This is a genomic window from Flavobacterium sp. BFFFF1 (genome assembly GCF_002256285.1).
Classification (GTDB): domain Bacteria; phylum Bacteroidota; class Bacteroidia; order Flavobacteriales; family Flavobacteriaceae; genus Flavobacterium.
Window position 1 is genome coordinate 1 of the sequence record NZ_NKJE01000025.1, and the last position, 42,755, is coordinate 42,755.

35 protein-coding genes and 1 tRNA gene are annotated in these 42,755 nt (G+C 42.8%); 21 read left to right on the top strand and 15 right to left on the bottom strand.

Going from position 1 to position 42,755, the window contains the following annotated elements; genetic code table 11:
* A partial coding sequence (locus CFE23_RS13415) for a T9SS sorting signal type C domain-containing protein (RefSeq protein ID WP_291088851.1) occupies positions 1-180 on the top strand: 180 nt, incomplete at its 5' end.
* Between the two features lie 84 nt (positions 181-264).
* On the opposite strand, the gene CFE23_RS13420 is transcribed toward CFE23_RS13415, so the two are convergent.
* The 4 genes from CFE23_RS13420 to CFE23_RS13435 all read right to left on the bottom strand — a co-directional run bounded on the left by CFE23_RS13420 (position 265) and on the right by CFE23_RS13435 (position 2,854).
* Positions 265-1,239 (bottom strand): sugar phosphate isomerase/epimerase family protein, encoded by a 975-nt coding sequence (locus CFE23_RS13420; protein WP_291088853.1) that lies wholly within the window; start codon positions 1,237-1,239, stop codon positions 265-267.
* Positions 1,240-1,571: 332 nt separating this feature from the next.
* Entirely contained in the window at positions 1,572-2,123 is a 552-nt protein-coding gene (msrB, locus tag CFE23_RS13425; protein WP_291088855.1) for a peptide-methionine (R)-S-oxide reductase MsrB, read from the bottom strand.
* Positions 2,124-2,266: 143 nt separating this feature from the next.
* Positions 2,267-2,348: transfer RNA gene (locus tag CFE23_RS13430), tRNA-Leu, on the bottom strand.
* A 65-nt stretch (positions 2,349-2,413) separates the two neighbouring features.
* Positions 2,414-2,854, bottom strand: a complete 441-nt coding sequence (locus CFE23_RS13435) for an SRPBCC domain-containing protein (RefSeq protein ID WP_291088857.1) — start codon at positions 2,852-2,854, stop codon at positions 2,414-2,416.
* A 346-nt stretch (positions 2,855-3,200) separates the two neighbouring features.
* Between CFE23_RS13435 and CFE23_RS13440 the strand changes: the two genes are divergently transcribed.
* The 8 genes from CFE23_RS13440 to CFE23_RS13475 all read left to right on the top strand — a co-directional run bounded on the left by CFE23_RS13440 (position 3,201) and on the right by CFE23_RS13475 (position 10,425).
* A complete protein-coding gene (locus CFE23_RS13440) occupies positions 3,201-4,355 on the top strand; it encodes a 5-(carboxyamino)imidazole ribonucleotide synthase (protein WP_291088940.1) in 1,155 nt (384 codons plus the stop codon).
* Between the two features lie 112 nt (positions 4,356-4,467).
* Positions 4,468-4,947 (top strand): 5-(carboxyamino)imidazole ribonucleotide mutase, encoded by a 480-nt coding sequence (gene purE, locus CFE23_RS13445; protein WP_291088859.1) that lies wholly within the window; start codon positions 4,468-4,470, stop codon positions 4,945-4,947.
* 244 nt (positions 4,948-5,191) lie between these two features.
* Positions 5,192-7,219 carry a M3 family metallopeptidase gene (locus tag CFE23_RS13450; RefSeq protein ID WP_291088862.1) on the top strand — a complete coding sequence of 676 codons (2,028 nt, stop codon included), beginning with the start codon at positions 5,192-5,194 and terminating at the stop codon, positions 7,217-7,219.
* Positions 7,220-7,449: 230 nt separating this feature from the next.
* Complete coding sequence (locus tag CFE23_RS13455) at positions 7,450-7,953, top strand: transcriptional regulator (RefSeq protein ID WP_291088864.1); 504 nt, start codon at positions 7,450-7,452, stop codon at positions 7,951-7,953.
* 43 nt (positions 7,954-7,996) lie between these two features.
* Positions 7,997-8,707, top strand: coding sequence for a DUF2071 domain-containing protein (locus CFE23_RS13460; protein WP_291088866.1), 711 nt, complete (start codon positions 7,997-7,999; stop codon positions 8,705-8,707).
* On the top strand, positions 8,704-9,015 hold the full coding sequence (locus CFE23_RS13465; RefSeq protein ID WP_291088868.1) for a hypothetical protein: 312 nt from the start codon (positions 8,704-8,706) through the stop codon (positions 9,013-9,015). The genes CFE23_RS13460 and CFE23_RS13465 overlap by 4 nt, the downstream gene beginning before the upstream one ends.
* On the top strand, positions 9,008-9,919 hold the full coding sequence (locus CFE23_RS13470; protein WP_291088870.1) for a TIGR01777 family oxidoreductase: 912 nt from the start codon (positions 9,008-9,010) through the stop codon (positions 9,917-9,919). Before CFE23_RS13465 ends, CFE23_RS13470 begins: the two co-directional genes overlap by 8 nt.
* Positions 9,916-10,425 (top strand): SRPBCC family protein, encoded by a 510-nt coding sequence (locus CFE23_RS13475; protein WP_291088872.1) that lies wholly within the window; start codon positions 9,916-9,918, stop codon positions 10,423-10,425. Before CFE23_RS13470 ends, CFE23_RS13475 begins: the two co-directional genes overlap by 4 nt.
* Here CFE23_RS13475 and CFE23_RS13480 read toward each other — a convergent pair.
* On the bottom strand, positions 10,351-11,178 hold the full coding sequence (locus CFE23_RS13480; RefSeq protein WP_291088875.1) for a hypothetical protein: 828 nt from the start codon (positions 11,176-11,178) through the stop codon (positions 10,351-10,353). The two genes, CFE23_RS13475 and CFE23_RS13480, sit on opposite strands and share 75 nt — an antisense overlap.
* A 138-nt stretch (positions 11,179-11,316) precedes the next feature.
* On the opposite strand from CFE23_RS13480, the gene gcvP reads away from it, so the two are divergent.
* The 7 genes from gcvP (at position 11,317) to CFE23_RS13515 (ending at position 18,934) form a co-directional block, all read left to right on the top strand.
* Positions 11,317-14,160, top strand: coding sequence for an aminomethyl-transferring glycine dehydrogenase (gene gcvP, locus CFE23_RS13485; RefSeq protein WP_291088878.1), 2,844 nt, complete (start codon positions 11,317-11,319; stop codon positions 14,158-14,160).
* A gap of 41 nt (positions 14,161-14,201) precedes the next feature.
* On the top strand, positions 14,202-14,576 hold the full coding sequence (locus CFE23_RS13490) for a group III truncated hemoglobin (protein WP_291088881.1): 375 nt from the start codon (positions 14,202-14,204) through the stop codon (positions 14,574-14,576).
* Positions 14,577-14,676: 100 nt separating this feature from the next.
* A complete protein-coding gene (locus CFE23_RS13495) occupies positions 14,677-15,738 on the top strand; it encodes a 3-oxoacyl-ACP synthase III family protein (protein ID WP_291088883.1) in 1,062 nt (353 codons plus the stop codon).
* Between the two features lie 140 nt (positions 15,739-15,878).
* A complete protein-coding gene (locus tag CFE23_RS13500) occupies positions 15,879-16,403 on the top strand; it encodes a methyltransferase (protein ID WP_291088885.1) in 525 nt (174 codons plus the stop codon).
* Positions 16,403-17,263, top strand: a complete 861-nt coding sequence (locus tag CFE23_RS13505) for a glycosyltransferase family 2 protein (RefSeq protein ID WP_291088888.1) — start codon at positions 16,403-16,405, stop codon at positions 17,261-17,263. The genes CFE23_RS13500 and CFE23_RS13505 overlap by 1 nt, the downstream gene beginning before the upstream one ends.
* Positions 17,264-17,423: 160 nt before the next feature.
* A complete protein-coding gene (locus tag CFE23_RS13510; protein ID WP_291088891.1) occupies positions 17,424-18,170 on the top strand; it encodes an ABC transporter permease in 747 nt (248 codons plus the stop codon).
* Positions 18,170-18,934, top strand: a complete 765-nt coding sequence (locus tag CFE23_RS13515; protein ID WP_291088894.1) for an ATP-binding cassette domain-containing protein — start codon at positions 18,170-18,172, stop codon at positions 18,932-18,934. Before CFE23_RS13510 ends, CFE23_RS13515 begins: the two co-directional genes overlap by 1 nt.
* On the opposite strand, the gene CFE23_RS13520 is transcribed toward CFE23_RS13515, so the two are convergent.
* The 9 genes from CFE23_RS13520 to porU form a co-directional block, all read right to left on the bottom strand.
* The gene (locus CFE23_RS13520; protein ID WP_291088897.1) at positions 18,931-19,992 is read right to left on the bottom strand and encodes a mannose-1-phosphate guanylyltransferase; all 1,062 of its coding nucleotides are present in this window, start codon (positions 19,990-19,992) and stop codon (positions 18,931-18,933) included. The genes CFE23_RS13515 and CFE23_RS13520 overlap by 4 nt on opposite strands.
* 79 nt (positions 19,993-20,071) lie before the next feature.
* Positions 20,072-20,671, bottom strand: a complete 600-nt coding sequence (locus CFE23_RS13525) for a SprT-like domain-containing protein (protein ID WP_291088901.1) — start codon at positions 20,669-20,671, stop codon at positions 20,072-20,074.
* A 3-nt stretch (positions 20,672-20,674) separates the two neighbouring features.
* Positions 20,675-21,352 (bottom strand): SDR family oxidoreductase, encoded by a 678-nt coding sequence (locus CFE23_RS13530; RefSeq protein ID WP_291088902.1) that lies wholly within the window; start codon positions 21,350-21,352, stop codon positions 20,675-20,677.
* Complete coding sequence (locus CFE23_RS13535; protein ID WP_291088905.1) at positions 21,352-22,290, bottom strand: M28 family peptidase; 939 nt, start codon at positions 22,288-22,290, stop codon at positions 21,352-21,354. The genes CFE23_RS13530 and CFE23_RS13535 overlap by 1 nt, the downstream gene beginning before the upstream one ends.
* A gap of 82 nt (positions 22,291-22,372) precedes the next feature.
* Positions 22,373-24,031, bottom strand: coding sequence for a pyruvate dehydrogenase complex dihydrolipoamide acetyltransferase (locus CFE23_RS13540; RefSeq protein WP_291088908.1), 1,659 nt, complete (start codon positions 24,029-24,031; stop codon positions 22,373-22,375).
* Positions 24,032-24,039: 8 nt separating this feature from the next.
* Positions 24,040-25,038 (bottom strand): pyruvate dehydrogenase (acetyl-transferring) E1 component subunit alpha, encoded by a 999-nt coding sequence (gene pdhA / locus CFE23_RS13545; RefSeq protein ID WP_291088911.1) that lies wholly within the window; start codon positions 25,036-25,038, stop codon positions 24,040-24,042.
* Positions 25,039-25,210: 172 nt separating this feature from the next.
* Positions 25,211-25,693 (bottom strand): cytidine deaminase, encoded by a 483-nt coding sequence (gene cdd, locus CFE23_RS13550; protein ID WP_291088914.1) that lies wholly within the window; start codon positions 25,691-25,693, stop codon positions 25,211-25,213.
* A gap of 71 nt (positions 25,694-25,764) precedes the next feature.
* Positions 25,765-26,943, bottom strand: coding sequence for a type IX secretion system outer membrane channel protein PorV (gene porV / locus CFE23_RS13555; protein WP_291088917.1), 1,179 nt, complete (start codon positions 26,941-26,943; stop codon positions 25,765-25,767).
* Positions 26,944-26,990: 47 nt separating this feature from the next.
* Positions 26,991-30,827, bottom strand: a complete 3,837-nt coding sequence (gene porU / locus CFE23_RS13560) for a type IX secretion system sortase PorU (RefSeq protein ID WP_291088920.1) — start codon at positions 30,825-30,827, stop codon at positions 26,991-26,993.
* 209 nt (positions 30,828-31,036) lie between these two features.
* Between porU and gldJ the strand changes: the two genes are divergently transcribed.
* Complete coding sequence (gene gldJ, locus CFE23_RS13565; RefSeq protein WP_291088923.1) at positions 31,037-32,755, top strand: gliding motility lipoprotein GldJ; 1,719 nt, start codon at positions 31,037-31,039, stop codon at positions 32,753-32,755.
* Between the two features lie 65 nt (positions 32,756-32,820).
* On the top strand, positions 32,821-34,113 hold the full coding sequence (gene murF, locus CFE23_RS13570) for a UDP-N-acetylmuramoyl-tripeptide--D-alanyl-D-alanine ligase (RefSeq protein WP_291088926.1): 1,293 nt from the start codon (positions 32,821-32,823) through the stop codon (positions 34,111-34,113).
* Here the strand turns inward: murF and CFE23_RS13575 are convergent.
* Positions 34,110-36,977, bottom strand: coding sequence for a triple tyrosine motif-containing protein (locus tag CFE23_RS13575; protein WP_291088929.1), 2,868 nt, complete (start codon positions 36,975-36,977; stop codon positions 34,110-34,112). The two genes, murF and CFE23_RS13575, sit on opposite strands and share 4 nt — an antisense overlap.
* A gap of 292 nt (positions 36,978-37,269) precedes the next feature.
* Between CFE23_RS13575 and CFE23_RS13580 the strand changes: the two genes are divergently transcribed.
* The 3 genes from CFE23_RS13580 to CFE23_RS13590 form a co-directional block, all read left to right on the top strand.
* The gene (locus tag CFE23_RS13580; RefSeq protein ID WP_291088932.1) at positions 37,270-40,380 is read left to right on the top strand and encodes a TonB-dependent receptor; all 3,111 of its coding nucleotides are present in this window, start codon (positions 37,270-37,272) and stop codon (positions 40,378-40,380) included.
* A gap of 20 nt (positions 40,381-40,400) precedes the next feature.
* Positions 40,401-41,903: a RagB/SusD family nutrient uptake outer membrane protein gene (locus CFE23_RS13585; RefSeq protein WP_363331610.1), complete on the top strand. Its 1,503-nt coding sequence runs from the start codon at positions 40,401-40,403 to the stop codon at positions 41,901-41,903.
* A gap of 18 nt (positions 41,904-41,921) precedes the next feature.
* Positions 41,922-42,755 (top strand): hypothetical protein (locus tag CFE23_RS13590; RefSeq protein WP_291088938.1); only part of this gene is annotated, 834 nt, incomplete at its 3' end.

Below are 42,755 nucleotides of genomic sequence, written 5' to 3' on the forward strand. Positions count from 1 at the left end.
GGTAAAGTTGAGATGTCAGGTGTTAAGATCTTTGATATCCGTGGAAGATTGATTTACCAAAGGGATTCGATCAATGCCAATGAAACGGTGTTGAACGACCTAAGGGCGGAGGAGCAGGTGTTGCTTGTCCAGATCACTTCAACAGACAATGAGGTCGTGACCAAGAAAGTGGCTTACTAAGTTTCACTGAAACATAAATAAAAGAAAACCTCCTGAGCAATCAGGAGGTTTTTTAAATATATATTAGACATCCGTATCGTCGAATTATCTTAATTGGGAAGCCGCATGAAGTAAGAGGGCTTTAGTGGCTAAAATGCCGTCTATCTCTCCCAACCGGCTTCCTTCATATTCAACACCTATAAAACTGTTGTAATTTGCATCTTTTACGATTTGAAGCATCGTCCTGTAATCAATAGTTGTTTCATTTCCATCAGCGTCAAAATCGTAAGATTTGGCACTGACGCCTTTTGCAAACGGCATCATTTCGGCGACACCCAGGTAACGGTCGTAGGTTTCAATACAAGGAGAACCCCAACGGTCACCGTCACGCCTTTTGACGCAGAAATTGCCGAAATCAGGCAGGGCGCCACAATTCTTTAAATTAATTGCTTTAAAAACCTGGGTAAGCTTCGAGATGTCAGACGATAGTCCGCCATGGTTTTCAACGATTACATTGATATTAGATTGTGCCGCAAAAGCTGCCAAACGTCCCAAACCATCAACTGATGTCTCTTTCCAAACCGAAAAATCCTTTTCAGCGCCTTCACCAAAAAGGTTCACCCGGATCGAGTGGCATCCAAGTTCCGCGGCGGCATCAATCCATTTCTTATGATTATCAATAGCCAAATCGCGTTCAATTTTAGACAAAGCGGCTAATTCTCCTTCGCCATCCACCATAATTAGCACGTTGCTCATGCCATGGTCTGCGCTTCTCAATTTTAATTCCTTCGCCAAAAGGGCTGCGCCTTTAATGTCATTCCCTTTTTCCAGATCATACAATTGGCTGACGTATTCAAGCCCCTCGAATCCTAAAGATTTTGCATTTACTGCGAAGTCCATTGCGTCCATTGTCCTGTACTCCCGAATGGCACGATGCAACGACCATTGCGCCAATGACAATTTAAAAAACGGCTTGTTTTCTGAAAGCAGGAATGCCAGGACCTCATTGGAAATGAAGTTCATTACTGAAACGGCGAGTGTAAATTGTGCGGCGTTTTTAAGGAAATGACGGCGGTTCATTTTTGGATTTTCCCTTAAAGGTAAGGATTTTCAGCTGTCTGCAAAACCCCAGCCCCGATCGCAGCGGCATCCTTTTTCGGCGGAGCGCAGCGGAGACGGAAAAGATATAGCGGAGAGCGGGAATATGCTCCAAAAAAACAAAAAAAGAAGGGGAAGCCTAAGCTGTCCCCTCCTAACCTAACCAATAACCGAATCATCATGAAAATTTTATCATGCATGATAAAAAATTACAAATTCAGTAAGTATAAGCTTGTAGTGTAAAATTACCCCCTATTTCAGCCTAAATCATTACAGGATTATTCCAGAGTTTTATACTATTTACAGGACAACCGCTACTTTGAATCTGGAACAAAATCAAGTACAATCGAGTTCATACAGTACCGCTTCCCCGTGGGCTCAGGACCGTCGTCGAAGATATGTCCAAGGTGGCCGCCGCATCTGGCGCACAGCACTTCAATTCGTTCCATCCCGATGGAATTGTCGCTTTTATATAAAGTACTGCTTTTGTTGTCCTGCTCATAAAAACTAGGCCAGCCACAGCTGCTGGAAAATTTAGCCGTCGAGCGAAACAATTTGTTGCCACAGGCTGCACAATAGTAGTTACCTTTCTCGTCGGTGTTCCAATACTTTCCGGTAAAGGGGCGCTCGGTATCCGCATTTCGGGAGACTTCATACACGTCTGGCGGCAGCACTTTTTTCCATTCGGCATCGCTAACGTTTAATTTTGCAGTATCTGTATTGGAATAATACGGATTGTCAGGCTTGCTAATTACTTGCGAGCTGGCTTCAGCAGGTTTCGGACTTTCACTTGTTTTTATATTCTGCCCACAAGCGGTCAGGCATATAGGCAAAAGGAGCGCGATGGCAAATAATTTCGTTTTCATAAAATAGATTTACGTCAAATTTACGGTGTTGGTTCGATTGTGGTTGTCAGATACTTTACAAAACATCGGAATTAACATAATTTTATCACCTCTCAATACGATAAACAAAAAAAACGCAACCAAAGTATGATTGCGTTTATGTGTGCCTCAGACTGGACTCGAACCAGCACACCCGAAGGCGCTGCGACCTGAACACAGTGCGTCTACCAATTTCGCCACTGAGGCATTCAGGGATCACAAAAATAAGCTGTTTTTTTTATTGCACAATTTAAAATGCAAATTTTTATGCGTTAAATGGCCTGCGCGAGTTCGCTGATACGCTGCAATGCCACTTCCCACATCATCGCCATATCGTCGTAATAACGCTCGTCAATATCCAACGAAACTGAAAGCCAGGTGTTTCCGTTTTCTTCTGATAGTGCATAGGTTTCTTCACTTCCGGCAATGGCCTTTGCCTTTTCGCTTTCACGATCTTCCACATTGTTCGTGATAATTCCGTCATAGCGAAACGTAATTTTCTCGTAGGGCTTTTTCTCCGCAATGATTCCGGTCAGGCCACTATTTGATCCGTCACTAAATCTGACGCGATGTCCTTCAATCCAGTCTGTCTCTGCAGTGATCCCCTCACCGAAAGATTGGTACCAGTCTTTGATATAGGCCTCTTCAAGCAACACCATCCATACCTTTTCCTTAGGCGCTGTAATTTCTATTGATTTGTGTATTGTTTTCATAAGTTATTTCTAAAGTTGGTTTTTTATTAAATGAAGATACCGCAGCCTTAAAAACGACCGAGGTTTTGCATTTGATAAAATTACAAAATATAGCAGCCGCACAAAATTGCGATTTACGCGATAAGACCTTTTTCAGACCGTACATCTTGATTCTGAAAGTTGGTTTCAAACGCAATTACCTGTAAACAAAGACTTCCCAAAAAGAACCGCAATCGTTAACGATTTGTCGCAACTGTAACCTTATAAGGAATTATATAAATTTTGAAAAATGGAAAGGCGATTTGGCAGGCAAATTCTGCATTTCTTAGTTATCTTTGCCAAACCTGTAAACTGCCAACACAACAACATGGACTATTTTTCTTCAGGCTTTAAACTAGGCATCCTTGGAGGAGGCCAATTGGGTAAAATGCTACTAGCCGAAACCCGTAAATTTGATATCCAAACCTACGTGCTCGACCCTTCTGCGGAAGCACCCGGACGGCTGGCATGCAATCATTTTGAGCAAGGGAACCTGATGGATTTTGATACGGTGTATCATTTCGGGAGCCAGGTCGATGTCCTGACCTTTGAAATCGAACTCGTCAACATCGCCGCCCTTGAACAACTTGAAGCAGACGGCAAGTTGGTTTTTCCTTCACCAAAAACACTGAACCGTATACAGAATAAAGGCATCCAGAAAGATTTTTATACCCAAAATAACATCCCAACCGCAGCATACTCCCGGTTTGAAAATGTGACTCAAATGAAGTCGGCCATAGAAAACAATGAATTATCATTGCCTTTCGTATGGAAATGCACAGAATTTGGCTACGACGGAAACGGCGTTAAAATCATCCGGAAAATCGAAGATTGCGACCTGCTGCCCGATGTAGAATGCATTGCTGAAGAAATGATACCGTTTAAAAACGAACTGGCGGTAATCGTTGTGCGCAGTGCTTCAGGCGAAATCCTTACCTACCCTGTCGTCGAAATGGAATTTCATCCTGAAGCCAATCAGGTAGAGTATGTTATTTGTCCCGCACGCATCGATGACCACGTTGCAAAAAAAGCACGCGAACTGGCGCTAAAGGTTTCCAGGGCGTATGAACATGTGGGTTTACTCGCCGTCGAAATGTTTCAAACGGAATCCGATGAAATTATAGTTAACGAAGTGGCACCGCGGCCACACAACTCCGGACATTATTCTATCGAAGCCAGCTACACTTCCCAATTCGAAAACCACCTTCGTGCAATACTCGACCTGCCATTAGGCAATACGGATAGTAAAGTGGGCGGCATTATGGTCAATCTTGTTGGCGAGGAAGGATACTCCGGTAACGTCGTGTACCAGCATATCGAAACGATATTGGGCTGGCCTGGTGTGACCCCACACATCTACGGTAAGACAGAAACACGTCCGTTCCGGAAAATGGGGCACGTGACCATTGTTAATGAAGATCTTGCCGAAGCGAGAAAGATTGCGCAGAAAGTAAAAAATACGATTAAAGTAATAAGTAACTAATGTCAATTAGATAATTGGATAATAAAATAATGAGATAATGTTCCATAACGTATTTGTTTACGTTTTCTAATTATTTAGTTTTCTGATTTTCTGATTTTCTAATTCAAAAAAAATGAAAGTAGCCATCATCATGGGAAGTATCTCCGACATGCCTGTCATGCAGCATGCGATTGATGTCCTTAAATCTTTTGGGATCGATACGGTTACCGATATTGTATCGGCACACCGGACACCCGAAAAGTTATTTGAATTCAGTAAAAATGCGCACAAAAACGGCATTTCGGTAATCATTGCCGGAGCTGGCGGTGCCGCACACCTACCCGGAATGGTAGCATCGCTGTCACCATTGCCGGTGATTGGCGTTCCCGTAAAATCCAGCAATTCCATCGATGGGTGGGACAGTATCCTTTCCATTTTACAAATGCCCGGTGGCGTCCCGGTAGCCACAGTAGCTTTAGACGGCGCAAAAAATGCGGGGATTCTCGCTGCCCAGATTCTAGGCGCACACGACGCAGTAATATTGGATAAAATTATTGCATATAAAGAAAGCCTGAAAGAAGCAGTCCACAAGTCTGCCGAAGGACTGAAATAAAAAAATGGAAGCCCTCCTCAGGGCTTCCATAAATTTAAAATCTTGAACTACGAAATCTTGTAGGTTTTTTTGATTTGGGGCAAAAAAGGAAAATTTCTGTAATTCGGTTTCTGAAAAAAAATAAAATCTACTCGACAAATATACATAAATAATCGTTGAAATGCATGTTTTTATAAAGTTTAACAAAAAAAGGTTAATTTGTTATAAAAATACAGCTCTTTAAACAAGGTAAATTTCCAATAAAATGAAGAACATTTCTTATCCATTTGATACTCCGCACCATACCGCGCCATTTTCAAAAATCAAAACAGCACATTACAAACCCGCTTTCGAGGATGCCATCGAAGCCGCCAGACATGAAATTGATGCGATCGTTGCGAATCCGGAGCTGCCAACCTTCAAAAATACTATTGAAGCATTGGATTTTTCCGGCGAAGCACTCGATCGGATTTCCAATATTTTTTTCAACCTGAATTCGGCAGAAACAAATGACGAAATCCAGCAAATCGCGCAGGAAGTTTCACCACTGCTGACCGCTTTCGGAAATGATATCACTTTAAACGAGGAACTGTTCAAAAAAATCAAATTCATCCACGATCAAAAAGATACGCTCAACCTCAACACGGAGCAGGCAACCCTACTCGATAAAAAATTCAAGGGCTTTTCAAGAAACGGCGCTTTGTTGTCCGAAGATAAAAAAGCAAAACTTCGCGAAATCGACAGCGAGTTGGCTTCAATCAAACTGACATTCGGTGAAAATGTACTCGCTGAAACCCACGATTACGCCCTGCATATCACGAATCCTGAGGATCTCAAAGGCCTGCCTGAAGGAGCTATTGAAGCCGCAAAACAACTCGCCGAATCACGAAACCACGAAGGCTGGATTTTTACACTGGATACCCCAAGCTACCTGCCATTCGTAACTTATGCCGACAACCGCGAACTGCGCAAACAAATTGCCATTGCCGCAGGCAGGAAAGCCTTCCGGAATAATGATTTCGACAATAGCAAAAACACCCTGCGCATTGCACAATTGCGCCACGAACGCGCCAACCTGCTGGGTTATAAAACCCATGCCGATTTTGTGCTCGAAGAACGGATGGCGCAAACGCCTGAAAAAGTGAAATCGTTCCTCAATGAATTATTGGCCAAAGCCAAACCTGCCGCAACACGCGAATTCACACAACTTTCCAATTTCGCCAAAGAACTTCACGGCATTGACACACTTGAGAAATGGGACAGCGCTTACTATGCTGAGAAACTAAAACAACAGCTTTTCAACCTTGACGACGAGCAGCTAAAGCCCTATTTCAAACTCCAAAATGTGCTTGACGGCGCCTTTCAGGTCGCAAACAAGTTGTTCGGCCTGACGTTTCACGAGGTATCAACCATCGATAAATACCATGAAGAGGTACAAACGTTTGAGGTCACGGATGAAAATGGGAACCTCACCGCAATTTTCTACGCCGACTTCTTCCCGCGCAAAGGAAAACGCAATGGTGCCTGGATGACCTCGTACAAATCACAATCGATCAAAAACGGCGTCAACGAACGTCCGCACGTTTCCATCGTATGCAACTTCACAAAGCCTACTGCCACAAAACCGTCACTGCTGACCTTTAATGAAGTGACGACGCTTTTTCACGAATTCGGGCATGCGCTGCATGGTATGTTGGCCAACACAACCTACCCAAGCCTCTCAGGTACGAGCGTATACTGGGACTTCGTCGAATTGCCAAGCCAGGTCATGGAAAACTGGTGTTATGAACCAGAAGCTTTGGCGATTTTTGCAAGGCATTATGAAACCGGAGCAGTCATTCCGCAGGAATATGTAAACAAAATACGTGAAAGCGCGAGCTTCCTCGAGGGCATGGCCACAATGCGCCAACTCAGTTTTGGGCTGCTCGACATGGCATTCCACAGCGCCGATCCTTCCGGGATTAGCGATATTAAAGCTTTTGAAAAATCAGCGTTTGAAAACACAACCTTGTTTCCGGACGTAGCAGAAAACTGCATGAGCGTGTCTTTTTCCCACATTTTCAACGGCGGCTACTCCTCGGGCTACTACAGCTACAAATGGGCTGAAGTACTCGACGCCGATGCGTTTGCCTATTTCAATGAAAATGGCATTTTTAACCGTGAAATCGCCGATAAATTTAAAGACAACATCTTGTCCAAAGGCGGCACCGAACATCCGATGACACTCTACAAACGCTTCCGTGGGCAGGAACCTTCGCCCGATGCCTTACTGAAACGCGCTGGATTATTATAAGACACCAAACCGAAGTTCGCTTCGGTTTTTTTTATGGCGTTGCCTCCGGCCCGGGCTATTGCTGCAATCTTTTTTATTTTGCACGCTTCACCACCGTTGAGGCGCCTACCGAAAAATAAAAAAGGATTTCCGCGCTATCCCTAACGCGGTTCGAAGCCATAGGAAACAATCTATAAAAATTAACTTTCATTTATTATTGAAACTTTGAAAACATTCCTTATCTTTACAGCATGGAATTCGGAAAAGCAAAGAATAAATTCATCCAAACCTGGGGCGCATTAGGTTCCCAATGGGGCATTAACAAAACCATGGCGCAAATTCATGCCTTGTTGATGATTTCTCCCGAGGCGGTTTCTATGGAGGACATCATGCATGAATTGCAGATTTCCCGGGGCAACGCGAGCATGAACATCCGCGCGCTGATGGACTGGGGCATCGTTTTTAAGGAATACAAACAAGGCGAGCGCCGCGAATATTACATCGCCGAAAAAGACCTTGACGAACTCGCTGTGAAGATTTCGCGGGAACGCAGTAAAAGGGAAATCAAGCCCGCCCTGAAAGTCCTAAAAGAAGTTTCTTCCCACGAGCCCAACAATTCCCCTGAGCAGATCCATTTTGTGGACCAAACCGGCAAACTCTATGATTTTGTCTTAAAAGCCGACAACATGCTGGATAAAGTCACTGAAATCAAGGACAATTGGATTGGACGTCTGGTATTAAAATTAATGAAGTAAAAAAATTTCCTTAAATGTTTCACTTTTTTTTGAAAGTTTAAAAATGAGTTTCTTAAAAGCCGCCTGGAAAAACCTGGGCATCATCAACTACGAAATCGACCCCGCCATTCTGGAACCATATGTTCCCAAAGGCACTACATTGGATTTTTGGAACGGAAAATGTTACGTCAGCGTTATCGGCTTCCTGTTTGCCGATGTTCGGATTCTAGGTATAAAATTTCCGTACCACGTCAACTTTGAAGAAGTGAATCTCCGGTTTTATGTGAAACGCACGGAAAAAGGAAAAGACAAACGCGGTGTCGTGTTCATCAAGGAAATCGTACCCAAGCCCGCCATTTCAATCGTCGCCAACCTGCTTTACAATGAGCATTACGAAACGTTGAAAATGAGCCATTCTTTTGCCGAAACAGCCGACAACTACATTTTTACATACAACTGGTTTCCGAAAAAACAGGCCAACACGATCCGATTTGAAATGAAAAAAGAGCCCATCGCCATTCCGGAAGGCTCCGAAGCAGAATTCATCACGGAGCATTATTTCGGCTATACAAAAGTCAACGGAGACAAGACATTTGAATATGAGGTAACACATCCGCGCTGGCAACAGTATGAGGTCACAGACTACGGCCTGGAAGTAGACTTTGAGCAGAATTATGGCAAGGCCTTCTCTTTCCTTAAAAACCAAAAACCGATATCGGTGATGGTTGCCAAAGGTTCCACCATTACTATAGAACGCAAAAAAACGATTGTATGAGAACGCTCAGGATTGCAAACAGTATCGCTATTGGTATCCCGTTATTATTGTGCCTGCTGGGTTTTGTAGACGAGGATTTTTTTATCATTGGGATGATTTCCAGCGTGCTTACCGGATTTCTACAGCTGCTTATTGGTATTCTTTACCTATTTGACTACCCAAAATCAATCGCGATAAAAGTATATTTTATTGCAACCGCAAGCTTTTTTCTACTTTGGCGCTGTACTTCGTTTGAGTGGATTTGGATACTCCCTGTTTTGCTTTGTATTTATCTCTCTGCAATTATTTACACGACAAAAAATGGCTAAATTAATCATCGCCGCAGGAACCGGTTTCTTAGGCAAGGTGCTCATCGACCACTTCAGCAAAACATTTGACGAAATTGTAATCCTGACGAGAGGCGAAACCAAATCGGGCGGGAATGTTCAGTTTATTACCTGGGATGCCAAAACGCTTTCTGGCTGGGAAAAGGCGCTCGAAAATGCAGACGTCCTGATAAACCTTGCGGGAAAGTCAGTGGACTGCCGCTACACAGAGAGCAACAAACGAGAGATTCTCGCTTCGAGGATTGACAGCACACAAATATTAAACGAGGCTGTTTTACAATGTGTCAATCCCCCAAAACACTGGCTAAACTCGTCCACCTCCACCATATACCGCCATTCTGAGGACAAACAAATGACTGAAGCAGGTGGAGAAATCGGCGATGACTTTTCCATGAATGTGGCAAAGGCGTGGGAAAAAGCTTTTTTTGAAACTGAAACACCACTAACGCTAAAAACGGCCCTGCGCACGTCAATTGTTCTCGGCAAAGAAGGCGGGGCTTTTGTGCCCTTAAAAAAACTCGCCAGGCTGGGATTTGGCGGAAAACAGGGTTCAGGTGATCAATTCATCAGCTGGATTCATGAAACGGACTTTGCACGCGCCATCGGGTTTACCATCGCCCACGAAATTACCGGCGTCGTCAATATCGTTTCGCCCCAACCCATCCGAAACAAACATTTCATGGAAGCATTGCGTAAAAGTCTTGGCGTAAAAGCAGGCATTCCAATTGGAAAACAGTTGCTGGAATTTGGCGCGAAGATTATCGGGACGGAAACCGAATTGGTCTTAAAAAGCCGAAATGTCATTCCGGAGCGGCTACTCCAACACGGATTTCATTTTGAATTTGGAAATATTGCAAAAGCACTTGAAAACCTCAACAGCAAATGACAACCATTAAACTGGATACGATAATCAATGCCCCAATGGCATTGGTTTTCGACATTTCCCGGGATCTGGACATCCACTTAAAATCCACCCAACAAACTCAGGAAAAAATCATCGCGGGAAAATCATCCGGGCTGATTGCACTAAACGAAACGGTAACCTGGAAAGCCAAACATTTCGGCTTTTGGCTGACGCATCAAAGCCGCATTACCGAAATGCAGTTCCCGTTGTATTTTGTAGACGAAATGGAAAAAGGGAATTTCAAATCCTTCCGACACGAGCATGCGTTTACTGAAAAAAATGGCCTGGTAATCATGTCTGACCGTTTGCAGTATGAAACGCCGTATGGCATTTTCGGCAAATTATTTGATCGGCTCTTGCTCAAAAAATACCTCACGAATTTCATTAGCAGGCGAAATGTCCTTCTTAAACAACTATCCGAACAACAGCACCAAAATCCACCAGAAAACAGGAATGGATTCCACCCAGAACGCAGTATAATATCTTGATTTCCTTTCGTTTGCAAAGGCAAGAAAAACCGCAGTGACCACAACCATGACCAGGTTGATGTAAAGTTGTGAAATATCAGGCTGGGAACGCAGGAATTCCAGAAAATAGAACGGCATCAGTAAAATCAAGCCAAGCATTTTTGTCTTCTTTACGCCAATCTTTTGTGGAACAGTCTGCAAATGGGGATCGTCCTTTGACAGATCAATGATTTCAAAAATCAAAATCAAAGCAAAAACAAGGATCAAACGCTGTACAAACTTGAGATAAACGTCAACATGAAGAAAACTTCCGAGGCCTGGATCAGCATTCAACACGGGCATAATCACCGTCACTCCGGCCCAACAGAAGGATACAATATAAATTTTTATCCCGGCCCAGTTTCTCGCATTGCTTCGGTTAGGAAAAAAAGGCAAGGTGTAAAGCAGGGTTAGCAACACAAAAACCATTGAGACTAGTTGCGCCACCTTTTCGAGGTGGAGAAAAAACCAGCCGGAAGCGAAAAGCGAGATGATGCTCAATAACATAACCAGCCTGATCCTGATACCGGGTTCTTTTTCCCCCGTTCTCGCCAAGGCATCGTATTTTACAAAATTATATCCGGCAATGGTTCCAAAAAAAACAAACAAAACGATTGGATGTGACAGGCTAAAATGAAACATATGAAGGGTCATCAATACCAAAGCCGCGCAGGATAGTGCCACATGCAAACTCGCCTGCAGGTAAAAATCAAAAAGACGCTTCAAAACCTTCATTAAACAAAATTAACCAAAGTGTTAATAAGAACGGGATTTAGTTGAAAAATTACCAAAAATGAGGTTTCCGAATCCCAATTTATTACAGGATTATATTTATTTTTACGCTCTTAAATTTACACAACTTAAATTACGATAATGAGAACAGATGCATTCGCTTTAAGACACATCGGGCCAAGGGAAAATGATCTTCCCGAAATGCTAAAAGCCATTGGTGCCGCCGATATGGACCAGTTGATTTACGAAACAATCCCAAATGATATCCGCCTTAAAGCACCACTTGATCTTGAGCCGGCGATGACCGAATATGAGTTCCTGAACCACATCCGGAAATTGGGCACGAAAAATAAAGTATTCAGTTCTTACATCGGATTAGGATACCATGCTGCCATCGTGCCGGCTGTCATTCAAAGGAACATTTTTGAAAACCCAGGTTGGTATACTGCCTACACGCCATACCAGGCCGAAATTGCACAGGGCAGGCTCGAAGCCATCCTTAATTATCAAACCGTGGTGATTGAACTTACCGGGATGGAAATTGCCAATGCATCGCTGCTTGACGAAAGTACCGCTGCTGCAGAAGCGATGGCGCTGCTTTTCGATGTCAGAACCAGGGATCAAAAGAAAAACAATTCAAACAAATTCTTTGTTTCAGAGGAAATATTACCGCAGACACTCTCTGTTTTGCAAACCAGGTCTACGCCAATCGGCATCGAATTGGTCGTCGGGAATCATGAAACGTTTGACTTTTCATCTGATTTCTTCGGCGCGATGCTGCAATATCCGGGCAAGCACGGGCAAATTCACGATTATGCCGGTTTTATTGCCAAAGCCAAACAAAATGAAATAAAAACAGCGGTTGCCGCAGATATATTAAGCCTTGTAAAACTTGTTTCTCCCGGAGAAATGGGTGCAGATGTCGTTGTCGGCACCACGCAGCGTTTCGGAATACCCTTGGGTTATGGCGGACCACACGCCGCCTTTTTCGCAACGAAAGAGGAATACAAACGAAGCATGCCGGGAAGAATCATCGGCGTGACACAGGATGCCAATGGAAACCGTGCGCTTCGCATGGCTTTGCAAACCAGAGAGCAACATATCAAACGCGATAAGGCCACCTCAAATATTTGTACTGCTCAGGTGCTTTTGGCTGTCATGGCGGGAATGTATGCGGTGTACCATGGCCCGAAAGGATTAAAATACATCGCAGAAAAAGTACATGCTTCGGCAGTTACGACTGCGGAAGCGCTGAATAAACTGGGCGTTTATCAAACCAATTCCGCTTTCTTTGATACCATCATGCTAAAAGCAGATGCACAGAAAGTAAAAGCAATTGCCGAAAGACAGGAAGTTAATTTCTACTATCCGGATCTTGAAACGGTACAAATTGCTTTCAACGAAACCACCTCATCGGAAAACATCAACAAAATCATCCGCATTTTTGCCGAGGCAACTGGAAAGGATGCAGTTGAAATTACTGAACTCGAAAGCCACAATAGTTTCGGAGACCACATGGAACGGAAATCAACGTTCCTGCAGCATGATGTGTTTAACTCTTATCATTCCGAATCCGCTTTAATGCGTTACATCAAAAAACTCGAGCGAAAAGATTTATCACTGAACCATTCGATGATTTCGTTGGGTTCATGCACAATGAAACTCAATGCTGCAGCTGAAATGCTTCCGCTAAGCATGGGCATCTGGAACAATATCCATCCATTTGCACCGCTTGATCAGGCCGAAGGATACCAAATCATGCTTAAGAAATTGGAGCAACAACTAAATGTTGTTACAGGTTTCGCGGGAACAACTTTACAGCCGAACTCAGGGGCGCAGGGTGAATATGCCGGACTGATGGTGATTCGCGCGTACCATCTGTCACGTGGCGACGATCATCGAAACGTTTGCCTGATTCCTTCGTCTGCACACGGAACAAATCCAGCTTCTGCAGCGATGGCGGGAATGACAATCGTGGTGACAAAAACCCTTGAAAACGGAAATGTGGATGTGGAAGATCTTCGTGCTAAAGCGATTGAACACAAAGACAATCTTTCCTGCCTGATGGTAACCTATCCTTCGACACACGGTGTTTACGAAAGCGCCATCAGGGAAATTACGCAAATCATACATGACAATGGCGGCCAGGTGTATATGGACGGTGCCAACATGAACGCCCAGGTTGGCCTTACCAATCCGGCGACGATTGGGGCTGATGTTTGCCACCTGAACCTACACAAGACATTTGCTATTCCGCACGGCGGCGGTGGACCAGGTGTTGGTCCAATATGTGTAGCATCACACTTGGTTCCGTTTTTACCTACAAACCCTGTCATTCCAACTGGAGGGAACAATCCAATTACGGCCATTTCGGCGGCACCCTGGGGATCAGCATTGGTTTGCCTGATCTCTTATGGATACATCTGCATGCTTGGCGCTGAAGGTTTGACCAACGCGACAAAATATGCGATCCTAAATGCAAATTACATCAAAACGAAACTGGAAGAACATTATCCTATTCTTTACACGGGTGAGTGCAACCGCGCAGCGCATGAAATGATCCTCGATTGTCGTTCGTTCAAACAAAACGGCATTGAAGTGAGTGACATCGCGAAACGCCTTATGGATTATGGATTCCACGCCCCTACAGTTTCTTTTCCCGTAGCCGGAACGTTGATGGTTGAGCCTACGGAAAGTGAGGATTTGTCAGAGTTGGATCGTTTTTGTGACGCGATGATTTCGATCAGGAAAGAGATTGAAGCAAGCAAAGCTGATGACCATAATAATGTACTCAAAAATGCACCCCATACCTTGGCGATGCTGACTTCTGATGCGTGGACAATGCCCTACACCAGAGAACAGGCAGCATTCCCATTAGAGTACATTGCTGAAAATAAATTTTGGCCAAGCGTGCGACGCGTCGATGATGCTTTTGGTGACAGAAACCTAATCTGTTCCTGTGCACCGATTGAAGCTTATATGTAAAATTAACTTAAAGTCCCGTTTACCACGGGACTTTTCTTTTCATGGAAGACATCAAAACACGGGCTGACTTGGAACTCATCATGGACCGTTTCTACACTAGTATCCTTAAAAACCCTGAAATCAACCACTTTTTTGACGACGTTGTGAAAGTTGGTCTTGAAAAACACCTACCGGTAATTGTAGACTTTTGGGAGCAAATGATTTTAAAGACGGGAAATTATAAAAGTAATGTGTTTGAAATTCATCGGAAGATCAATGAGCGCCTGCCTTTTAATAAAAATCACTTTTCGATATGGCTGGATAACCTTAACAGAACGATCGATTTCCATTTTAAAGGCAATAACGCTGAGAAAATGAAAACGTCTGCATTATCAATTGCAACAATTATGCAATTAAAACTGGATAAGAGAAATTAATCATATCCAAAAGACAAAAAGACCTCATTTTTGGCAATATGAATCGGCATTTTGGTATCAAACCGCATTATTATGTAAATTAGCAAAAATTTGATTTGTGATGGCAGTAAAGATAACAGGAGTAGGCAGTTTCATCCCTGAAAATGAAATCAGGAACACAGATTTCGGCAACCATGAATTTCTCGATACCGATGGTTCCCCACTAACCCAGGCCAATGAAATTATCATTGAAAAATTCCGTGATATTACAGGAATTACTGCACGCCGCTATGCTGACGATGGTATAATGAGTTCGGACATGGCATTTTATGCCTCAAAAAGAGCGATTGAAAATTCAGGTATCGATCCCGAAACATTGGATTACATCATTTTAGCACACAATTTTGGTGACGTTAAAAAAGGCGCCATCCAATCTGACATCCTCCCAAGCCTCGCCAGCCGTGTGAAGCAAAAACTTGGGATCAGGAATCCGAAATGTGTCGCCTATGACATTCTTTTCGGATGTCCGGGCTGGGTTGAAGGAATGATACAGGCCTACGCATTCATCAGGGCAGGGATGGCACAAAAATGCCTCGTTATCGGATCAGAAACACTATCGAGGGTTGTCGACCTCCATGACAGGGACTCCATGATTTATTCTGATGGAGCCGGAGCTACGGTAGTAGAATTTTCAGAAAACGAGGATGACGGTATACTCGCATACGAAAGTGCGACCTATGCTCTAGACGAAGCGGGCTATTTATTTTTTGGAAATTCCTACAACCAGGAACTTGATAAGGACGTCCGTTATATCAAAATGCATGGACGGAAAATATATGAGTTTGCGATCAGCCAGGTACCGAAAGCCATGAAAGCCTGCGTGGACAAAAGTGGTATCGACATCGACAATATTAAAAAAATCCTGATTCACCAGGCAAACGAAAAAATGGATGAAGCGATTATCCATCGTTTTTATAAGCTATATGGCAAGACGCCACCGGACAAAATTATGCCGATGAGTATCCACACCCTTGGGAACAGCAGTGTGGCGACTGTACCAACGCTTTTTGACTTATTGACCTCGGGCCGTATTGAGGACCAGACGCTGCAAAAAGGCGATGTGATCATGTTTGCTTCCGTGGGCGCCGGAATGAACATTAATGCGATTGTGTATCGTTATTGACGATGCAGCGCCGCTCCAACTTTCCCCGGCTGTCTTAAAATACTACAACTGATTTACGTTGATCGGGATTTATACGAGGTTGGAAAATGATTAATCTTGCTATCTTTGCGGTCTGGCGTTCCGCCTCATAAATAACGACCATGTACGAAAAGACATTTCCCGAAAAACGTTTCAATCGCACGCTTGCGTTCCTAAAGAAGCACATTTCAAATTCAGAAACCATATTGGACCTGGGTGTTGAAAATCCGTTTTCTAAAATCATGAAAAAAGAAGGTTTCAAAGTTTCCAACACGGGTGGCGAAGACATTGACCTTGACCAGTCTTCCATTGCCGCCTCGCCTGCCGAAGTGGTTACCGCTTTCGAAATTTTTGAACATTTGCTAAATCCATTCACGGTTTTAAATTCTGTAAAAGCCGACAAATTATTTATTTCAATCCCAATGCGATTATGGTTTTCCCCCGCGTATCGCAGCAAAACGGATATGTGGGACAGGCATTACCACGAATTTGAAGACTGGCAGCTTGATTGGCTCCTCGAGAAAACAGGATGGAAAATTGTGGATCGGGAAAAATGGACGAATCCGGTTAAGAAAATTGGGATCAGGCCATTATTGCGCCGGTTTACAAACCGTTACTATATTGTTTACGCGGAAAGGGTTAAATAATGAAATACTACGTCGTCATTCCCGCCCACAACGAAGAAGCTTTCATTGGCCTAACGCTCGAATCAATCCTGGCGCAAACCATTTTACCGAAGAAAGTAGTCGTGGTAAATGACAACTCAATTGATCAAACTCCGGAAATCGTTTCCCGCTTTGCTGAACAGTACCCCTTTATTACGCTTGTGAATTCTGTATCCGATGCCGTCCACCTTCCCGGAAGCAAAGTAATCCGTGCCTTTGAAAAGGGATACGAAACCCTGAATGAAAATTACGATATCATTGTAAAGCTTGATGCTGATTTGATTTTGCCTGAAAATTATTTCGAGATGGTTATTGCTGCTTTTGAATCCGATCCAAAAGTCGGGATGACTGGAGGATTCGCCTACATCGAAAGAAACGGCGAATGGATTTTGGAAAACCTGACCGATAAAGACCACATCCGTGGCGCCTTTAAAGCCTACAGAAAAGAGTGCTTTCTTCAGATTGGGAAATTGAAACCCGCGATGGGCTGGGATACCGTTGATGAATTGCTTGCAAAATTCTATGGATGGAAAGTCGTGACCAATACGTCGCTTAAGGTAAAACACCTGAAGCCGACCGGCGCCAATTACAATAAAGCAGCGCGATACAAGCAGGGAGAGGCGTTCTATACACTTGGTTACGGTTTCCTGATTACTGCCATTGCTTCGGCAAAGCTGGCGGTGATGAAAAAGAAACCGCTGTTATTCGTAGATTATATTATGGGATTCATGAAAGCGAAAACCGCCGGAAAGCCATTGCTCATAACACCGGAACAGGCCAGATTTATCCGCCGGTACCGACTGGACAAGATGCGCCAGAAATTGTCCGGCAAAGCTACCTGACGTCAATTTACGGGGATCCGCGCGAGGGATCGCAGCAAGCTGCCGTGCAGCGCGGAGAGCCCGACCCGAAGGGGCGCGCCCAAAATTTTATAACGAAAAAGTTGTTAAGCCCAACGGGAAACTGTAAACTAATCCTTATTTTAGCCTATATTTAAAACGCATGATGCTCGTCCGTTATTTATCGCAAATGGGGAGGTATTTCCTGATGATCAAGGAAATCTTCAACAAACCCACCAAATGGTCTGTCATGAGAGGCCTTATTTTTAAGGAAATCGATGACCTGATTATCGGTTCGCTCGGGATTGTAGCATTTATTTCCTTTTTTGTGGGCGGCGTAGTGGCGATCCAAACCGCATTGAACCTGACCAATCCATTGATTCCGAAATATCTTATAGGCTTTGCGACGAGGCAATCCATCATTCTGGAATTTGCCCCAACATTTATCTCGATTATTATGGCAGGTAAAGTGGGTTCGTTCATTACTTCCAGCATTGGAACGATGCGCGTGACAGAGCAGATCGATGCACTTGAGGTAATGGGCGTCAATGCATTGAATTATCTCGTTTTCCCTAAACTAATCGCTTTATTACTGTATCCGTTTGTAATTGGTATTGCGATGTTCCTGGGGATTCTTGGCGGATTTGTTGCGAGTGTTTATGGAGGTTTTGGCAACAGCACGGACTTCGTATCCGGTATTCAAAATGATTTTATCCCGTTTCATATTACTTACGCGTTTATAAAGACTTTCATTTTTGCTTTATTGCTTGCCACGATCCCTTCGTTTCATGGATTTTATATGAAGGGTGGTGCGCTCGAAGTGGGTAAGGCGAGTACGGTGTCCTTTGTTTGGACCTCTGTGACAATCATCCTTGTGAATTACATTTTAACCCAATTACTGTTAACCTGATGATTGAAGTAAACGACGTTAAGAAAGCATTTGGCGAAAGCCAGGTTTTGAAGGGGATTTCAACTGTTTTTGAAACCGGGAAGACCAACCTGATCATTGGACAAAGCGGATCCGGAAAAACGGTATTGCTCAAATCGCTTTTGGGAATTTTTTCGCCGGATTCGGGCACTATTTCTTTTGATGGACGGATTTATGCCGACTTATCAAAAGATGAGAAACGGGAGCTCCGTACAGAAATCGGGATGGTATTTCAGGGCAGTGCATTGTTTGATTCCATGACCGTGGCTGAAAATGTCGCGTTTCCGTTGCGGATGTTTACAAAAAATACGCGGGCGCAAATCAAGGAGCGCGTTGATTTTGTATTACAGCGTGTGAATCTGGTAGAAGCTCATAGAAAGTTGCCTTCAGAGATTTCCGGTGGTATGCAAAAACGTGTTGCCATTGCACGCGCGATTGTAAACAACCCAAAATATTTGTTTTGTGACGAGCCGAATTCCGGGCTGGACCCTAATACGTCTATCCTCATTGATAACCTGATTCAGGAAATCACAAAAGAATACAACATCACCACGGTCATTAACACACACGACATGAACTCGGTGATGGAAATTGGAGAAAACATTGTCTTCCTTAAAAATGGCCTTAAAGCGTGGCAAGGTTCAAAGGAAGAAATTTTCCGTACAGACAACCAGGCGGTGACTGATTTTGTTTATTCTTCCAATCTTTTCAAAAAGGTGCGTGAAGCCTACCTCAAAGGCGATTAATCCGCCTTTATTTTCGCAACAATCGCCTTAATATCCTGCTCCTTCCCTTTGGGATAAATGAGCAATACATCCTTGCGGTCTACAATAATATAGTCGTCCAGGCCGTCGATGACAATCAATTTTTGGTTATCCGTGCGAATAATATTGTTTGAGGCATTCTCGAGCACTACTTTTGCGTTTACGACCGCGTTGTTAAAACTGTCTTTGGGAAGCTTTTCGTGCAAAGATCCCCAGGTACCGAGATCGTTCCAATCAAAAGAAGCTGGCAATACATACACATTGTCGGCATTTTCCATCACGGCATAATCAATCGATATATTCTCTGCCGCGGAATAATTCTCATTGATAAATCCAATCTCGTCAGCTGTATTATAGTTTTCGTAGCCTTGCATGAAGTGTGCGTACATCTTCGGCTGAAACTCATGAAACGCGGCCAGCACCGTTTTAACGCTCCAGATGAATATGCCGCCGTTCCATAGGAAATTGCCGCTATCAAGAAAAGATTTTGCGGTGTCATAGTCCGGCTTTTCACGGAATTGCTTTACTTTTTTTATTGGATCGCCGTTCGTTTTGTCGTATTCGATGTAGCCGTAACCGGTGTTCGGAAATGTGGGTTTGATTCCGAGGGTCATCAACGCGTTATTCGATGCACAGAAATTGAAGCAGGTTTTCAAATCATCCAAAAAGGCGTCCTCGTCCTCAATCCAGTGGTCACTTGGCGCAACAACGACCAACGCCTCCTCGTTTTTCTTTCGGATTTTCAATGAAGCATACAGAATACACGGCGCTGTATTTCGCATCGCCGGCTCCAGCAGCACTTGTTCCTGCTTCACTTCGGGAAGTTGGTCGAGCACAATCTGATTGTATTTCTCGTTTGTTAGAATGTAGATGTTTTCCGCAGGAATTAACTTTGAAAGCCTGCTGAATGTCTTTTGGATTAATGTTTCCCCTGAGCCCAGCATGTCATGAAACTGCTTTGGAAATTCGGTGGTGCTGACAGGCCAGAATCTTGAACCCACTCCGCCTGCCATTAAAATGGCGTAGTAATCTTTATTCATGTTATTTGGTAAAACGCTAAGGTAATAAGAATTTCAAATGTTCCGTTCAGAAATTTCAACGGCTTTTTTATAATTTAAGCTATCCCGGAATTAATTCGACTTCCGCATTGGGATTAAAGAGATAAATCTTTCCCGTTTTGATTTCAAGGCATTCATAACGCTTGGTACGTAACGCAATTTTTTTAAATATCTTGCCATTATGAATCCGGAAAACGCTTCCATATGGCAGTTCAAAAACATAGTTCTTGTCGTTTTCAGCGTCAAACTGCTTTAATGCCAGGGAAAGGGTAGCATCAGTATCACTGCTGGCAGATGGATTTCTAAAATGCCTTGCGAGCAGTGGAAGCAACTGTCCAGGGAAAATCTCAGGCCTGATAAATGGCACCATCATCCGCTGGAAAGTATATTTCCATTCATTCCCATGAGGTTTGATATTGCGTCCAAATTTCTCAAATGCCACCAGATGGGAAATCTCGTGTATTAGTGTAATCAGGAATCGGTATTTGTTGAGGCTCGCATTCACCGTAATCTCATGTTTTCCACCTATACCCTTCCGATAATCACCATGACGTGTGACGCGTTCGTTTACGATTTTCAGATGCACCTGATTGGCGACGATGAGTTCAAAAACTGGCGTTACAGCATGTTCCGGAATGTATCTGGCTAAAGTTTCATTCATAGATCAGGGCGTAGTTGAGGAGACCTGCAGTACTTTTCCGTTGTAATATTTGTTTCCATTTAGAGCAAAATCGAAAATATATTCAGCCATTTCCGGGGCCGTCAGCGGGGCGTTGTAACCCGGGAAGGCTTCGGCGAGCATTTCAGTCTGCACCGCACCAATCGCCAATACATTAAAGGCAATTCCGTGCTCCTTATATTCCTCAGCAAGCACTTCGGACAAGGTGATTACTGCGCCTTTACTGGAGCTGTATGCTGTAAGACCAGGAAACTTCATACTGCCCTGAATGCCACCCATTGAGCTGATCGTGACGACATGGCTTCCATTTGTGAGGTAAGGCAAAACTTTTTGTGTTAACATGGCTACGGCAAAGACATTGACTTTATATATGCTCTCAAAATCCTCCAATGCGATGGTTTCAAATGACCTGGACACCAAAGCACCCGCGTTGTGTACCAAGATGTCTACCTTACGCCACGACGACTCCAGAAATTCGGAAACCTTAATAAGGTCCTCCGCTTTTGAAAGATCCACGGGCAGACAGGTAATATTTGGGTTTCCAAGTAAATTTGGAGACAGTTTCCTCGAAAGCGCCAATACGTTGTGGCCGTCGCTGGCGAATCTCAATGCCAATTCGTGGCCGATTCCGCGGGAAGTGCCGGTAATGATGATATTTTTCATCAGTTTATTTTAATTTCTTTGGTTGATGCATTCGCCATTTTTTCAATGACGGGAATCATCGTTTGAATAAATGAGGTCATATGTGGGATGTCCATCTCTTCGAATTCATCACCGGGTTGGTGGTAAAATTCATAGTTTTCAAAATCAAATGTACAGACGGTTTGCGATGGAATATGAAACTCTTTGTAAAAAGAGTAATTGTCCGATCGTGAAAAGAGCTGGTATGATTTCTCTGCCTCCAGATAACCAACGACTTTGGTCCCAGCGTATTCGTTGATTTTCGCAGCCATATTTGATTTGTCGAAACCGGTAATATAAGCCGTATAATCGCGATTCATTGGTACACCAATCATTTCAAAATTGAGCATCGTATACAAATCAATTTTTTGGGCTTTCAATTTCTTTGCGAGGCTTTTCGAACCCAGCAACCCTTTTTCTTCGCCGCTGAAACACACAAAAAGCAGGCTCCGTTTGTTTGATTTTGACTGCGAAAAAAACCTCGCTATTTCTAAAACGGCTGTAACCCCTGACGCGTCGTCATTTGCACCATTATTAATTCTATCGGTGTTGGCATTACCGTATGTCATTCCGATGTGGTCGTAATGCCCGCCCAGGATTATAAATTGGTTTTTTAATACGGGATCATTTCCTTCGATGTACCCCACGATATTGCAGGTTGGCCTGGCGAATGTGGTTAACGTGTCCCTATACGTTTTAAAATAAGGCTGAATATTTATCTGTTTAAAATAATTTTCGAGTAAGACCGCCGCCTTTTCTATTCCGGGTGTACCGGCTTCCCTGCCCTCCATTTCGTCAGATGTCAACGCTCTGAGATTTGCGGCCACATTATCTTGTCTGACCGCATAGGCAGCACTTTGGGTTTGGGACATTCCAAAATTGAGAAAAAGCAAGGCCAGCAACAAAAATCGATTTTTCATAAATTAGGAAGCTTTAGGCTAAAATAAAAAAAATCCCGTCAAGATGGACTCAAGGCGGGATTTATATGTTGTACAATTCTGTTTATGCCAGCATGGTCACTGGATTCTCAAGATATTGCCTTAATGTTTGTAAAAATTGTGCGCCCGTCGCGCCATCGACGGTACGGTGGTCACACGCCAGGGTTACTTTCATTGTATTTCCGACCACAATCTGTCCATTTTTTACCACTGGTTTTTCAACTATAGCGCCTACTGAAAGGATCGCAGAATTCGGCTGGTTGATGATTGAAGTGAATTCAGTGATGCCAAACATACCCAGATTTGAAACTGTAAACGTACTTCCTTCCATTTCGGCAGGCTGAATCTTTTTGTTTTTTGCCTTACCGGCAAGATCTTTCACGCTGGCGCCAATTTGGGAAAGGCTCATCTGGTCTGTAAATTTCAAAACAGGAACCAATAGCCCGTCTTCAACGGCCACAGCGACACCAATATTGACATGATAGTTGATCACGGTAACATCTTCTTTCCACTGTGAATTTACCTTAGGATGTTTTTTCAACGCCATGGCACAGGCTTTGATCACCATATCATTGAACGAAACTTTTGTGTCAGGAATCGCATTGATTACCGCCCTTGATTTCATGGCTTCCTCCATTGCTACTTCAATTGTGAGGTAGAAATGTGGTGCCGTAAATGCCGATTCTCCGAGGCGCTTGGCGATCACTTTCCGCATTTGGGAGTTTTTCACTTCTTCAGAATGGGTTTCGCCAGCAGGAACGAATGGTGTCACCGGAGCAGCATTTGACGCTGCTGCAGGTTCTGCAATACTTTGTTGTACCGCCTGAGGCTTGTAATTTTCGATATCGCTTTTCACGATACGTCCATTTTCTCCTGACCCTTTTACCTGTGCGATATTAATTCCCTTTTCCTCTGCAATCTTTTTAGCCAATGGTGAAATAAAGATTCTTTTTCCATCGGCAACTGCCTCGACGGTTTCTTTTGTTTCCTCGGCAGGCTTATTGTCATTCGATTCAGGTTTCGAAACCGCTGCTTCTTCTTTGGCTGGAGCCGAAGCTGTACTGCCTTTTTTATAGTTTTCGGCAATACCTGCCACATCGGTTCCCTCCGGTCCAATGATTGCCAACACGCTGTCCACAGGGGCAGATTCGCCATCATTTACACCAATAAATAAAAGTGTACCGGCATTGAATGACTCAAATTCCATCGTGGCCTTATCGGTTTCGATCTCGGCGAGGATGTCCCCTTCAGTTACTTTGTCGCCCACTTTCTTAAGCCATTTTGCAACGGTTCCATCAGTCATCGTATCGCTGAGTCGTGGCATGGTAACCACCACGATGCCTTTAGGCAATGCTGTACTTTGTGGCGCTGCTGGTGCATCGTCCGCCTTATCCGCCGGAACAGCATCTGGTTTCTTATCGTCGGTCTTTGGAGCTTCTTCTTTCGGAGGTGTTTTTCCATTAAGCAAGTCGGAGATATCTTCTCCTTCTTTGCCGATGATTGCCAGAAGTGAATCCACGTTGGCAGATTCACCCTCCTGAATACCAATATGCAATAAAGTCCCGGAATTAAACGATTCGAACTCCATGGTCGCTTTATCGGTCTCGATTTCAGCCAGGATATCGCCTTCGCTGATCTTATCCCCTACTTTTTTAAGCCATTTCGCTACCGTTCCTTCTGTCATCGTGTCGCTCAATCGCGGCATTGTGATTACTGTTGCCATACTTCGAATTATAGTTTATGAGGTAAAAAAGGATAATTTTCCTGCTCGTAAACCACATCGTATAGTTGTTGCGGCTGCGGGAATTCAGACTCTTCAGCGAATGTAGCGCATTCTTCAACCAGGTCTTTCACCCGCTCGTCAATGGCTTCGATTTCGGCATCAGTAGCATATTTATTTTCTTTGATTACATCAAGAACCTGTGTGATTGGATCAATTTTTTTATACTCTTCCACTTCATCTTTTGTACGATAAAGTTGTGCATCAGACATTGAGTGTCCTCTGTATCTGTATGTTTTCAACTCAAGGAATGTTGGCCCATCGCCGCGTCTTGCACGATCAATTGCTTCGGACATCGCTTCGGCTACTTTTACGGGATTCATTCCGTCAACAGGGCCACATGGCATTTCATAGCCCAGGCCTAATTTCCAGATATCCGTATGGTTTGCAGTTCTTTCTACAGAAGTTCCCATGGCATAACCATTGTTTTCAACGATAAACACTACCGGGAGTTTCCAGAGCATCGCCATATTGAATGCCTCATGCAAAGAACCCTGACGGGCTGCACCATCACCAAAATAGGTTAGCGTTACGCCATCACGCCCAAAATACTTGTCCGCAAATGCAATACCTGCACCAACTGGAATTTGTGCTCCAACAATACCGTGCCCTCCGTAAAAACCATGTTCTTTAGAAAAGATGTGCATGGAACCACCCATCCCTTTTGAAGTCCCGGTTACTTTTCCAAGCAATTCCGCCATAACCCTTCTGGGGTCTACCCCCATCCCTATAGGCTGAACGTGATTCCTGTAAGCCGTAATCATTTTATCTTTGGAAAGATCCATTGCATGCAAAGCGCCTGCAAGTACCGCTTCCTGTCCGTTGTATAGGTGAAGAAACCCTCTTACTTTTTGCTGGATATAAAGGGCAGCCAATTTGTCCTCGAATTTTCTCCAGAACTGCATATCTTCATACCATTTCAAATAAACGTCTTTTGTAACTTCTTTCATGAGTCTTTTAATTTAATAAAGCTGGTTTGGTATCACCAATGCTTTTTCTAAAGTTATTTTGAATAAACAGTTTATGACGCAAAATACAGTTTCCTCACACTCAAATTTGCGAAACGCAAAAATAAGATATTCCGCGCAACAACTAAAATTTAAATCCTGAATTTTAATCTTTTTACAGGAAGTTTTTATCAAACATAAAAGGGAGTAAATTTTTCAATGAATCCGACTTGTACACGGCGCCGGTTTCACCCATGAAATAAATTTCAATCGGCGATTCCTGCCTGAACTCATATTCGGCAATTGATTGGCGGCAGGCACCGCACGGAGGGATTGGCGCGGTGGTGGTATTGGTGTCTGAAGCAGCAGATATTGCCATTTGCAGGATTTTGGCATCAGGATAAACTGCACCGGACTGAAATACGGCAACCCGTTCAGCACAAAGTCCTGACGGATAGGCTGCATTTTCCTGGTTCGACCCGATAACAACCTGACCGTTATCCAGCAATAATGCTGCTCCTACCCGGAATTTAGAGTATGGTGCATAGGCGTTTTTCCTTGCATGAACCGCTTTTTCCATCAACAGCCCGACTTCCTGAGGCAATTCGGCTGTGCTTTCAAACACTGTAAAACTTGTTGTAAAATCGATTTGTTTCATTGGTTATAAGGGAAAAAAAATCCAAACCTCATTTTACTGAAATTTGGATCCTGAATTAAATTTTATCGCTTTTAATATTGATCGTAATTTTCTCCGAAATTAAACGTCAGTGAAAATCTCAGCGTATTTTCGAGCGGATTCTTAATTTTCGAAGCAGAGAATAAATAAGACACATCCACCTTTACTACATTGTATTTGAAGCCCGCGCCCAACGAAAAGAATTTTCTTGCACCTTTGAGTGGACTTTCATTAAAATATCCAAGGCGCATTGCGAAAGAGTCCTGATATAAGTATTCTGCTCCCACTGCGTAGGTAAACTCCTTTAATTCCTCACTGAAACCATCAGGCGCATCGCCAAAGGACTTAAACATCCCTTCCACCCATGCGGTTGAGCGGTATTCATCATTGTTAATATTTCTTTCTTCCTGGCTTATCGTACCATCACCATCGATATCTTTAGGATCCTGTGGGGTTGGCACCAACAATTTATTGAACTCAAGGCTAACGCCAACTTTGTTATAATCGTCGAAAATAAAATCAAATCCCGCACCGACCTTCATATTGGCGGGAAGGAAATTGGTGCTGATTTCATCGGAATCGTAACTTATTTTCGGACCCATGTTCTGAAAGTTGAAACCGGCGCGCCACCTTCCATTGAAATCATTGTAGGCTTGCTCTTCGGATTGAAAATAACCTGCTACATCAACTGCAAACGAACTGGCGGCAGAAGCGTCTCCTGTAGCATCCGGAATTCTAAGTGAGGAACGGATATACCTTCCAGCTACCGCCATAGAGAACTTTTCACTTAATTGAAGCGAATAAGACCCATCAATAGCGAATTCGTTAGGAGTAACAACAACGGGGGTATCATCAAAATTCTGCCGCAATTCAATATCTCCAAGTCCGAAATAACGAAGGCTTCCTGCAAATGCATTCCTTCCATCTTCGCCAAATCTGTTAAAATAAGTAACCTGCCCCAGCGAAATGTCATTGACAAGATCTGTTAGGTACGGTGTATAACTTACTGAAAAACCCTGTTTCTCGATTGAAAAAGCATATTTTGCCGGATTATATTGCTGTGAGTAGGCATCAGGAGACGTAGCCACACCCTGATCTGCAAGACCTGCTGACCGTGCATCTGCTGCAACTAACAGGAAAGGAACTCCGGTGGTAATTACCCTGTTTCCATCCTGGGCTTTAGTATACTGAGCAGCAATAATGCAAATCAGCAATAACGATATTCTTCTCATTCTTCTTTTTCTTCAAATTTTATTAAACAAACAAATATAGCACTTTCTTATAGGATTACAAGTTTTTCGATTTTTTCGGTCTTCCTGTTGGTCAGCGTCGATTTCACAGTCAACTTATAAACGTATACACCTTTACCTATTTTGTCTCCAAAATCATCTTTACCATCCCATTTAATGTCACGCGAAAGAAATCCGTCATTGGTAACCGTTTGATTTTTTGTCCAGACCACTTTTCCTGTAATGGTCATGACCTGTACCTGAACTTCAAGCGGTTCAAACGGACGGTTGTGGGTAAACCAAAATTCGGTATAATTCACAAAAGGATTCGGATAATTCAGGACATTTTTTAACGTCAGCGTTTCATCACCGACGACCACAAACTGGATTTCTGCCGTCACTGGATTATTGTAGACGTCCCATGCGGTAAATGTCAGCACATGCAGGCCTTTCTCAAGGTTTCGGAATGGAAACCGCAGTTTTCCTTTCGTGTAATCATCAGAAGCCGCTTCATAATAATCATTCAGGATATATGGCTTGCTTTCATCGCCATCAAGTATCGCGGTAATGTCGTGGCCAATTCCGCTAGCGGTGTTTATGCCGTTTTCATCCTCAAGAAAAGCCAACAGAAATGGGGACTCGTTCGTAATTCCACCGGAAACGAACGTTTCATCATTCATATATAGTTTCACACGCGGCGCAATCTCATCGGCTGGAGGATTCGGGTTAATCCCACCGACCTTTATGTCGGTATTGTATCCTGTCTGATCGATTAACTGACCCGTTTTCTTGGCGTAAAAACTGACACGCCCATAATCGAGCGGCACCCGGATGTCTCGGGGTACGATAAACGAAAATTCAAAATTTCCATTTGTCACTGAGGCGTTTCCTCTAAAAATGGTCTCTCCCAGATTTATAAAATTCATTTTGATGACATTGCCGCTATTGTCAGTAACACCATCATTACCAAGAGTTTGGATGCTTATTGGCTTATCAAATACATTCACCGCCAAATCGCCATTATAATCGGAAAGTATATTGTTGCCGTTTTCATCCCGGACCTCACCAGCAATCCTAATATTGCTCAGTGCTTTAAAATCGTCGACCGTGCCTGTAATAGGCATTCCGTTTACCTTTGTCAGCACAATTTTAGGTTTTGGGATGGCAAGCCGGACTGCTGGGTCGCCAATATAAAACACCATAAGCGGATTACTGCCAAACTGGCTTTTTGAAATTCTCAATGCTTCCGCAATCGAAACGGGTGAATTGGAATTGAAACCATAAAGATTTCCTGAAAACGCCAGGTTGATTGCCTGACCTGTCCCGATGCTAATCTGCCTGGTTGTCGTTACCAGCGCAATCGACCCTCCAGCAGGATTCAGGAACATATATTCGCCCGCCGTTGGTCTGTATGGATTGTCGAATCGGGTAAATTCGCACGTTATCGTAACAAAAAGTGGATATTTATACCGATTGCCAAAATTCTGGACATCTTTCTTTTCTAAAATCCGTTCATGTGCCAGCCCTTCTTCACCACCATGGCCAAAGTAATTAAATACCAACGCGCCCTGTTCGAAAGCACTGATAAAGTCTTCCCTTACTTTAGGATAACGGTTTCCTCCTGCTGATGTTTCCTGCACATACGAATCAGAATGGATTTTCTTAACGTTGATAAATGGTTTTTGAGCGAAAATCTGGTCCCCCAGGTCGTCGAGTCCTTCCTCCAATTCCTGTTCACCACTTTTATCGACGTCATCCGAAATGAGTACAAAATTGTTCCTCCACTGTCCAAACGATTTGATGTCGTTGTACTCGATAACCTTATTTACCATTTGATCCGCCTCACTGCTATTCTTCACAGGCATACGGCCCACCGCGATATCCAGGCCGCGCGCCTGTACAGTCGTCATATCGCCCTCATTGTCATCCATCAGTACAAAAAAATCATCAGAAATATAGGATGCCGAAAGCGAGAAACTTGGCAAAGCATGGTAAATAGGAATCAGATTGGTGTTGTTCGGTATCCTGTCTTTAAAATCATACGAGGCATCTCCGAATAAGTTTAAATATTGTACCTTCTTATTGTCTGCGGAAGCGTTATTGTAAACATATTTTACAAAATTCCTTATTGCGCCGATATCCTGCTTCCCGGAAGAAAACTCCGGGTACAAACTTTCAACGTTCACGACTTTGACGTTCAATCCAGAGAACGTTCTATGGAAATCGGCAAGTTTTTCGGCAGCATTGTGTAAAGATCCAGGCGTAATGATCAAATAATCGATATCCTGGAATTGCCCTTGGGCGTTGTTAAAAATGGTCCCTTTGATATCCTGGTTGGCGATTTTGGCCTTTGACTCCTTTTTGGGAGCAAAATAATCCTGTTTGTCAACTGCTATATACTTTCTTATTTCCCCCAGATCTGCCTGAAAAGAAAAATTTGCCTGGCTGTCGTTTACTGCGGCAGTAACGTTGTAGATGTCAGTAATGTCCCAAACCTGCGAGATATTAGAGGCATTGGTTAATTTAAACTCTCCTGATCCGTTCATTGTGGCAGCAGCATTGTACTGAAACCTGAATTGCTTGCCATATCCGACGAGGCTCCTTTTTGCTTTAATGGTGATATAGTCCAGAAACGCTTTTGCCGTGGGCACGCCATTATTATTATAGGTAAGCTTTACAGTAACATCTTCAGAAGCCGGCGCATTTGCATTGACAGTATCGTTATCTCCTAATAAGTCGAGCGGGACAATCGATTGAAAATTGATGTTGCCCGCTGGCGTTCCGTTGACAGCGATTTCCATAGATGTAGCGGCATTGGCCACTGCCACCGCTGAAACCGCTAAATCCAAAGGCGATGACGTGACGATGTTTGGAAACTTAAAATCGAAACTGTATTCATTATTGATACTAAAATCTTCCCCGAACCATTTTCGGCCCAGACGTGCCACGTTGGTTTCATCCAATTCATGGAATTGATAATCGTCAAATTCTGTAATAGCCGTCACCGTACCGGTTGCAGCAGGCATTGCAGAGATTCTTTTGCCATTAGCACCTAAAACGGTGACATAATAATAGGACTTGTCAGCATACAGATTGTTGTTTGTTTGATTTTCAGGACTCCAGTTATCGACGCCCTCAGCATAAAACAGAATATAATCCTGGCTATCAAAAATGCCATCGCTCTCCCCTTCGAAAAATATTGCGTTTTCAGCTGGATCGGCAGGATAATCAACCGAATTTTTCATGGGCACCATCCTTCCTCCATTGCCGTAGATTGCGATTTTCCTCGGATCGACGTTATTTAGCTTCATGCCGAGGCTTTGCAGAAACGTCTTTGAAACTTTATACACTCCGGATTTTTCAACATAAAACCGATACCAATCTCCTGAGGCCAGTACCGAATGAGCGATATTGTCAAATCCATTCCTGGCAGAATTGCCTGCACCGACACTATAATTTATGCTATAACTGAACGATTTTAATCTCTTAAACGATCCGTTCTCATTCAGTACAGGCGATAAAGTAAGCGCAAGGCTAAGTTCACCGCGCGCTTTTACATTCATTATTTTCTCATTCAACGCCGATGGAAGTGCTTTTGAAGATAAGAATCCGAGCTGATTCGCTGAGATATTCTCGTATATGGCGTTTGTAATAAGCAGGGAACTTTCGTTCACCGGGGCTTTAGCAGGAATATTGAGCATCAGGGAAACTGTGCGCAGACTGGAATCGAAGTTGAAATTCTCCAACTGAAATTGGGGTATTGTATAACTTGAAGATTCTGTTGAAACCTTCACATTATCTTTCCAATTCAATGTAAACGAACCGGTTATCTGAGCCGTCACGCCAAATGGCAGGAATATAAGAAAAATCAGTACCGCTTTTTTCATCCAATGTTAAACGTTTCGAATGTACAATTATTACAGCCGTAAAAATATTTATTTTCGCCGGTACAAGGGAATAATAATTGAATTAAATTTGCGTTCTGTTTCTGAATCCGGCGCAACAAACCGGTTTTTTATGATTATTTAAAAAAAGTTCTTGCAATCTAGTGGTTAATTATTATATTGCGCCACGAAATTTATTACCTACTGAAAGTATGAAAGTAAACAAAATGAATGCTATTAAACTGATGCTGTCACTGGCATTGGTGTTTGGATTTGCCAGTTGCAGCAAGAGTTCAAGCTCTAAAAACGCTTCTTCAGCAACCGGATGGAAAATCAACGATAAAAAAGGTGGTTTTCAATTAAATACCAAATACAAGAAGCAAGCACCGGGACCAGGACTTGTTTTGGTTGAAGGTGGTACATTTACCATGGGTAAAGTACAGGATGATATTATGCATGATTGGAATAACTCTCCAAACCAACAGCACGTTCAATCTTTTTACATGGATGAGACAGAGGTGACAAATGCTATGTATGCTGAGTACCTTTTCTGGATTAAAACAGTATTTCCACCAACAGAAGAAAATTACAAAAACATCTATGAAGGTGCTTTGCTCGATACTTTGGTGTGGAGAAACAGGTTAGGTTACAATGAGACCATGACCAACAACTACCTAAGACACCCTGCTTATGCAAATTATCCTGTGGTAGGTGTGAACTGGATTCAGGCTACAGAATTTGCGAAGTGGAGAACTGACCGTGTGAATGAGGCTATTTTGGAAAAACAGGGATACCTTAAAAAAGACGCAAAGATCAATGATGTAAGCGCTGAATCAACATTCAGTACGGAAACTTACTTAAATGCTCCGACGCAAGCATTTGGTGGCAATGAGGATATTGTTCTTAAAGGTAAAAACGGAAAAGCGAAACCAATCAAGACTAAAGGATCTAAAGGGCAGCCAGGTACAACTAAAGAAGCTACCAATATCTATGCTCAAAGAAGTTCAGGGCTTATCAATCCTGAGTACAGACTACCAACTGAAGCAGAGTGGGAATATGCCGCTGCATCTGACGTAGGAAACAGAGAATACAACAATTATAAAGGCCAAAAGAAATACCCTTGGAGAGGTCAATACACCCGTTCAGGAAAGAGACAGGTTAAAGGCGATCAATTGGCAAACTTTAAGCAAGGTAAAGGGGACTACGGCGGAATTGCCGGTTGGTCTGATGACGGGGCCGATATTACAAATGCAGTAAAATCTTATCCCCCAAATGATTTTGGTTTATACGATATGGCTGGAAACGTTGCGGAATGGGTTGCTGATGTTTATCGTCCAATCGTAGATGATGAGGCGAATGATTTCAACTATTACAGAGGAAACGTTTATACGAAAAACAAAATCGGGGAAGACGGAAAAATTGAGTTGGTTACTGGAGAAAATATTAAATATGACACCGTAAGCAACGGCCGTATCATGGCAAGGAATTTCCCTGGACAGATTGCTCAGGTACCAGTTGACGAAAAAGAGACTTATTTAAGACAAAATTTCTCAACCAGCGACAACAGAAACTACCGTGATGGAGACAAGCAGTCCACAAGATATTTTGATTTTGGTGCAGAAGAAGAAGCAACTGATGCAAAAAAACAACCAGATTCAAAAAGAATGTACGACTCTCCTGTTAACAATGTAAGTACTGACAGTTTAGGAACGATGGTTCGTAAATTTGACAAATCAAGCAAAAGAACTACTTTGGTTAACGATGATTCAAGAGTTTACAAAGGGGGATCCTGGAGAGACAGGGCATATTGGCTTGATCCGGCACAAAGAAGATACTATCCACAGGACTTAGCGACTGACTACATCGGTTTCCGATGTGCGATGTCAAGAGTAGGACCTAAATCTGATAGAAAGAAAAGCGCGAGAAATTAATTTCTCGCTTAATACAAACTTAAAAGCCCTTGCAAAAGGGCTTTTATTTTTTTTAAATTTACCGCATGGATATACAGGAAATTCATCAACTGTTTTTGCAATGCAGTTCCGTATCGACGGACACGCGAAAAATCGGCCACAACAGCCTTTTTATCGCGTTAAAAGGAGACCGCTTTGACGCCAATGCTTTTGCTGCAGAAGCGTTGCAGAAAGGCGCTTTGTATGCGATCATAGACAATAAAGAATATTATGTTAACTACCGGACTATATTGGTAAATGATGCATTATCAACGCTACAGGAGTTGGCGAAATTTCATCGAAGCTTTCTGGGCCTCCCTATCATCGCCTTAACGGGAAGTAACGGCAAAACCACTACAAAAGAACTCGTCAATATCGCACTTGCGAAGAAGTTTAATACAAAAGCAACGATTGGCAATCTGAATAACCATATTGGCGTCCCACTCACGTTACTGTCCTTCGATGAAAATACCGAAATGGGAATTGTTGAAATGGGCGCAAACCATCAAAAGGAAATCGCATTTTTGTGCTCGTTGGCAAATCCTGATTATGGATACATCACAAACTTCGGGAAAGCACACTTGGAAGGATTTGGAGGTTTTGAAGGCGTTATTAAAGGGAAAAGTGAGATGTACGGCTATCTTTCAGCAAACAACAAAACGGCTTTTATCAACCTTAACGATGACATTCAGGTTGCAAAAACGAAAACCATCAATACCGTCTCTTTTGGATTAAATAACACCGACGCTTTCTTAAATATATCTACAGTTACTGCCAATCCATTTGTAACCATTGTCTACGATGCTACAGAAATCAATTCCCATCTAATCGGCCTTTACAATGCCAGTAATATCTCCGCAGCAGTTACGATTGGAAAATATTTCGACATCAGCGATAGTGAGATCCGTGATGCTATAGAAGGTTATGTGCCGAAAAACAATCGTTCACAGCTTATCACCAAAGGTTCTAATGAAATAATCCTTGATGCATACAATGCAAACCCAAGCAGCATGAAAGTTGCGATTGAAAACTTTCAACAGCTTACAAATCCCAATAAGGTCCTGTTTTTAGGTGATATGTTCGAATTAGGCCCGGAAAGCCCGCAGGAACATGCCCAGATCATTTCAACATTGTCCCGAAATCCCGAAACAGCATGTTATTTTATAGGCAAAGACTTTTTTGCCAATAAAACCGCAAATCCAAATTTTCATTTCTTTGAAAGTTTTGACGTGTTGGCAGCGCATACCAAACTTAGAAAACTTCAACATGCAGCAATCCTCATCAAGGGGTCCCGCGGCATGGCATTAGAACGAATATTAGACTTGCTGCCGGAATCTTAAATACTCATTAGAAAACCAATCAGGTTCTCTTTTTTGTTCAGCCCAAGTTTCTTCCGCAGTCTGTATCTTGCAAGTTCTACGCCGCCGTTTGAAATATTCATAATTTCGGCAATTTCTTTGGTAGACATATTCATTAGCAGATACGTTGAAAGATCCATTTCTCTAGGCGAAATGTTCGGATATTTTTCTTTAAGCCTTTTCAGAAAGTCAAAGTGTACGTTCTTAATATGCTTTTCGAGATCCTTCCAGCTCTTGTCTGTATTTACTTCTTTTACAATACTCTTATTAAGCTTGTTAAATTGAAATTTGACAGATTCATCCATCGTTTCCGAATCGATATCCTTTAATTTGGTAATGATCCCATTAAGAATTTTATTCTTTTTAACAACCTGTAAGGAATTATTTACCAACTCTTTGTCTTTAGCAAGAATTTTTATCTGTAGTTTATCGTTTTTCAGTTTTTCAATCTCCTTTTCCAGTTCGTACTGTTCCTGCCGGATTTTCGCTTCTTTTTCCAGGTATTGTCTTCTCTGCTCAATCGTTTCATAGTACTTATTCTTACGAATCTTTAACCTAATCCTTTGACGGATGACATATACTGAGACGACGACCAACAGCATATAAAAAACATAGGCCAAAGGATGTCTGTAAATGGGCGGCGCAACTGTAAAAGAAAAGAGCGCCGTTTCCGACTGCAACCCATAACTATTTCGAACTTTAACCTTCATTCTGTAATCGCCCTCATGGAGATTGGTGTATTCCTTCATTGACACTGTAGACCAGGCGCTCCATCTATCGTCGAATCCTTCCAACTGATAACTGTATTCAATATGATCCGGATTATCAAAAGTCGGTGAGGAAAAAGTAAATTTCACACTATTGGATTGATACGGAATCTTAAAGTTGCGGTTCGAATAATGGCCATTGCCCAATAAAATGGTATCACCAGGAAATGTAAAACTGCGAATGAACGCAGTGGGCTTAATCACGTAATCAATTGAAGGATTATAATCATAATGTGCAAGTCCATCCGTAAGTCCAATAAAAATGTTATGCGCATCTACTGTATTTACCGACAGATAATCGTTAACCAGATTACCTGTAAGATTTGAAAACGACGGAATTAATGGCTTAAAACTTCCGTCTGGTTGTTTCATCAGCGCGCCAACCGATTCATTGAAATTAAACCACAGATTTCCATAGGCATCTTGTGTTAAAGAGCGGATCTTTGGAAGGCTTCTAAAAAACCCGGAAAGCTTCTGATCCTCATAAAATAGCTCCTGCTCATAAGAGTACTTAAAAAAATGGTTATTGGTCTGAAAAAATACCTTGCCAGAAATCTTTTGTACGCTCCCAATGCCTTTGAAGGAACGGGAAATACTGGAGAACTTTCTGATTTTGGCAAACCGTGAAAAATCCTTAGAAAGCGCAAGCATATAGACATCGTTGTCTTTCTTCAACCAAACGCTGTGTTCATCGACCTCAAATGCGCTGGACGATGTTTCCATACCACTTATCACCGTGTTAAAGGCCCAACCTGATGCCTTTTTCTCGAAAATTCCGAATCCATTATAATTTGCTCCGATTAAAAAACCCGGACGCCCCGGAATAGTCTTAAATCCCCAATAACCGTTTGCGTGTAAAATTTTAACAAGCGCACCGTCTTCGATTAACATAGCACCCCGATTATGCCCACAAAACAATTGTCCATCGATAACTTGGATATTCCATGCTTGTCCAGTAGTTCCTTTAACCAATGTAAATGTATCTTCTTTAAAAGGGCTGTTTAAGGAATGGAAGAATAAACCTCGGTTTGTCGCAACGTATAAGTAGCCCTTGTGAAATACTGATGCATATACGGTACTCAGCTCATAACTAAACCCAAAATATGTAAATGGGGAATTTTCATTTACAAAAGCAATTCCATTGTCAAGACCCAGCCAAAGATTACCCTTACTATCCACAAACGATGAAAGCACTGTGTTGTTCTGCATTCCTTTTTTACGATTAAGGTGCTGGATAATCTTACCCGATTTATCACAAATAATCTCCCCATCAAGAACGGAATTAATCGCAATAAAATCTTCCTTTATCAGGGTACATCCAAGCGAACTATTCTTTAATACAAATGAATTCGCCTCAGTACTCCAAGCTTTAACCGCCCCCTTCTCATACATAAAAATCCCTTTATCAAGCGTAGCGATTAACAGTTTGTCCACCCCTATCGATAGCATCCCCCAAATCTCGGTGGAGTTGAACAATGCTGTGTTCTCCAGGCCTATTAATTTTCCATCCTGATAAAACAAAATGCCATTTGCCATATCCTGTAAATACAGCTTATCGCCAACTAAAAAGGAAAACTGGAACCGTTTCGGTGCTTCTACTATGGTGAGTTTACCGTCTTCAAAAACATATAGTCTTCCAAACGATTGAAAAACAACCTTATCACGCATAACGTGTATCTTCCAAATAAAGTCAATGAGATTGATACTATTTCGATCAACCAATTTTGCAACAGAATGATAAATCAACCTTCCCTTATCCCCGGGTTCAAAATACCCAAATTCATTGTATCCACCGACATATACCCGGCCAGATGCGGCAACTTTCAAACTTCTAATTAGCGAATTGTTAGGTAACGAATATTTGGTCCAATACGTTCCGTCGAATTGAAGCAATCCACTGTTATTGGCGAAATACATCCTACCCTCCTTGTCCTGATCTATACCCCAATTTTGAGTTCCCCCTTTGTATTCAGATTTTTTGAAATTCCTCAACTCAGGCAAACCGATGCCTTTTACCTGGGAAGAACCAAACTTAGGGAAGAGCAACCACAGCAGAACAAATAGCACTCGTAAAATCATGATATAACTAAATTTTAAGGAAGTAATGCAGTAATGATGAGCTAAAAAGGCTACTAAAATTTTAGCATCACCAAATGTAGTGTTTGTTTTTCAGAGTTAACGTTTTCGTAACAATTAAAAATAATTTTTATACTATTTATTTACAGATAATTACAAAAAAAAAGATGGGTTTTTGTCTAATTAATTTTTGCTATATGATGGGTTTTTGTAATAAATATTTATTGCTGTTTAAAAAAAAATTGGCTTAATATTGTCCTGAATCAATAATTAACTAACCAAAATTTTCAGAAATATGAAATTTACAAAACTACGATTCCTTTGTTTTTTGTCAATTCTATTCTCGGGTGTCATCCAGGCTCAGGATGTCAGTGTGAAGGGAAAAGTAAACGATGAAAACGGCCTCCCCATGCCGGGAGTAAGTGTTACTGACCAAAAAAGCTCGATGGCTGTAGCCACTGACATCGATGGTAATTACGAAATTAAGACGAACGGTAAAAACACACTTTCGTTTAGTTTCATTGGCTACAAGACTACGACGGAAGTCGTAAACGGGAGGACGACCATTAACGTCCAAATGCAAACCGAAGCACAAAGCCTCAACGAAGTTGTGGTTGTCGGATACGGTACGCAGAAGAAAAGTCTGGTAACCGGAGCAATTTCAAGTGTAAAGGCTAAGGATATAGAAAACCTGCCAATCACAAGAATCGAACAGTCATTACAAGGACGTGTTGCCGGAGTTACCATAGCAATGAATGCTGGACAACCAGGATCCGGATCTACGGTACGGATTAGAGGGATCACTACTCTTAATGGAGGAAACGACCCACTATATGTAGTTGATGGCGTCGTACTTGAATCGAGTGCAATCGGTTATCTAAACCAATCTGATATTGAATCCATTGAAGTGCTTAAAGATGCGGCATCTGCTGCTATATATGGAACAAGGGGTGCCTCAGGGGTCATCCTTATCACAACAAAAAAGGGAAAATCCGGAAAGATTACGGTAACTTATAACGGTTATGCCGGAACTTCAGAGCCAGCGAGAAAACTCGATCTTTTAAACGCAACACAATATGCTACGCTGATCAATGAGGCGCAGGTAAATGGTGGCGGTGCGATAAGATATGCTGACCCGGCATCGCTGGGAAAAGGAACAGACTGGCAAAGCCAGATTTTTAACGACCAGGCGCAAAGGTCTTCCCATGAAGTTAGTGTCAGTGGAGGAAATGAAATGTCAAACTTCTACCTTTCTTTCGGACTTCGCGATGAAGAGGGTATTGTATCTACAGACATATCGAACTACAACAGGAAAAACTTTCGCTTAAACTCAACCCATAAATTTGCGAAATGGTTCACAGTCGGAGAAAATATTGGATTTTCGAGAGAAAAAGTAACTGGTCTTGGCAATACAAACAGCGAATTTGGCGGACCATTAGCTTCTGCAATTAACCTTGATCCGGTTACACCGGTTATTGTGACTAACCCAGCAGACTTAGCTCAAAACCCGTATACCCGTCCCGATGTAGTGAAAGACGCAAACGGCAATCCTTACGGGATTTCCCAATATGTAGGAAATGAAATTACAAACCCTTTGGCGTATGCACAAACCAGACAAGGAAACTACAGCTGGGCAGACAACATCGTGGGGAATGCGTTCCTTGAAATAGAGCCAATAAAAGGTTTGAAATTTAAAACGAACTACACCTTTAAAAAAGCCTATTATGGCGATTACAGCTTCACGCCCGTATTCTATCTCAGCGCCGTGCAATTGACCACAAGAAACAGCTTGTTTAAGTCGACCAATACGACCGAGGATTGGCAAATCGAAAACACGATTACTTACACCAAACAGATTAAAGGCCACAATTTCACGTTACTCGCTGGCCAGGGTGCTTACGAATATGGAAAAGGCGGAGGCCAGGGCGTGACTTACTACAACCAACCAACCAACGACTGGCGCGAGGCATCCTTTAATTGGGCCACTTTACCCGCAGACATCGACGGGTACGGCTACACAAACACTACACATACACTTTCGTCTCTTTTCGGAAGGTTAAACTACGACTACAATGAAAAATACCTGCTTACGGCAACAATCAGAAGGGACGGTTCCAGCAGGTTCGGAGCAAACAATAAATATGGAAATTTCCCTTCATTTTCAGCAGGATGGGTACCTTCTAAAGAATCTTTCTGGAAAGACAACGATATCGTTTCTTCATTAAAACTACGTGGAAGCTGGGGTGTGACAGGAACTGACGTCCTTCCTGACTTCCGTTACCTCCCATTAATTTCAGGCGGGTACAACTATTATCTTGGTACTGGTGGTAATGCGACCGTTGGTAACGGCCCAAATACACTTGCCAACCCAGACTTGCAGTGGGAACAAACTACCCAGACCGATATCGGAATGGACATCACTTTGTTTAAAAATCTTAACCTAACCGTAGAATACTACAATAAAAAGACTGATAAAATCCTTAGGGAAATTATTATTCCTGGATATGTTGGCGTATCAACAAACCCTTCAGGTAACGTAGGCGCAATGAAAAACAGCGGTTTGGAATTCGAAATGTCTTACCGTAAAAAAATCGGAGATCTTAACATTAACCTAAGCGGAAACTTTGCTACCCTCAAAAATGAGGTTACCGCAATAAGCCCTGCAGTAGATTTCTACAACGGCCCTTCAATCCAATCTTCAGCGTATCCAATCACAAGAACAGAAGTTGGCCATTCTTACATGTCTTTCTACGGCTTCCAGACGAACGGCGTTTTCCAAAATCAGGCTGAAATCGACGCCTATACAAACTCTACAGGCACAGTTATTCAACCAAATGCTGTTCCCGGAGACTTTAAATGGAAAGACATTAACGATGATGGAAAAATTGATTCTGACGATAGGGATTTCATTGGAAACGGACTACCTGATTTTAGCTATGGCGTAACATTAGCCCTGGATTATAAAGGATTTGACCTTAGGGTCTTTGGACAAGGTGTTGGCGGAAACCAAATCTATCAGGGATTACGCAGATTGGATTTAGGGGTGGCTCCTAATTTCCAGACTGCAGCATTGGGAAGATGGACAGGCGAAGGTTCAACAAATTCGTATCCAAGATTGACGAGTAATGATACAAATCTTAACTTTAGTAACCCTTCAAACTTCTATTTACAGGATGGGGATTACTTCAGGATAAAACAAATCCAGTTAGGATATTCATTGCCATCTGAGATAATTGGTAAAGCAGGCCTACAAAAGGTAAGACTTTACGTAACTGGCGAAAACCTCTTCACATTTACAAAATATACAGGGTATGACCCTGAAATCGGAGGTGACGTTATCGGAATTGACAGGGGTTACTATCCTCAGGCAAAATCATACATGTTCGGCGTTAACTTACAATTTTAATAAATTAAATTATTATGAAAATGAAGAAAATTAAGTACTTAATCGCCTTATCAGTAATGATAGGGGTTGCACTTTCGTGCAGCGACGATTTTATCGATTTGGACCCGAAGGGAGCAACTCTGGAAGGAAATTATTACAAAAATGAAACTGAAGCATTTTCCGGATTGATTGCGGTCTACGATGTGATGAAAAAACACACAGGCGGATTTGAAAACATGGTTACATTCCTCAACGCAGGTTCAGACGATTTCTATGCTGGCGGCGGTGGCGCTACGGATGGTACCGGTATTCAGTCCTTCTCAAACTACTCCATCACAGAAGCTACTATGCCAGGCAGCTACTGGAATGATTATTTTCAAGGTGTTTTCAGGGCAAATCTTTTGCTGTCGAAACTTCCTGCCGTCCCAATGGATGACACGAAAAAGGCACGTTTTGAAGCAGAAGCAAAAGCACTTCGTGCATACTACTATTTCGAATTGGTTCGGACTTTTAGAAACGTACCACTCTTTACCAGCCTACTTGCTCCAACAGACATTTATAATGTAACGCAGGCTACTCCTGAAGAAGTGTATGCCCAAATCGAAACTGATCTTACTGACGCGCTGAATGTATTGCCGGCAACGTTGGACGTTTCAACTGAAGCAGGCCGTCTAAGCAAAGGTTCCGTTCAGGCATTATTGGGTAAAGTGTATTTGTATGAAGGAAAAAACAGCCAGGCAGCAGAGCAATTTGCTGTTGTAAATGGAACACCAGGCGGGACAAGCGTCTATGGTTACCGCCTTTTAGGAAACTATGCAGATTTATGGGTTCCTGCTAACAAGTACAATTCAGAATCTATTCTGGAATCTTCACACAATAGCACAAGCCAGGCAAGCTGGGGTAATTGGGGTTCGGGATCGGACGAAGGGAACTCTATGTCCCAAATGATTGGACCACGTGGCTTCCAAAGACTGACGAACGCAGCTCCTGATTTAGCGGGTGGCTGGAGTTTTAACACCGTGACACCAAGCCTCCACGACGCTTTGGTGGGAGATCCAAGATACAACGCAACCATCCTGGATATGGCAGCACTTCAGTCAGCAGGTTCAGCAAATTATTCTCCTGGATACATGGATACAGGCTGGTTCCTGAAAAAATACCTTCCGTTAACGACTGATCGCACGACTTCAGGCGGTGTCATTGAACTAAACTATGGCATCAATTCATACGTAATACGTTTGGCGGACACCTACCTTATGGAAGCTGAAGCATTGGGCGCCACAGGACCGCGTGCGCAGGCATTGTTAGACGCCGTAAGGACAAGGGTGGGACTTCCTTCTGTTCCTGTAAGTATGGCCGCAATCATGAATGAAAGAAGACTGGAATTAGCCGGAGAGGGTCACCGTTGGTTTGATTTGGTGAGAACTGGACAAGCTCCAACTGTTTTAGGTCCAAAAGGATTTACTGCCGGCAAAAATGAGATTTGGCCAATTCCATTGAATGAATTAAGCAATACCAAGCTCGTTCAAAATCCAAACTATTAATTAATAAAAAGATAAATCATGAAGATAAATTTAATCAAAGCATCCTATCTGCTTTTAGCTTCTTTAACGGTTGGCTCCTTCATTTCCTGTTCTCCTGATGAAGTAAGCGGGAATGGAAATGGTTTGTCAGATCCAAATGCGGATGCTGCGTTTTCAGTAGCGCCGGTAGAGGGTTCTGCGAATAGATTCGTATTGACGGCAAACGGAGTCAATGTGGCAAGCCACCGTTGGGAATTAGGCGATGGATCACCTGAATATTTAGGTTCTGATCAGGAAAGTATTTTTCTTCCCGATGCAGACACTTATACTATCACTCATAAAGCAGCCGGTCGTGGTGGCCTGATCAATACATCAACGCAAACGGTAACCGTAGCTACGTCAGATTTGGCAGCCGGAAACCTCATCAAAGGCGGAAAACTAAAATCTGCAGCAGATGTTGCCCAATGGACCATACTCAACATCAGTTCTTCAGACGCCAGCGTGACGCTAACTCCTGGAACAAACGGAGCGTTGGGAAATGCAACATTCGTCGCAACAGGATACCAGCAAAAAGGAATTTACCAAAAAGTAACGCTTCAGGCAAATAAAGAATACAACGTCGACATGACCGTGACAAGCGCCGCGGGGGCAACTTATACATGGTTTGAAGTGTATCTGCTGACTTCACAACCGGTTGACGGGAACGACTATGGTGGAGATAAGATATTACGCCTAAATAGCTGGGATTGCTGGGATAATGTTCCAACGCCGTTTAATGGATTACTTTCGGCTCTAAACTGCGAAAATGATAGCGGTACCGCAACCCTTAAAGGCAATCTAAAAGTAAAAACGGCCGGCGATAGCTACCTGCTG

Bases quoted from the DNA above. Each gene is read 5' to 3' on its own strand.
- CFE23_RS13420 (WP_291088853.1), bottom strand. From the start codon at position 1,239: ATGAACCGCCGTCATTTCCTTAAAAACGCCGCACAATTTACACTCGCC.
- msrB (WP_291088855.1), bottom strand. From the start codon at position 2,123: ATGAAAACGAAATTATTTGCCATCGCGCTCCTTTTGCCTATATGCCTG.
- CFE23_RS13435 (WP_291088857.1), bottom strand. From the start codon at position 2,854: ATGAAAACAATACACAAATCAATAGAAATTACAGCGCCTAAGGAAAAG.
- CFE23_RS13440 (WP_291088940.1), top strand. From the start codon at position 3,201: ATGGACTATTTTTCTTCAGGCTTTAAACTAGGCATCCTTGGAGGAGGC.
- purE (WP_291088859.1), top strand. From the start codon at position 4,468: ATGAAAGTAGCCATCATCATGGGAAGTATCTCCGACATGCCTGTCATG.
- CFE23_RS13450 (WP_291088862.1), top strand. From the start codon at position 5,192: ATGAAGAACATTTCTTATCCATTTGATACTCCGCACCATACCGCGCCA.
- CFE23_RS13455 (WP_291088864.1), top strand. From the start codon at position 7,450: ATGGAATTCGGAAAAGCAAAGAATAAATTCATCCAAACCTGGGGCGCA.
- CFE23_RS13460 (WP_291088866.1), top strand. From the start codon at position 7,997: ATGAGTTTCTTAAAAGCCGCCTGGAAAAACCTGGGCATCATCAACTAC.
- CFE23_RS13465 (WP_291088868.1), top strand. From the start codon at position 8,704: ATGAGAACGCTCAGGATTGCAAACAGTATCGCTATTGGTATCCCGTTA.
- CFE23_RS13470 (WP_291088870.1), top strand. From the start codon at position 9,008: ATGGCTAAATTAATCATCGCCGCAGGAACCGGTTTCTTAGGCAAGGTG.
- CFE23_RS13475 (WP_291088872.1), top strand. From the start codon at position 9,916: ATGACAACCATTAAACTGGATACGATAATCAATGCCCCAATGGCATTG.
- CFE23_RS13480 (WP_291088875.1), bottom strand. From the start codon at position 11,178: ATGAAGGTTTTGAAGCGTCTTTTTGATTTTTACCTGCAGGCGAGTTTG.
- gcvP (WP_291088878.1), top strand. From the start codon at position 11,317: ATGAGAACAGATGCATTCGCTTTAAGACACATCGGGCCAAGGGAAAAT.
- CFE23_RS13490 (WP_291088881.1), top strand. From the start codon at position 14,202: ATGGAAGACATCAAAACACGGGCTGACTTGGAACTCATCATGGACCGT.
- CFE23_RS13495 (WP_291088883.1), top strand. From the start codon at position 14,677: ATGGCAGTAAAGATAACAGGAGTAGGCAGTTTCATCCCTGAAAATGAA.
- CFE23_RS13500 (WP_291088885.1), top strand. From the start codon at position 15,879: ATGTACGAAAAGACATTTCCCGAAAAACGTTTCAATCGCACGCTTGCG.
- CFE23_RS13505 (WP_291088888.1), top strand. From the start codon at position 16,403: ATGAAATACTACGTCGTCATTCCCGCCCACAACGAAGAAGCTTTCATT.
- CFE23_RS13510 (WP_291088891.1), top strand. From the start codon at position 17,424: ATGATGCTCGTCCGTTATTTATCGCAAATGGGGAGGTATTTCCTGATG.
- CFE23_RS13515 (WP_291088894.1), top strand. From the start codon at position 18,170: ATGATTGAAGTAAACGACGTTAAGAAAGCATTTGGCGAAAGCCAGGTT.
- CFE23_RS13520 (WP_291088897.1), bottom strand. From the start codon at position 19,992: ATGAATAAAGATTACTACGCCATTTTAATGGCAGGCGGAGTGGGTTCA.
- CFE23_RS13525 (WP_291088901.1), bottom strand. From the start codon at position 20,671: ATGAATGAAACTTTAGCCAGATACATTCCGGAACATGCTGTAACGCCA.
- CFE23_RS13530 (WP_291088902.1), bottom strand. From the start codon at position 21,352: ATGAAAAATATCATCATTACCGGCACTTCCCGCGGAATCGGCCACGAA.
- CFE23_RS13535 (WP_291088905.1), bottom strand. From the start codon at position 22,290: ATGAAAAATCGATTTTTGTTGCTGGCCTTGCTTTTTCTCAATTTTGGA.
- CFE23_RS13540 (WP_291088908.1), bottom strand. From the start codon at position 24,031: ATGGCAACAGTAATCACAATGCCGCGATTGAGCGACACGATGACAGAA.
- pdhA (WP_291088911.1), bottom strand. From the start codon at position 25,038: ATGAAAGAAGTTACAAAAGACGTTTATTTGAAATGGTATGAAGATATG.
- cdd (WP_291088914.1), bottom strand. From the start codon at position 25,693: ATGAAACAAATCGATTTTACAACAAGTTTTACAGTGTTTGAAAGCACA.
- porV (WP_291088917.1), bottom strand. From the start codon at position 26,943: ATGAGAAGAATATCGTTATTGCTGATTTGCATTATTGCTGCTCAGTAT.
- porU (WP_291088920.1), bottom strand. From the start codon at position 30,827: ATGAAAAAAGCGGTACTGATTTTTCTTATATTCCTGCCATTTGGCGTG.
- gldJ (WP_291088923.1), top strand. From the start codon at position 31,037: ATGAAAGTAAACAAAATGAATGCTATTAAACTGATGCTGTCACTGGCA.
- murF (WP_291088926.1), top strand. From the start codon at position 32,821: ATGGATATACAGGAAATTCATCAACTGTTTTTGCAATGCAGTTCCGTA.
- CFE23_RS13575 (WP_291088929.1), bottom strand. From the start codon at position 36,977: ATGATTTTACGAGTGCTATTTGTTCTGCTGTGGTTGCTCTTCCCTAAG.
- CFE23_RS13580 (WP_291088932.1), top strand. From the start codon at position 37,270: ATGAAATTTACAAAACTACGATTCCTTTGTTTTTTGTCAATTCTATTC.
- CFE23_RS13585 (WP_363331610.1), top strand. From the start codon at position 40,401: ATGAAGAAAATTAAGTACTTAATCGCCTTATCAGTAATGATAGGGGTT.